47 protein-coding genes and 1 pseudogene (2 of these 48 running past the window's edge) are annotated in these 57,671 nt (G+C 67.9%); 26 read left to right on the top strand and 22 right to left on the bottom strand.

Going from position 1 to position 57,671, the window contains the following annotated elements; genetic code table 11:
- The 3 genes and pseudogenes from NM961_RS16185 to NM961_RS16175 form a co-directional block, all read left to right on the top strand.
- Positions 1-771, top strand: the 3' portion of a protein-coding gene (locus tag NM961_RS16185; RefSeq protein ID WP_255915452.1) for a GIY-YIG nuclease family protein. 414 nt of this gene lie to the left of the window's left edge; only the last 771 of its 1,185 coding nucleotides appear in the window; its start codon lies beyond the left edge, outside the window; it ends in the stop codon at positions 769-771.
- Positions 772-877: 106 nt separating this feature from the next.
- Positions 878-2,009 (top strand): annotated as a pseudogene (locus NM961_RS16180) (IS3 family transposase).
- A 29-nt stretch (positions 2,010-2,038) separates the two neighbouring features.
- Entirely contained in the window at positions 2,039-2,698 is a 660-nt protein-coding gene (locus NM961_RS16175; protein WP_255915451.1) for a hypothetical protein, read from the top strand.
- Positions 2,699-2,987: 289 nt separating this feature from the next.
- Here the strand turns inward: NM961_RS16175 and NM961_RS16170 are convergent, their stop codons facing one another.
- Positions 2,988-3,485: a DUF4274 domain-containing protein gene (locus tag NM961_RS16170; protein ID WP_255915450.1), complete on the bottom strand. Its 498-nt coding sequence runs from the start codon at positions 3,483-3,485 to the stop codon at positions 2,988-2,990.
- 175 nt (positions 3,486-3,660) lie between these two features.
- On the opposite strand from NM961_RS16170, the gene NM961_RS16165 reads away from it, so the two are divergent.
- Positions 3,661-4,407, top strand: a complete 747-nt coding sequence (locus NM961_RS16165; protein ID WP_255915449.1) for a fused MFS/spermidine synthase — start codon at positions 3,661-3,663, stop codon at positions 4,405-4,407.
- 15 nt (positions 4,408-4,422) lie between these two features.
- On the opposite strand, the gene NM961_RS16160 is transcribed toward NM961_RS16165, so the two are convergent.
- Genes NM961_RS16160 through NM961_RS16145 form a run of 4 tightly spaced genes read right to left on the bottom strand, consistent with a single transcriptional unit; the run spans position 4,423 to position 13,758 of the window.
- On the bottom strand, positions 4,423-6,201 hold the full coding sequence (locus NM961_RS16160; protein ID WP_255915448.1) for a gluzincin family metallopeptidase: 1,779 nt from the start codon (positions 6,199-6,201) through the stop codon (positions 4,423-4,425).
- A 4-nt stretch (positions 6,202-6,205) separates the two neighbouring features.
- Positions 6,206-9,109, bottom strand: coding sequence for a caspase family protein (locus NM961_RS16155; protein ID WP_255915447.1), 2,904 nt, complete (start codon positions 9,107-9,109; stop codon positions 6,206-6,208).
- 18 nt (positions 9,110-9,127) lie between these two features.
- Positions 9,128-9,763 carry a hypothetical protein gene (locus NM961_RS16150; RefSeq protein WP_255915446.1) on the bottom strand — a complete coding sequence of 212 codons (636 nt, stop codon included), beginning with the start codon at positions 9,761-9,763 and terminating at the stop codon, positions 9,128-9,130.
- Positions 9,760-13,758: a hypothetical protein gene (locus NM961_RS16145; protein WP_255915445.1), complete on the bottom strand. Its 3,999-nt coding sequence runs from the start codon at positions 13,756-13,758 to the stop codon at positions 9,760-9,762. Before NM961_RS16145 ends, NM961_RS16150 begins: the two co-directional genes overlap by 4 nt.
- Positions 13,759-14,337: 579 nt before the next feature.
- Between NM961_RS16145 and lpxO the strand changes: the two genes are divergently transcribed.
- Entirely contained in the window at positions 14,338-15,240 is a 903-nt protein-coding gene (gene lpxO / locus NM961_RS16140) for a lipid A hydroxylase LpxO (RefSeq protein ID WP_255915444.1), read from the top strand.
- Positions 15,241-15,250: 10 nt separating this feature from the next.
- Here lpxO and tadA read toward each other — a convergent pair whose 3' ends face one another.
- Complete coding sequence (tadA, locus tag NM961_RS16135) at positions 15,251-15,718, bottom strand: tRNA adenosine(34) deaminase TadA (protein WP_255915443.1); 468 nt, start codon at positions 15,716-15,718, stop codon at positions 15,251-15,253.
- A gap of 475 nt (positions 15,719-16,193) precedes the next feature.
- Here tadA and NM961_RS16130 point away from each other — a divergent pair, with 475 nt between their 5' ends.
- Together NM961_RS16130 and NM961_RS16125 are read left to right on the top strand one after the other, a co-directional pair.
- Complete coding sequence (locus NM961_RS16130; RefSeq protein WP_255915442.1) at positions 16,194-17,939, top strand: glycosyl hydrolase family 18 protein; 1,746 nt, start codon at positions 16,194-16,196, stop codon at positions 17,937-17,939.
- Between the two features lie 107 nt (positions 17,940-18,046).
- A complete protein-coding gene (locus NM961_RS16125; RefSeq protein ID WP_255915441.1) occupies positions 18,047-20,173 on the top strand; it encodes a glycosyl hydrolase family 18 protein in 2,127 nt (708 codons plus the stop codon).
- A gap of 164 nt (positions 20,174-20,337) precedes the next feature.
- On the opposite strand, the gene NM961_RS16120 is transcribed toward NM961_RS16125, so the two are convergent.
- On the bottom strand, positions 20,338-22,920 hold the full coding sequence (locus tag NM961_RS16120) for a GGDEF/EAL domain-containing response regulator (protein WP_255915440.1): 2,583 nt from the start codon (positions 22,918-22,920) through the stop codon (positions 20,338-20,340).
- Positions 22,921-23,058: 138 nt separating this feature from the next.
- Between NM961_RS16120 and orn the strand changes: the two genes are divergently transcribed.
- Positions 23,059-23,622: an oligoribonuclease gene (orn, locus tag NM961_RS16115; protein ID WP_255915439.1), complete on the top strand. Its 564-nt coding sequence runs from the start codon at positions 23,059-23,061 to the stop codon at positions 23,620-23,622.
- A gap of 354 nt (positions 23,623-23,976) precedes the next feature.
- On the opposite strand, the gene NM961_RS16110 is transcribed toward orn, so the two are convergent.
- Positions 23,977-24,441 (bottom strand): TerB family tellurite resistance protein, encoded by a 465-nt coding sequence (locus NM961_RS16110; protein ID WP_255915438.1) that lies wholly within the window; start codon positions 24,439-24,441, stop codon positions 23,977-23,979.
- A 637-nt stretch (positions 24,442-25,078) separates the two neighbouring features.
- On the opposite strand from NM961_RS16110, the gene NM961_RS16105 reads away from it, so the two are divergent.
- The gene (locus tag NM961_RS16105; RefSeq protein ID WP_255915437.1) at positions 25,079-30,076 is read left to right on the top strand and encodes a beta strand repeat-containing protein; all 4,998 of its coding nucleotides are present in this window, start codon (positions 25,079-25,081) and stop codon (positions 30,074-30,076) included.
- Positions 30,077-30,177: 101 nt separating this feature from the next.
- Here NM961_RS16105 and NM961_RS16100 read toward each other — a convergent pair whose 3' ends face one another.
- Both NM961_RS16100 and NM961_RS16095 read right to left on the bottom strand, forming a co-directional pair.
- Positions 30,178-31,434 carry an FG-GAP repeat domain-containing protein gene (locus NM961_RS16100; protein WP_255915436.1) on the bottom strand — a complete coding sequence of 419 codons (1,257 nt, stop codon included), beginning with the start codon at positions 31,432-31,434 and terminating at the stop codon, positions 30,178-30,180.
- Between the two features lie 5 nt (positions 31,435-31,439).
- Complete coding sequence (locus NM961_RS16095; protein ID WP_255915435.1) at positions 31,440-32,747, bottom strand: FG-GAP repeat domain-containing protein; 1,308 nt, start codon at positions 32,745-32,747, stop codon at positions 31,440-31,442.
- Positions 32,748-33,005: 258 nt separating this feature from the next.
- Between NM961_RS16095 and NM961_RS16090 the strand changes: the two genes are divergently transcribed.
- A complete protein-coding gene (locus NM961_RS16090) occupies positions 33,006-34,520 on the top strand; it encodes a fumarate hydratase (RefSeq protein WP_255915434.1) in 1,515 nt (504 codons plus the stop codon).
- Positions 34,521-34,678: 158 nt separating this feature from the next.
- Here NM961_RS16090 and NM961_RS16085 read toward each other — a convergent pair whose 3' ends face one another.
- Positions 34,679-35,554: an alpha/beta hydrolase family protein gene (locus NM961_RS16085; protein WP_255915433.1), complete on the bottom strand. Its 876-nt coding sequence runs from the start codon at positions 35,552-35,554 to the stop codon at positions 34,679-34,681.
- Between the two features lie 283 nt (positions 35,555-35,837).
- On the opposite strand from NM961_RS16085, the gene NM961_RS16080 reads away from it, so the two are divergent.
- Positions 35,838-36,047, top strand: a complete 210-nt coding sequence (locus NM961_RS16080) for a cold-shock protein (RefSeq protein ID WP_255915432.1) — start codon at positions 35,838-35,840, stop codon at positions 36,045-36,047.
- Between the two features lie 112 nt (positions 36,048-36,159).
- Complete coding sequence (locus NM961_RS16075) at positions 36,160-37,026, top strand: pirin family protein (protein ID WP_255915431.1); 867 nt, start codon at positions 36,160-36,162, stop codon at positions 37,024-37,026.
- Positions 37,027-37,155: 129 nt separating this feature from the next.
- On the opposite strand, the gene NM961_RS16070 is transcribed toward NM961_RS16075, so the two are convergent.
- The 5 genes from NM961_RS16070 to NM961_RS16050 form a co-directional block, all read right to left on the bottom strand.
- Positions 37,156-38,025 (bottom strand): hypothetical protein, encoded by an 870-nt coding sequence (locus NM961_RS16070; RefSeq protein ID WP_255915430.1) that lies wholly within the window; start codon positions 38,023-38,025, stop codon positions 37,156-37,158.
- 359 nt (positions 38,026-38,384) lie between these two features.
- Positions 38,385-39,674, bottom strand: a complete 1,290-nt coding sequence (gene cqsA, locus NM961_RS16065) for an alpha-hydroxyketone-type quorum-sensing autoinducer synthase (protein ID WP_255915429.1) — start codon at positions 39,672-39,674, stop codon at positions 38,385-38,387.
- 131 nt (positions 39,675-39,805) lie between these two features.
- Positions 39,806-40,831 (bottom strand): hypothetical protein, encoded by a 1,026-nt coding sequence (locus NM961_RS16060; protein WP_255915428.1) that lies wholly within the window; start codon positions 40,829-40,831, stop codon positions 39,806-39,808.
- Positions 40,831-42,153, bottom strand: coding sequence for a sensor histidine kinase (locus NM961_RS16055; RefSeq protein ID WP_255915427.1), 1,323 nt, complete (start codon positions 42,151-42,153; stop codon positions 40,831-40,833). Before NM961_RS16055 ends, NM961_RS16060 begins: the two co-directional genes overlap by 1 nt.
- A 420-nt stretch (positions 42,154-42,573) precedes the next feature.
- Positions 42,574-42,963, bottom strand: a complete 390-nt coding sequence (locus NM961_RS16050; protein ID WP_255915426.1) for a hypothetical protein — start codon at positions 42,961-42,963, stop codon at positions 42,574-42,576.
- Positions 42,964-43,265: 302 nt separating this feature from the next.
- Here NM961_RS16050 and tcdA point away from each other — a divergent pair, with 302 nt between their 5' ends.
- Positions 43,266-44,057, top strand: coding sequence for a tRNA cyclic N6-threonylcarbamoyladenosine(37) synthase TcdA (gene tcdA, locus NM961_RS16045; protein ID WP_255915425.1), 792 nt, complete (start codon positions 43,266-43,268; stop codon positions 44,055-44,057).
- An 80-nt stretch (positions 44,058-44,137) separates the two neighbouring features.
- Positions 44,138-44,377 (top strand): DUF6116 family protein, encoded by a 240-nt coding sequence (locus NM961_RS16040; RefSeq protein ID WP_255915424.1) that lies wholly within the window; start codon positions 44,138-44,140, stop codon positions 44,375-44,377.
- Here the strand turns inward: NM961_RS16040 and NM961_RS16035 are convergent.
- Positions 44,358-45,137, bottom strand: a complete 780-nt coding sequence (locus tag NM961_RS16035) for a TatD family hydrolase (protein ID WP_255915423.1) — start codon at positions 45,135-45,137, stop codon at positions 44,358-44,360. The genes NM961_RS16040 and NM961_RS16035 overlap by 20 nt on opposite strands.
- A 106-nt stretch (positions 45,138-45,243) precedes the next feature.
- Here NM961_RS16035 and NM961_RS16030 point away from each other — a divergent pair, with 106 nt between their 5' ends.
- Positions 45,244-46,224: a glycosyltransferase family 2 protein gene (locus NM961_RS16030; protein WP_255915422.1), complete on the top strand. Its 981-nt coding sequence runs from the start codon at positions 45,244-45,246 to the stop codon at positions 46,222-46,224.
- 105 nt (positions 46,225-46,329) lie between these two features.
- On the opposite strand, the gene NM961_RS16025 is transcribed toward NM961_RS16030, so the two are convergent.
- The 4 genes from NM961_RS16025 to ygfZ all read right to left on the bottom strand — a co-directional run bounded on the left by NM961_RS16025 (position 46,330) and on the right by ygfZ (position 50,326).
- Positions 46,330-47,514, bottom strand: coding sequence for a magnesium transporter (locus NM961_RS16025; protein ID WP_255915421.1), 1,185 nt, complete (start codon positions 47,512-47,514; stop codon positions 46,330-46,332).
- Positions 47,515-47,669: 155 nt separating this feature from the next.
- Positions 47,670-48,107: a cell wall hydrolase gene (locus NM961_RS16020; protein ID WP_255915420.1), complete on the bottom strand. Its 438-nt coding sequence runs from the start codon at positions 48,105-48,107 to the stop codon at positions 47,670-47,672.
- 491 nt (positions 48,108-48,598) lie between these two features.
- Positions 48,599-49,420, bottom strand: coding sequence for a phosphate/phosphite/phosphonate ABC transporter substrate-binding protein (locus tag NM961_RS16015; RefSeq protein ID WP_255915419.1), 822 nt, complete (start codon positions 49,418-49,420; stop codon positions 48,599-48,601).
- A gap of 78 nt (positions 49,421-49,498) precedes the next feature.
- Positions 49,499-50,326, bottom strand: a complete 828-nt coding sequence (ygfZ, locus tag NM961_RS16010) for a CAF17-like 4Fe-4S cluster assembly/insertion protein YgfZ (protein WP_255915418.1) — start codon at positions 50,324-50,326, stop codon at positions 49,499-49,501.
- Positions 50,327-50,364: 38 nt separating this feature from the next.
- Between ygfZ and NM961_RS24200 the strand changes: the two genes are divergently transcribed.
- From NM961_RS24200 to lolD, 11 genes are all read left to right on the top strand, one after another.
- On the top strand, positions 50,365-50,664 hold the full coding sequence (locus tag NM961_RS24200; protein ID WP_343231924.1) for a DUF1674 domain-containing protein: 300 nt from the start codon (positions 50,365-50,367) through the stop codon (positions 50,662-50,664).
- A 92-nt stretch (positions 50,665-50,756) separates the two neighbouring features.
- Positions 50,757-51,149, top strand: a complete 393-nt coding sequence (gene sdhC, locus NM961_RS16000; RefSeq protein WP_439334222.1) for a succinate dehydrogenase, cytochrome b556 subunit — start codon at positions 50,757-50,759, stop codon at positions 51,147-51,149.
- Positions 51,146-51,529, top strand: coding sequence for a succinate dehydrogenase, hydrophobic membrane anchor protein (gene sdhD / locus NM961_RS15995; protein WP_255915415.1), 384 nt, complete (start codon positions 51,146-51,148; stop codon positions 51,527-51,529). The genes sdhC and sdhD overlap by 4 nt, the downstream gene beginning before the upstream one ends.
- Positions 51,530-51,533: 4 nt before the next feature.
- Positions 51,534-53,321: a succinate dehydrogenase flavoprotein subunit gene (sdhA, locus tag NM961_RS15990; RefSeq protein ID WP_255915414.1), complete on the top strand. Its 1,788-nt coding sequence runs from the start codon at positions 51,534-51,536 to the stop codon at positions 53,319-53,321.
- A gap of 9 nt (positions 53,322-53,330) precedes the next feature.
- Positions 53,331-53,681, top strand: a complete 351-nt coding sequence (locus tag NM961_RS15985) for an Mpo1-like protein (protein WP_255915413.1) — start codon at positions 53,331-53,333, stop codon at positions 53,679-53,681.
- The gene (locus NM961_RS15980; protein ID WP_255915412.1) at positions 53,674-54,069 is read left to right on the top strand and encodes a RidA family protein; all 396 of its coding nucleotides are present in this window, start codon (positions 53,674-53,676) and stop codon (positions 54,067-54,069) included. The genes NM961_RS15985 and NM961_RS15980 overlap by 8 nt, the downstream gene beginning before the upstream one ends.
- Before the next feature lies 1 nt (position 54,070).
- Positions 54,071-54,859: a succinate dehydrogenase iron-sulfur subunit gene (locus NM961_RS15975; RefSeq protein WP_255915411.1), complete on the top strand. Its 789-nt coding sequence runs from the start codon at positions 54,071-54,073 to the stop codon at positions 54,857-54,859.
- Positions 54,860-54,863: 4 nt separating this feature from the next.
- Positions 54,864-55,115, top strand: a complete 252-nt coding sequence (locus tag NM961_RS15970; RefSeq protein WP_255915410.1) for an FAD assembly factor SdhE — start codon at positions 54,864-54,866, stop codon at positions 55,113-55,115.
- Positions 55,087-55,533: a protein YgfX gene (locus NM961_RS15965; RefSeq protein ID WP_255915409.1), complete on the top strand. Its 447-nt coding sequence runs from the start codon at positions 55,087-55,089 to the stop codon at positions 55,531-55,533. Before NM961_RS15970 ends, NM961_RS15965 begins: the two co-directional genes overlap by 29 nt.
- Before the next feature lie 93 nt (positions 55,534-55,626).
- A complete protein-coding gene (locus NM961_RS15960) occupies positions 55,627-56,868 on the top strand; it encodes a lipoprotein-releasing ABC transporter permease subunit (protein WP_255915408.1) in 1,242 nt (413 codons plus the stop codon).
- Positions 56,861-57,574, top strand: a complete 714-nt coding sequence (gene lolD, locus NM961_RS15955; protein ID WP_255915407.1) for a lipoprotein-releasing ABC transporter ATP-binding protein LolD — start codon at positions 56,861-56,863, stop codon at positions 57,572-57,574. The genes NM961_RS15960 and lolD overlap by 8 nt, the downstream gene beginning before the upstream one ends.
- 84 nt (positions 57,575-57,658) lie before the next feature.
- On the opposite strand, the gene NM961_RS15950 is transcribed toward lolD, so the two are convergent.
- Positions 57,659-57,671: the 3' portion of a DUF6923 family protein gene (locus NM961_RS15950; protein ID WP_255915406.1), read on the bottom strand. It continues 905 nt past the right edge of the window; the window shows 13 of its 918 coding nt (coding positions 906-918); its start codon lies off the right edge, out of view; it ends in the stop codon at positions 57,659-57,661.

Genomic DNA, 57,671 nt, shown 5'->3' with positions numbered 1-57,671 from the left:
ATCGCGGATCGCAAGCCCTGCGAGGACTTCGAGACCTTTCGACCCTTGTTCGAGCGCGTGCAAGCGGAGGTCAAAACCGGTATGCGCCAGTCGCAGCCCATCGAAGCGGGCCGCCGCGCGATTGAGGCCGGGGACTTTTTCGTTCTCGATGGCATTACGCTCTACGTTGCCGAGGTCGGCGAGCCATTGAAGACCACCGCCGGGGAAGTGGACCGCCGCCTGCGCCTCATCTTCTCCAACGGCACCGAGAGCAATCTGCTGCTGCGCTCGCTCCAGCGAGCGTTCTACAACGACCCTGCCGCGCGGCGGCTGGCCTCGCCCGAGAGCGGGCAACTCTCCTTCGGCGGGGAGCTTGAAGCCGATGATGTCGAAAGCGGCACGATCTACGTCCTGCGCTCCCTCTCCGATCATCCCTATGTCGCGCAGCACCGCGAGATCATCCACAAGGTCGGCGTGACCGGGGGCAGGGTGGAGACGCGCATCGCCAACGCCGAACACGACTCCACCTACCTGCTGGCGAAGGTCGAAGTGGTGGCAACCTACAAGCTCGCGGGCATCAACCGCACTCGGATGGAGAACCTGTTCCATAGGCTATTCGCGCCCGCGCGGTTAGACATCACCATCAACGACCGCTTCGGCCACCCCGTGCAGCCCGAGGAATGGTTTCTCGTTCCGCTGTTCGTGATCGACGAGGCCGTCGCGCGCATCAAGGATGGCAGCATCACCGACTACATCTACGATCCCAGCGCTGCGAAGTTGGTGAAGGCATAGGACAGCCCAAGTGCATGAATAGCCCTGGCCGCCTGCCAGGATGTGACCTGCCCCCGCTGAGCCGTACCAACTGAAGCTGTAAAGTCCGTCAATCACGAGGACGGACATGAAGAAGAGTCGCTTCACCACCGAGCAAATCATCGGGTTCATCAAGCAAGCAGAAGCTGGCATGGCTGTCGCGGAGCTCGCGCGCCAGCATGGCCTCAGTCCTGCCAGCTTCTACAGCTGGCGGGCGAAGTACGGCGGCATGGAAGGCGAAGACGCCAAGCGCCTGAAGGAATTGGAGGCCGAGAGCAATCGGCTGAAGCGCCTGTTGGCCGGAGCGCACCTGGACATCGAAGGGCTGAAGATCGGCTTTGGGGCAAAGCGCTAGCCCCGCAACGCAAGCGCGAGGCGGTTCGTCGCATGCTTGAACTCACGACGTTGAGCGAGCGACGAGCCTGCCGCCTTGCGGGGCTATCCCGCGATGCCTTCCGTCATCCGCCTCAGCCAACGGCCGCCACGCAAGGCTGTCGGCCCGGATCATCGAGCTGGCGCAAGTTCGCCGCAGATTTGGCTACCGCCGTCTGCACGACTTGCTGCGTCTGGAGTTTCCGAGCGTGAACCACAAGAAGATCTACCGCCTATACCAAGAGGCGAATTTGGCTGTGCGCCGCCGCAAGAAAGCCAAGCGCCCCACCAGCGAGCGCCAACCGCTCACGCCGGCCAATAGCCCGAACGCGGTATGGAGCATGGATTTTGTCAGCGACACCTTGGCTAGCAGTCGCCAGCTGAAGTGCCTGACGGTCGCTGATGACTTCAGCCACGAATGCGTCGACATTGCCGTCGATCACGGCATCAGCGGCGCCTACGTAGTGCATGTACTGGACCAGGCCGCCTGCTTTCGCGGTTACCCGCGTGCTGTGCGAACCGACGACGGCCCTGAGTTCACCAGTCGAGCTTTCATCGCCTGGACGCAACGACATGGCATCGAACATTTGCTGATTCAGCCGGGCCGTCCCATGCAGAACGGCTACGTCGAGAGCTTCAACGGAAAGTTCCGCGACGAATGCCTCAACGAACACGGGTTCACTTCGCTGGCTCAAGCTCGCGATGTCATCGCGACATAGCGGCGTGACTACAACGAAGTGCGGCCACACAGCAGTTGTAGACGCGTTCCACCGGCACAGTTCGCCGCCAATCACCGAGCACAGCAAGCTAGCAACGCAGTACCTTTCAACTCCGGGCTTTGTCAGTAATCATTGGTACGGCAGGTGGGGGCAGGTCAGTGGCTGAGGCCGCGCACCGCCAGGTCATCGTCTTCGCGCATGATCTTGCGTTCCTGTTCGAGCTGAATCGCGCAGCGGATGATGCTCAGCCCAAGCCGCCGGTGGCGATTAGCTCCATCGGCCGGGGCGCTGACAAGGCAGGCTTCTGCCGCAGCGAGCCGCCATTCAAAGCGCGTCGGGTCAGTGACATCACCACAAGTCTGAGCAATCAGCTTGCGGGTGAACGCTACCATTTCGAGCAGGGCAATCTCGACGAGTGGCGCAAGTCCGTTAAATCCATCGCCGCGACGTTGCGCGATACGTGGGAGATCGCGGTTGAAGAAGCTGTCGGGCACGTCATCCGGCGACTGTCCAACGAAGTGAAGACGCCTGGCTTGGTCAAGCTGACCGCGATCACGGTTCCCGACTGCGAGGCCATGCGGGACGGATTTGGTCGCTGTTCCGAGCTGCTGCACAGCGCCGCCGCTGCGTTGAGCCGTCCTCTGCCGAGGCCAGAGACACTGACTGCAGAGATTGATACCTTGGCGGCCTGGGCGGACAGCCTTCGGCAGCGTCAGGGCTGCGAAGTTGCCCTGAATCCTTGGCGTCATCCAAGTGCTGTGGAGTTGAGCGTGGTATTGTTCATGGTACTTACAGAGCGGCCATTAGTAAGGCATTGATATATATGGTTGTTTTTCGGCTATTTATGATCAAGTGGGAGTGAAGACCGTCCTGCGGGCCGCCACGCGCTGTTGAAAAACACCGTAATGTTTCAGCGCCTGCGTCCGGCGGCCTGGTCGGAACGCAGACTTCGGTATCGCCGGGCCGCGCGCCGGTTGCTTCGCGGAAAGCAACGCCACGGCGCTCAGGAAGTCCGCGGATCGCCCGGGCGATGCTTTCCTGTCGCCAGCGGTTCGCGGGGCGACGGCAATCGATGAGGCGGCAGACGCAGGGGGCAAGGGCGCTGCATCAGTGCGGCGTGTCTGCCGCGATGCCGGTGCGCAACGGGTGCAGCAGCGGCAAGCCGGGATGGGGGGCGCGGATCTGCGCCAGCCCTGTTGCGTCCAGCGCTAGGGCAGCCGGGTCGTAGGCAACGGCGTGGTGGCGAAAACCGTGCGGATAGCGCTGTTCTATCGCCGTCAGCACGGCATCGGCATTCCAGCGCGGTGGTTCCAGCGCCGTATCGGCGCGGGCCTGGGCATCGGCCAGCAGTTCGTGGAATTGCCAGTAGAGATACAGCGCCGTGCCGGCATCGCAATGCGGATGCGCGACCACGGCGTGCAGCGGCTCGAAGCCGTCGTTGACGTTGTAGCGGAGGCTGAAGCGGTGTAGTTGCTCCGCGCAGTACAGTGCGGCGACAGCACCGGCCTGGGCGTCGTAGTCCAGGTTCAGCGCGGCTCCACGGGGCAGGGCGGCATAGCGGGCGGCATGCGGCCAGTGTAGAGCAGGTGCGCCGATCAAGCGCACCGGCGCGGTGGCTTCGCCGCGGCAGGTGTTCCGCCAGGGCGGACGCCGCGGCGGCTTCGCCGCAGCAAGTGCGCCGGCCGGGCGGCGCGCCGCGCGCCGCCGGTGCGGGGAAGCCGCTGTCCATCCGTTATGCTGCCCGCCGCCCTCCGCCGCCGCCCTCCGCCGCCGCTTCGCCATGCCGCCCAAGCCGTACATCGTCGACACCGAAACCACCCGTTCGCTGCATTTCGGCCCGGAGCTGATCCAGAGCCGCATGCTCAAGCGCGAGCCGGATACGCTGGTGTTCGACTACACCCGCACCATGATGGGCTTCCTGCTGTTCCTGCCGCAGCCGCGGCAGGTGGCGATGATCGGATTGGGCGGAGGCTCGCTGGCCAAGTTCTGTCACCGCTTCCTGCCGCAGGCGCGCATCGAGGTCGTGGAGATAGACGCGGACGTGATCGCCTTGCGCGATGAATTCCACGTGCCGCGCAACGACCGCCGTTTCAGCGTGCGCATGGACGACGGCGCGCGCTTCGTGGCGGCGGTGCGGCGGCGCTTCGATGTGATCCTGCTCGACGGCTACGACGCGGCCGGCATGCCGGCGCGGCTGGCGGCGGCAAGCTTCGTCGAGGACTGCCGCGGCGCGCTCAGGCGCGGTGGTCTGCTGGTGGTGAATCTGGCGCGCGACGATCCCAACCTGGAGCGTTTCCGCCAGCGCCTGCGCCGCCATTTCGACGGCGCCGTGCTGGGCGTGGACGATGCCGAACAGGGCAATCACATCCTGTTCGCCGGCACGCCGCTGCGCCGGCGCGTGGGCGAGATCAGCCGGCCGGCGGCGCTGCCGGCCGCGGCCTGGGCGCAGCTGGTATTGCCCTGCGCGCGCCTGCGCCGGGCGCAGCATGCGGCGCTGGAGGCCGGTGCGTTGCAGCCCGGCGGCTAGCAAGGCCGCCACGCCTCAGCAGCAGGGCAGATGCAGTGCATGCAGCGCCCGGCTCGCCGCGCGGTTCACATCTGCCGGCTCATCCGCCTGGAACAGCCCCGCATGGCGCAGGCCGGCGCCATCGAGATAGCGGCGCGTCGCGGCGATGCGGCTGGCGCTGCGTGGATCCTTCCAGATCACATAGCGCAGCTTTCCTTCGCCGCTCACGATCAGGGTGCAGCCGCCGGGAAACCAGCCAATGTCCGGATCGCGCCGCCATTGCAGCAGTTCTATGCCGAATTCGGCAGTCAGTTCGCCGGCTGGGCTGATGCGGTTGATCGCGCGTATGCTCTCGATCCGCAACTGTTCGCCGCGCACGTCCGGCTGCGTCAGGCTCAAGGCCGCCAGGGACTCGCCGTTGTCGCGCAGGAAATCGCGCACGCATTCGGCGCGGCGCCAGGAAAGCGGCGGCTCGTCCGGGCCCGGGCGGCGCGGCAGCGCCGCCAGGCGCTCCAGGGCGCCGGCCTTGAGATCGCGCGCCAGCGGCAGTTCCTCGGCATCGCGCCAGAGCAGCTCCTTCTCGTCCAGCGCCTGCACGTTGGAGACCGGAATGCCATAGCGGCGGAAGGCGTAGACCAGGGCTTCGCGGTAATGCCACGGATCGTCGGGCACCAGTTCGTAGTCGGCCGTGATCATGGCGCGCAGGAACTCGCCGAAATCCACGTCCACCGGCGGCAGGTAGTCCAGCGCGCGGATGACGATGTTGAGGAACTGGCCGGCGAGTTCGCAGGCGGTCTTGCTGAGCTGGTCGAACAGCAGCGGATGCGATGAAAGTGTGGAAAAACCCGCTGCCACCCGGCGCCATTTTTCGGTCTTGCGCAGGTATACGTTGCGGAAGGCCTCGAACACGGCCGACAGCAGCAGCGAGCCGCGCGCATGCGGCAGCAGCGCGTTGGCGTAGTTGACCGGCGAGGGTGCGTCGCTGTCCTCGGCCACGGGATCGAGAATGGAGGTGCGCAGCGGGCCGCCCAGCCCGCTGCCCTGGCCGAACTGGCGGCCTATCTGGATCAGGCGCGGATCGTCCAGGTTGCCGTCGTAGCGGGCGATGGCATCGCGCACGAGATCGTAATGGGTGAAATGGGCGAACAGCGCGATCAGGTCGGCGAAACCTTCGTGCAGCGCCAGTACGTCGGGATTGGTCGGCAGCAGCAAGTGGCTGCGCTGGCCGTCGAGCAGGGCATGCGCCATCTCGTGCACGACGATGTCGTGGGACAGCGCGGTGCAGACCAGGGCGCCGCGCTGGTTGGCGCCGGGCGCATCCACGTTCTGGCGGAACCAGCCGAAGCGCAGCGCCTGCTTTTCGCGGTCGTAATAGGCGTTGGCTTCTTCCATCGCGTTGGGTTGCAGCTGCAGCCTGCCGGCAAAGGCGAACTCGGGCTCGCGCCCGAGGGCGCGGCGGAAGCGCTCCAGCGTCCAGCTGCACACCGCGTAGGTCATCTGCTGGGCGAAGCAGGGATCCGTCATCGACGGGCTGAGGCCGGCGCGGGCGGCGACCTGCACGCTGTCCAGGTCGGCCGCGCGCAGCCGGGTCGCATCGAAGGGGCCGGGCAGCAGATCCACGCTCAGGCGCCGGCCGCGCATCTGCGGCAGCGGCTCGAACGGCAGATCGATCTGGGTGATCTGGCCGTCGCGCTGGCGCAGCGCCGGATCTACGGCGTAGATCTGCAGGCGGCGGCGCTCGCGCACGTTGGACGTCGCCACGGGCGCATCGGCCAGGCGCGCGGCGATGAGGATGTCGTCGTCGGCCAGTTGCATGAGGTCAGCCCTGCAAGGCCCGCAGGCCGCTGGCGGCCTGCTCCAGCAGCTGGGCGATGCGCGCCAGTTCGCCGCCGCGGTCCTGCGCCGCGGCGGTGCCGGCCGGAGCGGGCAGCAGGCGCTGGTGCGGATTGCAGCCCGGCATCAGGCCGGGGTTCTGGCGCGAGCCCGGCGGGAAGGTGCGCTGCACCGCGGCGACGAAGGCGGCCGCGCTCCAGCCTTCGGCGGCGGCGCGTGCCAGCAGCGGCACGGCGCAGCGGGTGAAATCGCCGGAGGCATTGGTTTCGTAGGCGTATTCGCTGTCCTGGCAGGCAGCCAGATGCAGCCAGCCCACCGGCGTGTTAACGCGGCTGCGCGGCGGCAGCGCGGCGCGCTGGCGCGCGCGGGCCGCGTACATCTGCGCGTCCGCCGGCAGCAGGCGCACGCGCTCGTCCGCGCCCGCGGCGCGGCCCAGGGCCGGAGCGAAGCGGCTGGCCGACAGCGAGTGGCACAGGTCGAAGAACAGGGTCAGCCGCGCATCCGCCGGCAGCGGCCGCAGCAGCTGCTGCAGTTCATCATCCAGCAGGCAGCCGTTGTCGCGGAAATCCACCGGCACCACGGCCTGGTCTGAGCCGGAGGCTTCATCGCCGGAGACATCGTCGAACACGGTGCCGTGGCTGGCGATCTGCAGCACCAGCCAGTCGCCGCTGCGCGCCTCGCGCACCAGTTCGGCGATGCGCGCGGCGAGGTTGGCGCGGGTGGCCTCGGCATCGTGCAGATAGCGCACAGCGAAGCCCAGCGCCTGCAGCGCCTGGCCCCAGCTGCGGCTGTCGCCGACGCAGCCGCTGAGCGGCGCGGTGGGATAGGCGTCTATGCCTACGCACAGGGCGATGCGCCGGCCGCCGGCGGCTGCGGCGCGCGCCGGCGGAGCAGCGTCGGAAAGCTCCTGTGCGGCGCGCTTTTTATCGTCGGCCGGGATCCAGCGCCGGTACTCGCTTTGTCCGGGAAGCGCCTGGCCAAGGATGCGTGCGGCGACGGAGTTCATCGTCGCCGGATCGTTGTCGAAGCCGCCGTGGGTGCGCGATTCAGTCACGTGCAGACGGCGGCCGCCGTCGCTGAAGTCGACCTGGCCTGGCGCGGCGGCGCCGGGCGGGAAGGCGCGCGCGATCGGGCTGCCGGCCTGGGCGCGTTCTTTCTCCAGATAGCTGGCCATGCCGAGGATACCGGGGTTGTTGCGCTCGCAGGCTTCGTCGACGAAATACAGCAGGGATTTGCGATAGATCCCGGCCACGCTGTCGTCGCGCTCGCGCCGGTCGTCCATGGTGTAGAGCCAGGTCTGGCGGATTTCGCGTTTGGCGATGGGGCCGGCCAGATGATCCTCGAAGGTGTCCAGGCGCACGGCGGGTGCGAGCAGATGCAGCGATTCGATGCTGACCTCGTCCTTGAGGTTGCGCTGTCGGATCAGATCCAGCAGCAGCGGCAGGAAATGGCAGTGATAGATCGATCCGGCGCTGTGGCCCAGCGCGTGCAACTGCACCTTGCGCCGCTGCGCGTATTCGCCCAGGCGCTCAAACAAGGCCAGGGCGAACAGGCGCGCGCCGCCGGCAACGCCGCGCGGCACCCGGGCCGGCGGTGCGGCATCTTCCAGTTGGCGGAAGCGGGCATGCCAGTCGGCGGCGCTGCACAGCTCCGCATTGATCTTCATGCGGTCCCACAGCAGGCGCGCCAGCGGCCCCGCGGTTTTCTCGATCAGCCAGTCGCCCAGGCCGCGGCCGGTTTCCAGTTCGCGCTTGTTGCGCAGCAGGCTTTCAAGGAAGCCGGATTCCCAGGTCATGAAGAATGGAAAGACGCCCAGCGCCTGCTGCCACCAGGGCTGGTGCGCCAGTGCATAGTCGAGCGAGTCGCGTTCCGCCACAAGGCCTCCGTGCAGATGGATCAGGATGCGCAGCGGCGCCTCCGGCGCAAGCCGGCGTTCGAATTGGTCGAGCTTGTTGAAAAAACCATGCTCCAGTTCATCCTGGCTGGTGAAGAAGCTGCCGGCTTTACCGTCCTGCACCGGCGATTCCAGCAGCAGGCCGCGCGCGGTATTGACCACGTGGCCGAACAGCGGCGCGTAGCGCGGATCGATCGCGCCGCGGCCGCCGGAAGCCAGTCCGGCGAGGTTGCGCGCCAGTTCGGCCGTGGTCACGCGGGCGGCATGGTCCTCGGGAATTTCCAGCGCCGGCGCCGGTGTGCGCGGCACGCCATGCGCGGCGCGCTCGCGCCCGGCCGCAACGGCGGCACGCAGCGATGGCGGCAGCTGGTGCAGCGGCAGCGGCAGCGCCGGGGATGCGGTTGCAGCAAGTTTCTCCGCCCGCCTGGTGAATTTCTGCAGCAGTTCTTGTTCCAGCCGGTTGCTCTTGTCATTCTGCACGGTCAGGCTGGTGCCCGGGCAGTACGTGCCGCTGCCGTGCATCTGCGCGTGGGACAGCACCGGGATCCACGCGCCGCTGGTCCGGCCGGCCTGGTGCAGCAGCAGCGCGACCACGTCGATCAGGGCCTGTTCCTGGGCGCCGACCAGCTTGTCCTTGCGGTCGTCGAAGTTGCCGACCAGCACGATCATGAACGGGCCTTCGTGCGTGTCGCCATTCCACGACGGCGCGCCTTCGGCGGCCGGCGCGGCGCAACTGGCTGGCGGCAGTTCCCAGTCGCGTCCCGGCCAGATGCCGCCGGCGGGATCGATGGTCAGGTGTTGGGCCATATCGCCCTGGCCGCGCTCCACGCCGTGCAGCTGGCGCAGGGCGAGCAGACTTGCTTCGCCGCGCCATTGCGCCTGGGACAGCATGCCGGTGTGGTGCAGATGCACGCTGCTGATGCGCCGCCGCGGCGGCGCCTGGTGCAGCAGCAGCGCGAAATCGGTGATGTCCAGGCAGTGCAGGGTGGTGGCCATGATGAGGTTTCCTCGCAATCAGGCAGTGGCCGGGCGCGTGCGTGCAGGCAGCGCCGCCGGCAGCGGCGCGCCCTGCAGCAGGCGCAGGATCAGGGACAGGGATTCGCAGGAGCACAATGCGCCGTAGGCGCTGTCATGGCGGCATTCCACCAGGGGCGAGAGATCGGCCGCGCCGACGCGGCCGTCGCTGCCCGCGGCCGGCCCGCTGCGGCCCAGGCCGCCGGCGATGATGCGATCTTGTGGACAATGCAGCACGATGATGCGTTCGAAGCAGCGCAGCGCGATGGCGGCTTCGCTGAACGGGTCGGCGTTGCCGGCGAAGACATCCGCCGGCAAATCCGGCGCGAGCAGGACCAGCGAGTTCCAGTGCGGCCAGTGCGGTGCCTGGCCGCAAGCCAGTCCCGCCAGCATCCGGCCGGCGTGCCGGCGCACCGATTGCAGCAGCTTTGCTGCCGCATCGCCTACGCACAGGACACTGCCGCCTGCTTCGTTCCAGGGCAGTACGAACAGGCCGTCGCGCTGTTCCAGCACAGCGGGGCCGGGCAGCGGCGCGGCGGCGTAGGCGAGCAGGCGCCGCTGGCGTTCGCCGTCGAAGTCCTGGCCATACAGCTGCGCCGGCAGGGTGCGTGGACCGAGGTAGGCGGGCGTGGTCATCGCTTGAATACTCCAAGCAGCACTTCAAGCATCCCGCCGCTCCAGTCCAGCACGCCGGGCATCTTGACCACGGCCCAGCCGAACAGCGCCATCAGCAGCGGCGAGAACAGCGCGGTGAGGGTCTGGTACTCGAACTTGGTCTTGCCTTCGCCGTCGCAGAGCAGGCGATCCAGCGCCGGCGCGTGCTGCATACGGTGCAAAAGAAAGGCGGAAAGAAAAGCGCCGGCCAGCAGCAGGACCAGCCCGAACAGGGCGTAGCGTTCGCCGCCGGCGAGCGGATAGCTGTACGCCAGCAGCGGCAGCGCCAGCGCCATGAGCAGGCCGAAATACAGGCTGTAGCGCGCGGCTTCGGCCTGGTACGCGAAGATCAGCGCGAGCAGCGCGCGTTCGCGCAGGTTGTCGCTGAAATCGTTCTGCAGCTGGCACAGACGTTCCAGCCGGGACCGGTGCGCGGCGTCGGTCGCGCCGCCGGCGCCGGACAGCGCCTGGTCCAGCCAGTCGAAATAGCGGCTGCGCGCCAGCAACGGCGTGGCGGCGAAGCGCGGCCGCGCACGCACGCGGGTCAGCGGTGCGTCTGCCTGGAGCGGCGGCACTACGCGCAGTTCGGCTTCGCCACCGGTGATGGTCCGCAAGGTTTTTTCCAGCCAGTTCCGCGGGCCGGCGGCGATGCTGCCGACAACAAAACCCGGCAGGGCCGACCAGGACGGCAGGCCGTCGCCGTTGAAACGCTGCGCCATCGCCGCCACGCGGCGGGCGCTGATCAGGGCGCAATGCGTCCAGGCGGCGAACAGCACCAGGCCGGCCACGGCGGCCAGTGCTATGACGGGCTGGGCGAAGGTCAGCATCATTTCCGCCCAGCCCTGCAGCAGGCCGTGGCGCCAGCCGGGCTGAGTGATCAGTAGCCACAGCCAGAGCAGCATGGCGACAAAGGCTGGCAGGGCGATGCCGCCGTTGGTCAGGTCCAGCGGTGCGATGAGGTTCTGGCGCTGCGCCGCGCTGCCGGCGCCGCCCGGCAGGAGATGGCGGACCTCGCCGTCGGTCAACGCGACCGACAGGGCGTAGGCGGACCGTGTGCCCAGCACATACAGCACGGCGAAGCCCACCGCGCCGGCGACGATGGCGGCGGCCAGCCACGGATTGACGCCCGACAGTGCCAGCAGGGTCGAATTGCCTTGCAGCGGCGGAATCCTGCACAGCCCGTACAGGCAAAGGCCGAGCAAGGTGATCGTGCCGGCGATGGCGGCGCCACGGCGCCACCATTTCGCGCCGCGGCGCGGACGCAGCAACTGGTGCAGCAGGGCGAGTGCGGCAACGGCGAGCAGGGCCAGCAACGGACTCAGCCACTGCAGCACCGTGACAGGCCAGCGGCCTTCGCATGGCGGGTCCAGCGTGACCGGCATCAGTCCCTGCTGCGTGGGCATGTGCAGTACCGGTGCGGGCGCTGCCGCATCGCGGAACAGGCGCAGCCTGGCGCCGCCCTGCGCGGCCTGGCAGCTGAGCGGCAGCTGCGGATCGCACAGGCTGCGAATCGCTGCGTACAGCAGCGCCTGGTCGTCCGTGGCGAAGCTCACCAGCGCTTCCTGCGGTTGGTCCCGGCGGTTGCTGAGCCGGGCAGAGCCCAGCAGCAGGCTGCCGCGGCTGGCGTGGATGAAATTGGGATGGCTCATCAGCACGTCGGTTTCCAGATCGACCAGCAAGGCGCCGGGGATCTGCCGGCGCAGGCGGTCGAACAGGAATAGGCGGTCGCGCACATCGGTGGCGGCGACGATGATGAGCCGTGGTCGGTACGCGCGGGCCTGCTCGATCAACTGGTCCAGCACCGCCGACGCGCTGACCGTGGACAGCGGCGAACGCTGGCTTTCCGGAAATTCCGAACCGTTTTCGGCGCCGTCCTCCAGGGCCAGCGTGCTGCGCTCCTGGGACACCTTCAGACTGTCCTGCACCTGCTGCCGGTGCGCCCGGTCCTGCGCGTTCTGGCCGTAGCGGATGTCGGCAATATTGGCCGGGAAGTGGATCGTGACCGACCTTTTGCACACCTTCAGCGGCGAATCGCGCGGGCAGAGGCCGTTGCCGAAGATCGAGGCTTCGGCGAACAGCACGACCGACGGCGGTTCGGGCTGCGTATCCGCACCTTCCTGCGAATGCGGCCCTTCCGGCGGCAACAGTTTGCCCAGTTCCTCAAGCTTGCTTTTGTCGCTGACGGCCAGGCGCTGGTAGTGAATGCGGAAGCGTGTCGCCTGTGTCTCCGCGAGCAGTTTTTCCAGGTTGCCGTTGCTGGTGGCGGTAGTGGCCGGCGAGATCAGGTTCGCGTATACATTTCCGCAAGGTGGAAAATCCAGCGTGCAGCGTACCGCCTGCGCCGCGCGCTGCCGGGCGGCGCATTGCCGGGCATCATCCCGCCGCGCAGCCTCGTCCCGGGCCGCAGCCGGCGGATTGCGGGTGACGCCCGCAGCGGCGTTTTCCGTGTTTCCGCTGCCGAATTTTTCCGCGCACCTGGATTCGCGTTCGAGCACGGCCGCATCCACTTGATGCAGCGCCTCGACCAGCGAGGTGATGGAGCCGGAAAATGCCGGGCCGATGATGCTGAGGGGGCGATCCGTCGTGCACGCAGGCGTTGCCGCTCCGGCCACGCCTGGATAGACCAGCGCGAACTGGCGGGGCAGCCCGTCTGTGCAGGCGGTTTTCTCCAGCACGCGGGCGACGGCGCCGATGAAGGCCTGCTGCTGCACGCCGAAACTCGCCGTTTCCGCGACCACGAACAGCACGCGGATATCGTAGCCCGCCGAGCCGTTGCGCCAGCCGTCGTGGCGATACAGCAGCACGCCGAAGCGGCCGTCGTCGAGATAGCGCGCGGCCGCCGCCGCCGCTGCCGGCTTGCTCGCGGGATTGTCCAGATAGTCCTGCCACGGCATGGAATAGCGGTCGAGCACGTAGTCCTCGGCCAGCATGGCCTGGCTGGTCGAGGCGATGCTCATGTCGTAGCTGCGCCGGTGGCGCGGCACGCGCGGGTCCGGCACCAGCAGCAGGCCGTAGCCGATGCTGCGCGCCTGGGTGAAGATTCTTTCGTAATCGTCGTCGGGGCGGATCTGGCTCAGCGGTGCGGGCTGGGCGGGCTTTTCCGGTTTCAGCGCAGCCACGGCACTGGCGAGGCCGCTGATCGCCGCGGCGAGTGCTTCCTCTTTGTCCGGCGGGTCTTTTCCGGTTGCTGCATCCTCGCCCGCGGATGAGCCTGTGTCCGTGGACCGGCGGCGATCCGGCGCCCCGGGGCGAAGATGGTTCTCGACCGCGACGCGCGCCGCGTGCACATCCGCGGCCAGGGCCTGCAGTGATTGGCTGCCGCCATGGAGCAGTGTCTGCAGGCCGTCGCTGGCCGATGCGTCGGGCGCCGGGCCCTGCCAGATGGTCTTGAGCGTCTGGCTGAATTCGTTGCGCATGCCTTCCATGCGCCGGCTGGTCTGGTCTATGCGCGCGGCGAGTTCCTGGTCGCGGTAGTCGCGCGGATCGCTGCTCAGCGCGCGCGACTTGAGCCAGGCCCAGCAGCCGCTGAGGCTGCGGCAGCGTTCGCCGTAGAGGCGGAAAAGAAATCCGCTCCATTGCAGCCGCTGCGGCGCATCTGGAAGACGGGCTCCGGCCTCTGCCCCGGGCGCGGGCGACCACAACTTCGCGGCTTCCAGTGCCACGGCGGAAAGCCGCCGCGGCGAGGCGCCGCACTGGGGCAGGCCAGGCCCGGCGCCGCTGAACAGGCAGGCCTGGCCGCCCTTGCACAGGCCGAGCAGGCGCGCGGAACGGGCGCAGCGCTGCAAGGCATCCGCCGACTTGCCGGCGTCCTCCTCGTTGCCCGGCGCTTCGAGCGCGACCAGGGCGCCGGCGGCGCCGAGGCAGTCGGCGCGCACCTGTTCGATATTCGTGCGTATGGCCGGGTTGTCCGGACAGTCCTGCGCCGTCGCCGGCGCCGCCAGCAACGCCGCCAGCACCCAGATCAGCTGGCGCGCCATTCGTGCGGCAATGTCTGTGCCTGGCGTGTCCACTGCGGCTTCCCCGTGCGAGCTACCATGAAGCTAGTGCGCGCTGGGCTGCATTTCTCTCAGGCAAAGTGGAATTAATTTCCAATTTCCTTGTTGCACTGCTGATGCTGCGCCGCCGTGCGGGGGGATGTCGTGGTCCGCGGGTACGGATGGATGGTGCAGGTTTCTCGCGGGCGGCGGCTTGTCGTGAAGGGAGGACGAAGCACAAGGATGAGGTCGCCGGCGGCAGCGCGGCGGTGCGCGCTCGCGCCGGTGCGAGCCCGTCACCAGGCTTTGCGCGGCTATGGCCGGCATACCCGCCGCCAGACGGAGCCGCTGCCGGAAAAATCAGCAGCGGCTGTGCTTTCCACTGCCGCGGCCGCCGCAGCAGGACGAAGTTCGCAAGCCGGCCCGCGGCGGCCTGCTAGAATGCCCGCAGTTTGGCCACGGCACTGCCGCGCGTCCGTGATCGGGACCGGCGGCGCCACCTTCTGGCCGCAACGGCGTCACGCCCCGCCGGCTAGCTCCCCGCCAGTCCAGGGTGACCGATTCGATCTGGAAATTGCGACCGTGAAATGGGTCTTCGTTCTGCTGTTCCTTGCCTGCGCGGCTTACGTGCATTTCCGTGGCCGCGTGCGGCATCGGCTCGGTCGCCAGCTGCTGGACCATTCGACTTTCATGGCGCCGGTCAACGTGCTGATGTACCTGTGCTCGCGCGTGCCGACGCGCCCGTTCATCGTTCCCGAGCAGCATTTCCCCGAGCTGGAACCGCTGCGCGCGCATTGGCGCGAGATCCGCGACGAGGCCCTGCGCCTGCGCGAGCTGCAGCAGATCAAGGCGGCCGAAGGCTATAACGATGTCGGCTTCAATTCGTTCTTCCGCCGCGGCTGGAAGCGCTTCTACCTCAAGTGGTACGACGAAGCGCATCCCTCGGCGGCCGAACTGTGCCCGCTGACCACGCGCCTGCTGCGCGAGGTGCCCAGCGTCAAGGCGGCCATGTTCGCCGAACTGCCCCACGGCGGCGAGCTGCGGCCGCACCGCGATCCCTACGCCGGCTCGCTGCGCCTGCACCTGGGCCTGGCCACGCCCAACGACGACGCCTGCTTCATCGAGGTCGACGGTGGCCGCTACAGCTGGCGCGACGGCGAATGGACCATGTTCGACGAGACCTATATCCATGCCGCGCGCAATGATTCGGGCAGGAACCGCATCATCCTGTTCTGCGACGTGGAACGGCCGCTGCGCTGGGGCTGGGCGCGGGCCTTCAACCGCTTCGTCGCGCGCAACCTGATCGTCGCGGGCGCCTCGCCCAACCAGGAAGGCGACAGGACCGGCGCAATCAACCACCTGTTCAAGTATTTCTACGCGCTGCGCCTGAAATCCAAGGCGCTCAAGGAGCGCAGCGAAAGCGCCTACTACGCCATCAAGTACGGCGTGGTCGCCGGCGTCGTCGCCCTGATCGTGTGGTGGTGAGACGCGGCGCTCAGCGCCGCTTGCGGAAGAAAGCGCGCAGCAGGCCGGCCGCCTCCGCCGCAGCCACGCCGCCCTCTACCGCGATGCGGTGGTTATGGCGTTCGGAAATCAGCGTGTCGAACACGCTGCCGGCGGCGCCGGTCTTGGGATCGGTCGCGGCATAGACGACGCGCGCGACGCGCGCATGGATCAGTGCCATGGAACACATGGCGCAGGGCTCCAGCGTCACGTACAGGGTGGAACCCGGAAACCGGTAGTTGCCCAGGCGCTGGCCGGCCGCGCGCAGGGCAAGGATCTCGGCGTGGGCGCTGGGATCGTTCAGGCCGATATTGCGGTTGAAACCTTCCCCGACGATTTCACCGTCCAGCACCAGCACCGCGCCTACCGGCACCTCGCCATGCTGTTCCTCGGCCAGGCGCGCCAGCGCCAGGGCCTGGTGCATGAAATGCAGATCGGTTCCGGTCGGGCTTTCGCTCATGGCGGCAGGGCGGGGCGAGGGGGCGCAATAGTAGCTGGAGCGGGGACGCGGCGCAGTGTCTTGTCGTTGCGGACAGAGCGCCGGGCTGCCGGTGGCGGCTCTCGAATCGCCAATCTCGAATCGCGAACTCCGCGGGGTTGGCGCGATTTCGCGGGATCGGGGATTCGAGATTCGGGATACGTTCCTGAAAACGTTGTCATCTGCGAAGCGGCGGGTTCGCGTCCGGAGAGATTCCGGATGGTTCCGAGTATCAACTGATACGGTTCGCGGGTCTTCCAGCCGAGAGGCCGCCTGGCCGCACCGCCGCCCCGGCGGCCCGCCCATACGCCAGCGTCGCCGCGGCCCGTGACAGGCCGCACGGTTTTGTCCGCTCCGCGAAAGATAATTTGACAACGTTGTCATGTCCGTCCATGGTGCGCCCCGCGGCTTCGCCGCGTTCGCGCAAGATGTAATTTTTCCATTGGGGAGAAAGTCCATGTCTGTGCCGTCGCGCAGCGCCTTGCTGTTGTCTTTTTTCGCCTGCTGCGGCGCGTGGCAATGTGCCGCCGCCCAGGCGCCGGCCGCGCCGGTGATCGCCTGGACGCCGGAAAGCCTGCCGCTCAGCGGCGGCACGGCCGAACTGGATCTGAGCTGGGACCTGTGGTGGGGCACCAACGGCGACCACTGGAAACTGCGCCAGAACGGCGCTGTCGTGCACGAGGCCGCGCTGACGCCGAACGGCCAGAACGCCCAGCACGGTTCGCGCCGGCTGAGCTTCAGCCAGGCCGGCACGCAGACCTTCATCGTCGATCTTTGCCTGGGCAGCGGCGCGGCCGAGCAGTGCACGGCCAGTGCGCCGCGCACGCTGACCCTGGGCAGCGGCGGCGGCGGTGACGGCGGCAGCGACGGCCTGGCCTGGCCGGCGCCGTTGCTGGAGCACAACCGCCCCTACAGCAACAGCACGAATTCGGTAGTCGGCGCGTATTTCGTCGAATGGGGCGTGTACGGCCGCGCCTTCCCGGTGCGCAAGATGCCCACCGCCAACCTCAGCCACATCCTCTACGCCTTTATTGCGATCTGCGGGCCCAACGATACGCTGGCTGCGGAGAACCCGCAGGGTTACCAGGCGCTGCTGCGCGAATGTGCCGATCAGGCCGACTACACCGTCACCATCCACGACCGCAACGCCGCGCTGGACATGAACTATCCCGGCGACGCCTGGGACACGCCGGTGCGCGGCAATTTCGGCCAGCTCAAGCGCGCCAAGGCGGCCCAGCCCGGCCTGAAGATATTGCCCTCGATCGGCGGCTGGACCCTGTCAGACCCGTTCTATCATCTGGCCGCCGACCCGGCCCGGCGCGCGACGTTCATCGCTTCGGCCATCCAGTTCCTGCAAACGTATACCTTTTTCGACGGCCTGGACCTGGACTGGGAATATCCGGGCGGCGGCGGTGCCAATGCCGCCCTGGGCAGCGCCGCCGACCGCGCCAACTACAGCGCGCTGCTGACCGAGTTGCGCGCGGCGCTGGATATGCTGGGCCAACAGAACAACCGCCACTACCTGCTGACTGCCGCCGTGGGTGCGGCGCCGGAGAAGATCAACGCGGTCGACTACCGCGTCGCCGGGCAGAAGCTGGATCTGGTCTTCGCCATGAGCTACGACTACTACGGCGGCTTCAGCAGCACCCTGGGCCATCATGCCGGCCTGCACCAGGCGGCTTCCGGTGGCGCCGCCGGCTGGCATGCCTCGGCCACGACCAGCAATCTCATCAGCGCAGGCGTGCCCGCGTCCAAGGTCGTAATGGGCGTGGCCATGTACGGGCGCGGCTGGCAGGCCGTGAGCGGCGTGCAGGGCGGCAATCCGTTCAGCGGCAGCGGCGGCGGCCCGGCCAGCCCCGGCACCTGGGAAAACGGCGTGTTCGACTACCGCCATATCGAAAGCGCCTTCGTCGGCGGCGAGAACGGCAGCGGCGCCGGCGGCTACAGCGCCGGCTATGACGCTACGGCCGAGGCGGCCTGGGTATGGAATCCGTCCGCGGCCAAGCTGATCACCTTCGAGAATCCGCGCTCGGCCAGGGCCAAGGCGCAGTACGTGCGCGCCAACGGCCTGGGCGGCGTCTTCGGCTGGGAAATCGACGCCGACAACGGCCGCATCCTCAATGCGATGCATGAAGGCCTGGGCCACGGCTCGGGACCGCCGGCCGATGCGATCTTCGCCAATGGCTTCCAGACCATGCCTTGAGCGCGGGTCGGGTTCTTTCTGTGAACTGAACTGAATCTTTTCAACACAGGACCGCGGCGCTCCGGCGCCGCGCACTGCCACCACGCTTCACACCTGGGGAGGATGCTATGAAACGTGCGATCCGGTTCGGCCTGGCGGCGCTGCTCGCCGCCGTGCTGCCATGGGGCGCGGCGCAGGCGCAGGAGCGCTGCCGTCCCGACGGCATGCTCAAGAGCGCCGGCGCTTCCACGCCGTACTGCCTGGCCTACGACAACGACGGCCGCGAACTCATGGGCGGGCGCAAGCGCCGCGTCATCGGCTATTTCACCAGCTGGCGCACCGGTGCGAACGAGCAGCCGCGTTTCCTGGCCAGCGACATCCCCTGGGGCAAGATCACCCACATCAACTACGCCTTTGCCCATATCGACGCCAACAACCAGCTGTCCGTAGGCAACGAGAGCGATCCGCAGAACCCCGCCACCGGCCTGCAATGGCCCGGCGTGGCCGGCGCCGAGATGGATCCGGAGTTCAGCTACAAGGGGCATTTCAACCTGCTGAACAAGTTCAAGAAGCAGAATCCGCATGCCAAGACCCTGATCTCGGTCGGCGGCTGGGCCGAGACCGGCGGCTATTTCGACGCCACGGGCAACCGCGTGCCCAGCGGCGGCTTCTACACGCTGACGGTGACGGCGAACAACCAGGTCAACCAGGCCGCGATCGACACCTTCGCCGACTCCGCCGTGGCCTTTGTGCGCCGCTTCGGCTTCAACGGTGTGGATGTCGACTACGAATACGCCACCTCGATGAACGATGCCGGCCATCCGCTGGACTGGTCCGTGTCCAACCCGCGCCGGGCGGCACTGATGCGCGGCTATGTCGCGCTGATGAAGACCCTGCGCGAGAAACTGGATGCGGCTTCCGCCCAGGACAACAAGTACTACCTGCTCACCGTCGCGGCGCCGGCCTCGGGCTATCTGCTGCGCGGCATGGAGACGTATCAGGTCACCCAGTATCTGGATTACGTCAACATCATGTCCTACGACCTGCACGGTGCCTGGAACCAGTTCGTAGGCCCGAACGCCGCGCTGTACGACGACGGCCGCGACGCCGAGCTGGCCAGCTGGAATGTGTATACGACTTCGCAATACGCCAATATCGGCTATCTCAACACCGACTGGGCCTATCACTATTTCCGCGGCGCGCTGCCGGCCGGGCGCATCAACATCGGCGTGCCGTATTACACGCGCGGCTGGCGCAATGTGAACGGCGGCAGCAACGGCCTCTGGGGCACGGCGCCGCAGAGCGGCGGCTGTTCCATAGGCCTGACCAGCTGCGGCCAGGGCGCCCTGGGCATAGACAATATCTGGCACGACCTGGAACTGGACGCCGAAGTGCCGGCCGGCTCCAACCCCATGTGGCATGCCAAGAATCTGGAGAACGGCATATTGCCGACGTATCTCGCTGCCTACGGCCTGGATCCGGTCAACGATCCCGCCGACCAGCTCAGCGGCAGCTATGTGCGCCACTACGATGCGACCCTGGCCGCGCCCTGGCTGTGGAATGCGCAGAAGAAAGTCTTCATCTCCACCGAAGACGAAGTCTCCACCGCGGCCAAGGCCGACTACATCGCCGGCAAGGGCATAGGCGGCGTGATGATCTGGGAGCTGGCCGGCGACTACCGCTGGCATCCGGACCGCCGCGGCGGGCAGGGCGAATGGTATATCGGCACCACGCTGACGGATATTTACCACCAGCGTTTCCAGAGCGCCGCGCCCTACGGCAACCGCCGCTACAGCAGCGCCGCGGTCGCCGGCACGCTGGATGTCAGCGTCAGCATCGGCGAGTTCTACCTGGGCGACAACAACTATCCGATTACGCCCAAGCTCAAGCTGACTAACAATTCCACCACGACGATTCCGGCCGGTGCGCTGTTTGAATTCGATCTCGCCACCTCGGCGCCGGCGAACTGGACCAACTGGTCCGGTGCGACGCTCAGCGTGGTTTCCAGCGGCCACAGCGGCAACAACATCGGCGGCCTGGACGGCGATTTCCACCGTGCGCGGCTGTCGTCGAGCTGGAATGCGCTGCCGCCGGGCGGAAGCCTGGAAGTGGAATTCGTCTATTACCTGCCGATGGTGGCGCCGGGGAATTTCACGGTGAGTTTCGGCGGCAGCACGTATGCGCTGCGCGATTCGACGCTGGCTGCGCCGGAACCGGCGGCGGATTCGATCTTTGTGAACGGTTTCCAGCCCTGAGCCGGGCCTGCGCAGGCGGCCGGCGCGCGACCATGCGCCGGGCCGCCTGCGCCGCACCGCGGTATCGCGAGCCGCTGTCGCGGCGCTCGTATCGGCCGGTGCGCCGGTCAAGAGACGGCGGCTGAATTCCTGCGCGATTTTTCTACGTCGTCCGGCGCTGCGTCTCAACCCGCCGCTGCCGCATCGCTGCCGCCGACGATCTCCAGCTGCCCGCCGGCCGCGCGCAGTCCGGCCTTGGGCCGTCCCACGTAGAAGCCCTGGGCGTAGTCCACGCCGCAGTTGCGCAGGGCGCGCAGGATCTCGGGGCGGTCCACGTATTCGGCCACGGTGATCTTGCCGATGGAGTGGGCGATGCTGGTGATCGCGGTGATGACAGCCAGGTCGACCGGATCGGTGAGCAGGCCCTGGGTGAACGAGCCGTCGATCTTGAGCATGTCCACATCCAGGTGTTTCAGGTGGGTGAATGAGGAGAAGCCCACGCCGAAATCGTCCAGCGCGAAGCGGCAGCCGAAGCTGCGCAGCTCGGTGATCAGGTTGCGTGCGGCGTCGAGATTGTTCAGCGCGCCGGTCTCGGTGATCTCGAAGGCGACCGCGCGCGGATCGACGTTGTATTCGACCAGGCGGTCGGTGATGAAGCGGGCCAGGTCGGGCTGGCCTATGGACTGGGCGGAAAGATTGATGGAGATACCGACCGGCGGATCCTGCAGCGCGCTTTCGCGCAGAGCCTTGAGCGCGTTGCGGATCACCCAGCGGTCGATCTCGCCGACCAGGCTGAAGCGCTCGGCCGCGGGCAGGAAGGCCGAGGGCGCGACAAGGCTGCCGTCCGGATTGCGCAGGCGGATCAGCGCCTCGTAGAAGGCGCGCTGCTGCAGGTTGCGGCGCAGGTGGCGCGTCCACAGCGCGCCGTGCTGATCGGGCAGGGTTTCAAAATCGATCTGGCGCAGCGGCAGTATGGGCTGGAAGCACAGCACGAACTGGTCCAGCTGCAAAGCTTCCTCCAGCCGCGCGCTCCAGCCCAGTTCCAGGTCCATCAGGGCGCGCTGGTCGGTGTCCTCGGCGAAGACATGGACCTGGTTGCGGCCGTGGCCCTTGGCCAGGTGCAGGGCGATGTCGGCATTGCCCATGGCCTCGGTGCGCGAGGGCGTGTACTGGTCCAGTACGGCCACGCCTATGCTGACGCCGACGCGATAGCTCTTGCCGCCGTAGACGAAGGGCGAGCCGACGATGGCGCGGCGGAAATCGTCGGCGATGGCGTTGACCCGTTCCGGGCTGATGTTGCGCAAAATCACCGCGTATTCGTCGCCGCCCATGCGCGCCAGGTGATCCGAGCCGCGCAGGCGCGAGGACAGGCGCCGGCTCATGTCCACCAGCAGCTGGTCGCCGGCAGTGTGGCCGGCGGTGTCGTTGATGTATTTGAAGCGGTCCAGGTCCAGGAACAGCAGCATGGAGACCTGGTCGGTACGCTTGAGGCGCACGATTTCCTGTTCCAATTGGGTCTCGAACCAGGCGCGGTTCTTCAGCTTGGTCAGCGCGTCGTGGCTGGCCTGCCAGCGCAGTTCCTCTTCCAGCATGCGGCGCGAGGAAATATCGCGGAAGGCGACCACCGAGCCTTCGCGGCGGCCGTCGAGATTCAGCGGATAGACCGTGCATTCCACCGGCATGGGCCGGTTGCCGCGGGTCCAGAACACCGATTGCCAGCCCGGTACCTGGCTGCCCTGGGCGTAGGCCTGGGACAGAAAGCAACTGGCCGGCGTGGTCGGTGTGCCGTCCTCGAAGGCATAGTGGAAAAGTTCATGCGCACCGCGGCCGATCAGTTCCTCGGTGTGGTCGTAGCCGAGCATGTCCAGCGCCGCCGGGTTGACGAACTGCACCACGCCGCGCGCATCGACGCCGTAGACGCCGTCGCCGACCGAGGACAGGATGCTCTGCAGCCGCCGCCGTTCCGCATCGACCGACTGGCGATCCTGTACCGCGCGGGCGAGCGAGCCCAGACGCGCGAGGAACAGTTCGCGCGCCTCGCTCTTGAACAGGCATTCCAGCGCGCCGGCGGCGAGGGATTCATTGATGACGCGGTCGGAATAGGTGCCGGTGATGACAGCGGTGAGCACGCCGGCAGTGCGCGGATCGTCCTTGAGACGGCGCACCAGCACCGGGCCGGGATCGCCGGGCATGAAGTAGTCGATGATGGCGATGTCGAAATTGCCGGCCTGGGCCTTGGCCCAGCCGTCCTCGACATCGTTGGCGGTCTCCACCACATAGCCCTGCTTCATCAGCAGGCGGCGGAAGGCCATGCGCACTGTGGCCGAATCGTCGACGAACAGCACGCGCAGATGGGACTGGCCGCCGACATCCAGATCCTGCAGCTGCGTCGCCGGCGCGAGCAGCTTGCCCAGGGCGTCGGCGCATTCGCTGTAGTCGGTCCACAGCAGCAGGGCGGAGCTGGGCCGTTTCATCATCCAGTTGACCGCGCCGCTGTCGTTGCTGTCGGCCAGCAGCAGCACGGCCAGGTGCTCGAATTCCTCGTGCCGCAGCAGGGCGAACAACTGGTCGGCAAGACCGTCGGCCAGTTCCGGCCAGCCCAGCACGATGGCACGCAGGGCGCTGACGGTCTCGCCCTGGCGGCGCAGCACTTCCAGCGCCTGGGCGTAGTCGCTGGCCTCGGTGAGGTCATAGCCCCGCGGCGCCAGCAGCGAGCGCACCGCCCGCCGGCGCGTCGCCGAGGCCTCAAGCAGCAGTACCCGATCCATCCCCCGTTCCCCCAGCCCCATACCCGTACCCCCCGGGTTTGTCCAGGGTAGACCGTCCCCGGCATGCCTGCAAATTGGCCGGCCCGGCCGCTGCGGCTATGATCGGCGGTTTCCACGCAAGACCCGGGAGCCCGCCACATGGCCCAGCAGCACGAGGACAACCTGATCTGGATTGATCTGGAGATGACCGGGCTGGACCCGGACAGCGATTCCATCCTCGAAATCGCCACCCTGGTCACCGACAAGGAACTCAATGTGCTGGCCGAAGGCCCCGAGTTCGCCATCCGCCACCCGGTCGAGCGCCTGGAAGCCATGGACGACTGGAACCGCAACCAGCACCGCAAATCCGGACTGTGGCAGCGCGTGGTCGAGTCCGGCACCGAACTCGCCGCCGCCGAAGCCCTGACGGTTGAGTTCCTGCACCAGTGGGTGCCTGCCGGCAAATCCCCCATGTGCGGCAACTCCATCTGCCAGGACCGCCGCTTCCTGCACCGCCTGGCGCCGCGTCTGGAGCGCTTTTTCCATTATCGCAATCTGGATGTTTCCACACTCAAGGAACTGGCCCGGCGCTGGGCGCCGGACATCGCCAAGGGACACGTGAAGGAATCCGCGCACACCGCGTTGTCGGATGCGCGCGATTCGGTGGCGGAGTTGAGGTATTACCGGCAGTTCATGGGGAAGCTGGCCGGCGCCGGGGCGTAGCTGCCGTCCAGGCCGCCCGGCTGCTGCGGGCGGGCCAGGGGTAGCCGATAGGCCTCAGGCAGCGAACAGCACGACCTTGGGAGCTTCCTTGTGCCTGGCGACGACCACGCCCCAGGCCTCATGGCTGAAACAGGCGAAAATGGGGTTTCCCACCCGGAAAATCCGCAGCAGGTCGCCCGTGGTTACATCCCATAGCCGTATATCGCCGTCTTTGCATACGGTCGCGACGGTGGCGCTGTCCTGCGCCAATTCGGCGGCGATGACCGAATCGTTGTGGACAAACTCATGGAGGGGTGCCGGAGTCCTGTAGCGGAGCCGGCGCCGTCAACCACGGTATGGAGTTGCTCGTGGTTTTCAGTTCTGCCCGAGCGCAAACCCCAGCTTGCCCGTAACCCCATCCAGAAACGCCTTCTCCCGCGGCTGCAGCCGGCCGTCCGCGGCGGCGAGGCGGTACAGGGCGTCGTGCAGCTTGCGTGCTTCGCTGCCGCCGGGGGCGTAGAGCTGAAGGAAGCGGGCGAGTTCGCTGTCGACGCTGATCTCGCGCTTGCGTCCGGCGGTGAAAGCCTGCTGGGCCAGGTCGCGGGCGCGGTTGGACAGTTGCAGGTCGTCCATCAGCTGGTTGACGAATTCGGCTTCGTGCGAGGTGACGATGCTGTCGACGCCGGCGAGGTAGCCGAGCAGGCCGAAGGCGACTTCGACGGCGACCGCCTGTTCGGGTTCGAGCTTGCCGCCGCCAAGCAGCTCGCCTATCGAGGCGCCGAGGTCGCGCAGCATGCTGCCGAACCGACTGCCCTGTACCGGGTTTTCGCCGTGCGCCATGAACGTTCTCCGTCAGTTATAGGCTGCGCGCCGCCGTTCGGCATGGCCGTCGCGTGCGCCAGCGCGCATGCTGCGCCGAATGCCCGGCGCTGAAAAGAGGTCCGCCGGCCGACAGCGCGGGGGACCCTGTGCTGATGAGCTTGCTCGTCGCCGCGGCGCCGGTGCATCGGCCGATCCGCAACAGCGTTTTCCTGTATGGCATGGCTTATGCCGATGTGTTACGAATGAGCCGCCGCCCGAGTTGTGCGGCACAGGGGGGGCATCGACAGCGGCAGCGGGTTTTCCGCCGGGCGATGCCTGCGATCAGCGTTCGGGTAGCGGCTTCCGGGGGAGAATTCGCATCGTGAATGTGGCACACACCGTCTTTTCCATGCGGTGACGGCGGCGGCTTGCCGGCCGTCCGGCCGCGCCACCTGCGCCGCCGGGTGGCATGGCGTTGCCCGGCGGCCTGGGGACTTGGTTTCCAGTTCCCGTGAACAGCGCGGCCGGATGCCGCCACCGCTGCCGGCCGGGGCCGGCGCGTAACTGCAGAACTTCTTGACTCACCGTTGCGTTGGGGCTGTGGCTCCGTCCGCAGGCTGCGTGCCGCGCGGGCGGCACGGCGTGTTTCGATCTACATGAAATGTGGGGATTTCGAATGATCAACAGGCTTTCATGGCTGGCCGGGCTTGCGCTCGTGCTTCCTGCGCTGGCGTCCGCCGGCGCCACCGATGTCGAGGCGCTGGGCAAGGAGGCTCTTGCGCCGCTGCCCGTGCGTGCGGAAACGCCGCCGCAGGATGCGGACAGTTCCGGCGGCGTAGTGCCCAATCTGGCGAGCAACTATGTCTTCGCCACCACGACCACCGGCTCGCTCGCCAACATGAGCAGCGGCACCACCACGCTGCTGGTCGCCAACGTGGACGACACGGCTTCGCCGCTGACCAACATCGGTTTTGATTTCTGGTTCCAGGGCACGCGCTACACCCAGTTCTCGGTCAACGATAACGGCACTCTGCGCCTGGGGGCGGCCGCCCAGACCGGCGCGCCCTACCAATCCCTGGCCCAGGCCAACCTGCCCATCATCAGCGCGTATGCCGCCGATCAGCGCACGCATACCGGCGATGGCAAGGTGCATTTCCGCGTCGACGGCACGGCGCCCTCGCGCAAGTTGATCGTGGAATGGCTCAACAACCAGTCCAACTTCAACTCGGGCGGCACGGCCGACCTGACCTATCAGGTGCAGCTGTCGGAAACCACCGGCGCGATCGAGTTCGTCTACGGCAGCATGACCATGAGTTCCAGCGGCGCCAGCGCCGGCGACTCCAACGATCCGCAGATCGGTTTTTCCTCCAGCAGCGGCGCGGGCAATGTCGGCTCGGTCGCCGCGCCGCGCAGCGGCACGCCGGCTCCGACCTTCAACGGTGCCAGCGCCACGCCGACCAACAATCTGTACAACGCCGCCGGCGCGATTGCGGTGCTGACTTCCGCCGCGGACGGTGCGCGCCGCACCTTCAGTTTCACCCCGCCGCCGGTCGCGGCGCCGACCGCGCTGAATTTCACCGCGGTCACGCCGCTGGGCATGGACCTGAACTGGGCCGACGCGCCGAATGAATCCAGCTACGTGATCCTGCGTTCCACCGACGGTACCAACTTCACCCAGGTGGGTACGGCACCGGCGAATGCGACCAGCTTCAGCGCCGGTTCGCTGGTGCCGAACACCACATATTTCTGGCAGGTGGTGGCGCTGTTCGAGATCGGCGCCAGCGCGCCGCTGAGCGGCAGCCAGGCCACCACGGCCGGCGGCTCGGTCGCCTCGACCAGCACGGGCGGCAACTGGAGCGATCCCGCTACCTGGGTGGGCAATGCCGTGCCCGGCCAGTTCGACAATGTCACCATCGCCTCGGGCGCCATCGTCACCATCGATACCGCGGCCGTGGGCCTGAGCCTGGCCATCAACGCCAATGCCATCCTGCGCTGGGATGCGGCCACGGCGCGCACGCTGACCCTTGGCGGATCGCTCAGCAACGACGGCATCTTCGAGACCGCGGCCAGCGGCAGCACGGTGCGCACCCACGTGCTCAGCGTCGGCGGCAACCTGAGCAACAACAACGCACTGGATTTCAGCACCAACGGCGGGAGCGCCGGCGCGCAGATCACCTTCACCGGCGCCAGCAACAACACCTTCGGCGGCACCGGCGCGCTCACCGACGTGCAGGACATCGTGCTCAACAAGGGCACGTCCAGCGCCAACACGCTGGAGCTGAATCCGGCCAACTTCACCGTACAGGGCACGAACACCGACCTGAGCGGCTTCCTTGCCATCAGCAACGGCACGCTCAAGATTTCCGGCATCTTCCCGCTGACCAACCGCGTGTTCGCGGCAGCGGCATATACGATTCCCGCCACCGGCGGCATCTGGCTGAACAACCCGAATGTCACGGTGGTCGGGCAGGATGCCCAGGCGACCTGCAACGGCCGCTTCAACCTCAGCCAGGGCGTGTATAACGTCGGTGCCGCCGCCAGCGCCTCGCTGGTACTCGGTGCCGGCAGCCAGGTCGCCATCGACGGCGGCACGCTCAATGTGACCGGCCGTTTCGGCGTGGGCGCCGCGGCGTCCGCGATCAGCTACACCCAGAGCGGCGGCAGCCTCACCGTCGCCACGACAGGCAACACCTCGACCACGCTTGCCTCGTTCGATCTGGGCACCACCACGGCGTCCACCGTGAACATCAGCGGCGGCAGCATTACCGTGCAGCTGGCCGGTACCGGCGGCAGCGGACCGCGCGATTACCGCAACCAGGCCGGTACCGGTGTCGCCGGGATCACCGGCGGCACCCTGCGGCTGGGCAATGCGAACACCGCCGCGGCGCAGACGTTCACCGTCAACGGCGTGACGCCCGATCTGGTCATCGACGGCACGGGCGGCGGGCACACCGCCAACTTCGGCGCGCCGGTGACCTACAACAATCTCACCCGCAACATCACCCTGGGCAGCGGCACCACGCTGAACGTCGGCAACAACCCGTTCCTGTTCTACGGCAGCACCCTTACCAACAACGGTACGCTGGTCGCTACCGGCGCCAGCACACGCTTCATCGTGTTCCGCCCGGCGACGAACGTGGTCTATCAGGGCAGCGGCACCTCGGTTGCGCCCATGACCAGCCTGGAACTGCAGAACGATCTGAACTTCACCTTCGATCCGGCGGTGAACAATGTCGTGGCCAACCGCGTGATCATCTTCAACGGCAATTTCGTCAATGCCGGCAAGATCACCCTGGGCAACGGCGGCACCACGACCGGCATCGTGCAGATCGGCAATACCACGACGCCCAGCGCCGGCGGCAGCTTCGACGTGGCGCCGGGTTTCAACCTCGGCAGCGGCGGCCAGACCGTTTCCTATCTGCGCACCAGCAGCAGCAAGACCACGGGCGTGGAGATCAATCCGACCCGGGTGCTGGGTTCGCTCACCCACGATGACAACGATCCCACCCACACGCTGACGCTCGGCGGCGGCGACCTGACCGTCAACACCACACTGAACCTGACCAATGGCCGCGTGGTCACCGGCAGCGCCAGCCTGATCACGGGGCCTGGCGTGTCGGTCACGCGGACCACGGGATACGTCGACGGCACCCTGGTGAAAACCTTGAATGCCGCGGCTTCTCGCACGTATGAAGTTGGTTCGGCCAACGGCTACTCGCCGGCGGTCATCAATGTCACCGCGGGCACCTTCCCGGGTACCGTCAAGGTGCGCGCCGTGGGCAGCCGTGCGCCGCTGATCCTGCCGGCGGACAAGGCGATCAACCGTCACTGGCTGGTCGACGCGCCGGGCATGACCGCGAACCTCACCTTCACCTATCTGGATCCGGCGGATATCCCCGGCACACTGACCGAGGCCAGCCTGCGCGTCTACAACGGCGCGCCGTACGTCGACCTCGGCGGCACGCTCAATACCACGGCCAATACCGGCGCGGTGACGGCGCAGACCCAGTTCGGCATCTTCACCCTGGCCGAGGCGGGTGCCACCACCGCCGTGGCGGATCTGCAGATCAGCAAGAGCGATGGCCTCAGCGTCATCGACACCGGCCAGGGCACCAACTACACCATCGTCGTCACCAATGCGGGCACGGCCGATGTCAGCGGCGCCACGGTCAGCGACACGCCGGGCGTCGACCTGAGCTGCGGCAGCTGGACCTGCACGGCCGGTTCGGGCGCAAGCTGCGGCGCCAACGCCGGCGCGGGTGCGCTGAACGACCAGCCCAGCCTGCCGGCCGGAACCGCGGTCACCTATACGCAGAGCTGCGCGGTGGCTTCAGTCAGCACGCAGACCACCATCACCAACACGGCCAGCGTCGCGCTGCCGGCCGGACTCACCGATGCCAATCCGGCCGACAATTCGGTTACCGACACCAATACGCTGATGCGTCTGGCCGATGTTTCCATCAGCAAGACCGACGGTGTTTCCAGCGTACTGCCCGGCGGCAGCGTCACCTACACGCTGGTAGTGGGCAATGCCGGACCGAACGCGGCACTGCCTGCGGTGTCCGACACCTTCCCGGCCGCGCTGCAGAACTGCAGCTGGATCTGTGCCGCCGTCAACGGCAGCTGCAGCGCCAGCGGCAGCGGCAACATCGCCGAAACGGGTGCCCTGGCGGCGGGCGGCACGCTGACGTTCACCGCGGTCTGCACCGTTGCGGCCAATGCCAGCGGCAGCATCACCAACCAGGCCTCGGTGCAGCTGTCCGATCCGGAGCGCGATCCCAACGCCGCCAACAACAGCGCATCGGACACCGACACCGTGCTGCAGCCGGCCGATGTCGCCGTCAGCATCAGCGACAACCGCGAGTTCGTGCAGGTGGGCGAATCGCTCAACTACACCATCGTGGTCTCCAACCCGGGCGGCGCGCAGACGGCGACGGCGAGTGCGGCAGTCAGCGACGTGCTGCCCGGCGAGCTGTCCGGCGGTTCCTGGACCTGTACCCCGGCCGGCGGCGCCAGCTGCGCCGGCGGCAGCGGCAATACGCTGAGCGATACCGCGACCCTGCCGGCCGGCAGCCAGGCCACCTATGTGTATTCGGCCACGGTGCAGCCGGGCAGCCTGGACGAAGTCATCACCAACACCGTGACAGTGACCTCGGCGAACGACCCCAACCTGGCCAACAACAGCGCCACCGATACGCCGCAGGACCGTATCGTCCTGTTCAAGAACGGCTTCGAAGGCACGCCGGTAACGATAGTGCCGCAGGGCGCCGGCCATGCCGACGGCTTCGCCTCCGGCAAGCTGCGTCTGGAGCCGGCGCTACTGGCCGGACTCGATGCCACGCCGGTCACCATCGCCACCGGCTACATTGATCGTGGCGTGCAACTGTTCGCGCTGGAGCTGGCGCGTCTGCACGGCCAGGTGATGCTGCGCAGCGTGCTGCGCGATGGCGACGGCCTGGCCGAGCGCGGCGCCTGGTTCGCGGTTGATCCGCAGCGCCAGCCGATCGCCTTCGCCTGGCAGGCCGCCAGCGCCGACGCGGCCGACGGCTATCTGCATCTGGCCGGCGGTGCGGCGCCGCAGATCACTGCGGCGCGCGCCGAGCGGGCAGGTCTGGCGACGGTGCAGATCGCCACGCGGCAGAACCTGCCGTGGGCCAGTCTGATCGGCGACTGAGCGCCGCGGTGCGTTGAAAACCTGGAGCCCGGGCTGGTCCCGGGCTCTTTTTTTGTAGATCGCGGCCGTGCGGAAGCCGGTGCGGCGGCGCCGTGCCGTACTCAGTCGTGGCGCAATATCACGAACGCGCCGCCGGAGCAGTCCATCACCGCGATATCGGGCTTGCCGTCGTTGTTGAAATCGGCCACCGCCATTGCGCCGGCATCGAAGCCGCCGTCGAAATAGCGTGGCGGATCGAAGGTGAAGTTGTTGCGCCCGGCGTAGAAGGCGAGGGTGTGTGCGCCGGCGGATTCAAAGCCGACGACGACATCGGCGTAGGTGTCGCCGTTGAAATCAGTGACGACCAGCGCGCCCGCCGGATGCGGCAGCGCGATCTCGTTGATTTCCGGCGTCAGCGTATAGGGCAGGCTGGGGTGGGGCGCATTGCGGTACAGATGCACGCGGTAGTAGCCGCCCACGGCATTGGCGGTGGGAAAGGTGCTGATCGCGGCGAGGTCGCGCCTGCCGTCGCCGTTGAAATCGCCGCCGGCGCTGGCGATGACGTCGACCTGCGCATGCAGTCCGCCCGGATACAGCGGCAGGCTGGCGGCGGCAAAACCGCTGCTGCTCTCGTTGAACAGCAGGCTGATGGTGTCGTTGCTGCCGACCAGCAGTTCCGGACGGCCGTCGCCGTTGAAATCCTCGCGCCGGGCGCGCAGCGGGAACTGCGGCGCCGGCAGCCGCGGCCGCACCGGGTCGGCGGCGACGCTGCCGTCGCTGGTGCCGCGCAGCAGGGCAATCGACTCGCGATGCCGGATGATGTTGCCGCCGGAGCCGTGCGTGCGTGCGTCGTTGAGCGGGTCGGCGTCGACGACGGCCAGATCGACGTAGCCGTCGCGGTTGAAATCCGCTGCGGCGATATCGGTGATCAGCGCATTCGGTCCCACCGAACCCACGGCCACCTGCGGACCGCCGGTGAAGCCGCCGCTGCCGTTGCCATAGTTGATGAGCACCCTGTCGGCGAGGCCGATGGCGAGATCGCCCTTGCTGTCGTTGTTGAAGTCGGCCGCGGCGATGCCGCTGGAGGAGGAATCTTCCTGACGGTATACGGCCAGCGGAAACGAGCCGTCCGGGGCGACGATCAGGGTGAACCAGACGCCGGGCGTGGCCGCGGCGAGATCCGCGACGCCGTCGGCGTTGAGGTCGCCGGCGACCAGCAAATGCGTATCGGCCGCGGCCCAGGGAAAGTTGCGCGTGTAGCCGGTCAGCTCAATGCGCGCGGCCACGCTGTAGGGCGCGGCGGTCTGGGCCCAGGCCGGGGTTGCGGCGGCCAGCGCCAGCAGGGCTGCGCCGGTGCCCGGGATTCGGTGCGATTTCATGCGAATTACTCCACAAAGGTATTCTGCGCGGCGGCGGCAGCGCCAGCGGCGGACTGGAAGCCATCGGCAAACAGGCGGTCGGCGGCGGGGTCATAGCGCAGCACGCGCAGGCCGCGCTGGGTGACCACCGCAATATCGAGTCTGCCGTCGCCGTCGTAGTCGCCGCGGGCCAGGCCTCGGCTGGTCACGCCCTGGGCGGATTCTTCCGGCAGGGACAGATAGACGGGCGCGTCAAAGGTGAAATCGCCGCGGCCGTAGAGCAGGCCGCCGATGCCGTTGATACAGCTGACCAGCACGTCCGTTTTGGTATCGCCGTTGTAGTCGCCCAGGCGCACCGAGGTGTTGCTGGCGAAGCAACCTTCGATCATCTGTGCCTCGCCGCTCCATTGCAGCGCCGTGGCGGTGCCGTTGTTGCGCAGGGTGCGCAGCAGGTACAGGCGCGTATTCGGCGCGTTCGCCGGGGTATACGAAAACACGGCGGCGGCGTCGAGCCTGTTGTCATCGTTGATGTGGCCACTGCCCAGGCCTTCGACACGGGCTTCTTCCACGCCGGTATACGTGCGCAGGCTGGCGAGCAGGCGCGGCGTCGCGGTCGAGCTGTCGTAATGGCTGAGACTCACATCGCCGGTGCGGTTGCCGGTGAGCAGGTCGGCGCGGCCGTCGCCGGTGAAATCGCCGGCCGCGGCCCAGATCGCGCCGCCGGCCGTGGGCAGGCGGCTGGCCGCCGCGGCGAACTGGCCGCCGGCCTGGCCCCAGACCAGCAGCGCGCTGGTGCCGGCGGGCGTGGTGTCGCGGCCGCGGTCCAGTGCCACCAGATCGACCTTTCCGTCGCCGTTGAAATCGCCGCTGACCAGCGCGGACAGGCGCGCGCTCTCTCCGCTGGACTGGGTAGGAATGGCCTGCACATGGCGGAAGTTCGCCCCGCCGAGATTGCGCAGCACGCGCACCTGCCGGCTGTCGCCGGTATAGGCCAGATCGACCCGGCCGTCGCCGTCGAAATCGCCGCCGGCGAAAGCCAGCGCCTCGATTTCCTGCGGCGCCCAGAACGGCAGTGTCTTGCGCACGAAACGGCCGTTGCCCTGCGACAGGTAGAGCCGCGCCGGCCCGCTGGCCAGCGGCACGATCAGATCGCTGCGTCCGTCGCCGTTGAGATCCAGTCCGCCGGCGATGGGCGCGGAGAAGTTGTAGGGGAACAAGCTCCAGCGGTCGCCGTAGCTCACGCTGTAAGGTTGGGCGGCCGCGCCGGCGGCCACCGCCAGCAGGGCGGCAAGCGCGGCGAGGCGCACGGGGAGGGAACCCGCGTTAATGATCATCGTTTCACGGAAGCGGCGCTGACAGGCTGCAGCGCGGCGCACTGTGGCCGCTGCCGGCGGCAAAATCCTGAGCGAATCCGTACGGAAAAATCCGCTTTTGAATTCAACGGGCTAGCCCGGAGCCGCAGACCGGCCGCGGCGGCAGGCGGCGCTGCGGCCGGTGTGCCGCGGCCTGCTCCACCAAGGTCTTATTACTCTGGAACCGTGCCGGGGCTGGCTTACAATGCGCGCCTTCTCGTCAGCAGACCGCCAGCGACCGTGAGCACGATCCAGCAGGAAGATTTCATCCAGAGCATTGCAGACGCCCTGCAGTACATCTCCTACTACCACCCGGTGGACTACATCAGGAACCTGGCCGCGGCCTACGAGCGCGAGGAATCGCCGGCGGCGCGCGATGCGATGGCGCAGATCCTGATTAATTCGCGCCTCTGCGCCGAGGGCCATCGGCCGATCTGCCAGGACACGGGCATAGTCACGGTCTTCCTCAACATCGGCATGAGCGTGCGCTGGGACGCCACGCTCGGCGTCGAGGACATGGTCAACGAAGGCGTGCGCCGCGCCTACAACCATCCGGACAACAAGCTGCGCGCCTCGGTGCTGGCCGATCCGGCGGGCAGGCGCACCAATACCCGCGACAACACGCCGGCCGTGGTCAATATGCGCGTGGTGCCGGGTGACGAGGTGGAAGTCATCGTCGCGGCCAAGGGCGGCGGCTCGGAGGCCAAGTCCAAGTTCGCCATGCTCAATCCGTCGGATTCCATCGTCGACTGGGTGCTCAAGACCGTGCCGACCATGGGCGCGGGCTGGTGTCCGCCGGGCATGCTGGGCATAGGCATAGGCGGCACGGCGGAAAAGGCCATGCTGCTGGCCAAGGAAGCGCTGATGCAGCCCATCGACATCCAGGAACTGATCGCGCGCGGCGCGTCCAACCGCGCCGAGGAATTGCGCCTGGAGCTGTACGAGAAGGTCAACGCGCTGGGCATAGGCGCCCAGGGCCTGGGCGGCCTGACCACGGTGCTGGACGTGAAGGTGCTGGACTATCCCACCCACGCGGCGAACCTGCCTGTCGCCATGATTCCCAACTGCGCGGCGACGCGGCATGCGCATTTCGTGCTGGACGGTTCCGGCCCGGTCGCGCTGGATCCGCCGTCGCTGGAGGACTGGCCCAAGCTCACCTATGACGCCTCCAAGGGCCGCCGCGTGAATCTGGACACGATCACGCGCGAGGAAGTGGCCGGCTGGAAGCCCGGCGAGACCATCCTGCTCAACGGCAAGCTGCTGACCGGCCGCGACGCCGCGCACAAGCGCATGGTCGACATGCTCAACAAGGGCGAGAAGCTGCCGGTGGATTTCGCCAACCGCTTCATCTACTACGTCGGCCCGGTCGATCCGGTGCGCGACGAAGTGGTCGGCCCGGCCGGCCCGACCACGGCCACGCGCATGGACAAGTTCACTCGCCAGATGCTGGAACAGACCGGCCTGCTCGGCATGGTCGGCAAGTCCGAGCGCGGTCCCGCCGCGATCAGCGCGATCCGCGACAACAAGGCGGTGTATCTGATGGCGGTCGGCGGTGCGGCCTATCTCGTCTCCAAGGCGATCAAGGCTGCGCGCGTGCTCGCGTTCGAGGACCTGGGCATGGAGGCGATCTACGAATTCGAGGTCAAGGACATGCCGGTGACGGTGGCGGTGGATTCTGCCGGCAGCTCGGTGCACGAGACCGGACCGCGGGAATGGCAGACGCGCATCGGCAAGATCCCGGTCGTGGTTGCCTGATTTTCTGTACCTGCGGCAATGGCGCCGCGGCAGCTGCCGCGGCGTCGTGTGATTTTCCCGTACGGGCTTGCCGGTGAAACGCTGTGTTTGCGGCGCGGGATGCGGTAGCGCTGCGGGTTTTCCGGGCAGGAAGCCGTGCGGCGGGTCTGCTCCCGCCGCTAGCCCTCCAGTCTGTCGATCCAGTCCATCAGCGGACGCACCACCGGCAGCGGATCGCGCATCCAGTCGAAATGCCCGGCCTTGCCGCCGGCGAACGCGGCATCGCCGAGTTCGATCTGGCTCAGGCGCAGCTGCGGCAGCTTGGCCAGCAGGTGTTGCAGCGAGCCGCGCGGCGCGTAGCTGTCGCTGGCCAGGCTCAGGGCAAGGGCCGGCTGGGTGAGCTGGCGCAGGGCGTGTTCCAGATCGGCGGTCACGCGCTGCGGGCGGTAGTCGCCGCTCCAGGCGCTGCGCGCCCAGTCACGCATCACGCCGCGGGCTTCGCGGCCGCCGAAGCCGATGCGGTCGCCCGGGAAATGGCCGCACAGCGCGCCAAGGCTGCGGAAGCCGGCAATCGCCGCGAGCAGGCCGAGCTTGTGCACACCGGGAAAACCGCGCCACCACGGCTGGCCGCTGCCGACGATGATGTAGCCGGCATAGTCCTGCGGTGCCTGCGTCAGGGCCAGCGCGGCGAGCTGGGCGCCCAGGCTGTGGCCGCCGATCAGCCAGCGCGTAGCGTGTCCGGCCTGGGCCAGCGCGGTGCGGCTGGCGGCGATGTCGCCAAGAAGTTCAGCATAGCCCCAGTCGCTGCGGCGGCCGGCGCGACGGTTGCTGGATTCATGTCCGCGCCATTCGTGCAGCGCCACAGCACAGCCGCGTTCGGCCAGGGCCGTGGCGAAATGGCGGTATTTGCGGGCAGGCACGCCCAGGGCGGGCAGCCAGAGCAGGCCCGGGCGGGCGCTGCTGCCGCGCCACAGGGACAGCTCGGCCTGGTGGCCGTCGGCGCTGGCGACGGACAGGGTCAGCGGCGCCGGCGGCGCGGTCGGGGTATCGGGCATTGGCCGATGGTAGCCGGCCGCGGCCGCCACGGGCAGGGCGAGAATGGCCAGCCCGGCGGCGGGGCGCCGGGCCGCCGCGGTCGAGTCCGGTCGGTCGCGGTTCAGACACTGTCGATTTTGTTAAAAAGCTTAAGTAGACTGGTCGCGCTGTGTTTGCACGGTCTGAATGTCTGACCCGATGCCAGCCTATCGGTTGATTCGCGTCATCGCTTTGTCTTGAGCCCTGCAACCAGTAAGCCGACGGCCCCGCGCCGTCTATGTTTCAAGCTTGGGAGAGCGTTTCATGTCGGATCGTGAGGTTGGTACCGTCAAGTGGTTCAACGATGCCAAGGGGTTTGGCTTCATTGCCCGTGAGAACGGCCAGGATGTCTTCGTGCATTTCCGCGCCATCCAGGGCAATGGATTCAAGAGTCTGCAGGAAGGCCAGAAGGTGAGCTTCAAGGTGGTGCAGGGCCAGAAGGGCCTGCAGGCCGACGAAGTCAGCCCGCTCTGATCAAGCGACGGCCGTTGCAAGTGGGGAGTCCGGACGCCACGAAGCAATTCGTGGCGTTTTTCATTTCCGCGCCGCGCCATTCCGGCCGCGGCGCCTGCCCGGGGCCGCAGGCATGAACGACAGCGTCATCCGCATAACGCCGCGCATCCATGACATAGGCGGCGGCCTGATCGTGCGCCGCGCCCTGCCGCATCAGCTGGCGCGCTCGGTCGGTCCCTTCGTCTTCGTCGACGAATTCGGCCCGCTGCAGGTGGCGCCGGGCCGCGGCACCGACGTGCGGCCGCATCCGCATATCGGCCTGGCCACGGTGACGTATCTGCTGGCCGGCCGCATGGTGCATCGCGACAGCCTGGGCACGGTGCAGGAGATCCGCCCGGGCGACATCAACCTGATGAGCGCCGGCCGCGGCATCGTCCATTCCGAGCGCGGCACCGACGAGGCCCACGCCCAGGGCCAATACCTGCATGGTCTGCAGACCTGGCTCGCGCTGCCGCAGGAGCAGCAGGAAAGCGCACCCTGGTTCCGCCATTACCCCGGCGCCGGCCTGCCGCGTTCGCAACTGCCCGGCGCCCGGCTGCAGGTGCTGATCGGCACGGCCTTCGGCCTGGAATCGCCGGTGGCCGCGCCGGCGCCGACGCTTTACGTGCTGATCGAACTCGACGCCGGCGCCAGCCTGGTGCTGGATGCGGACTACGCCGAGCGCGCGCTGTATGTGATCGAAGGCGAGATCGACGTCGACGACAGCGTGCTCGCGCGCAACGAGCTGGGCGTGCTGACGCCCGCCAGCGACCGCTTCACCGCGCGCAGCGACAGCCGCGTCGTACTGCTCGGCGGCGCGCCGCTGGATGGCCCGCGCCTGCTGTGGTGGAACTTCGTCGCCTCCAGCCGCGAGCGCATAGAACAGGCCAAGGAGGACTGGGCGCAGCAGCGCTTCCCGTCCGTGCCGGGCGAGACGGAGTTCATTCCGCTGCCAGGGTAATGGGAGCCGGGATTGGTTATTCGGATTCGGGATTTGCCGGAGCCGCCCAGCTGCGTTGCCGGGACCGCACGAAAACACGAACGATCGCGAAACCGCGCTTCCGCAAATCCCGAATAGCCAATCCCCGCCCTAATACGGCGGCTGCGCCAAGTTGCCCGGCAGCGTGGTGAAAATTCCGTCCAGATTGATGCCGCCCTGCACCGCGCCGGCGCCTATCCACACCGTCTCCAGCACGCCGCTGGCGCAGCCGGGACTGGCCGGCGGGCAGTCCTGCAAGCTGCGCGCGTGGGCGGCGACGAAGTGATTGGGATTGCCGCCGCGCGGCCAGGCCAGCAGGTAGTACTCGCCGGCCGGAATATTGCCGATGTGGTAACTGGGATTGTTTTCCGCGCTGATCACGCACCAGTTGCCGGAACTGCGGGGCCGCACAGGTACGGCGCAGACCAGCATGGCCGGCAGGGTCTTGCCGGGAAAGCTCACCTTGCCGCCGACCGCGCCGTGGGCGGCGTCGACGCCGTCGCGGCGGCGCCGTTGCAGATCCGCCGGCGCGGCTTCGCAGGCCAGTTCCGCCGCGCCGTCCTCGCGTTCGCCCAGGCGCAGGCTGAGGCCGTCGCCCAGGTTCAGGCGGTAGTACTCGGCGCCTTCGGGTTCAAATACGCCGCGCAGGCTTTTCTGCGCGGCGTCGCGCGCGTTGTTCAGGCTGGCGCGCAGTACGCTGGTCGCGACATGGCCGCGGGCTGCCGATTCGTGCAGCGAGAATTCCCGCAGCGGCAGGCCGAACAGCTTGAGCGGCACGCGCGGTTCGCATTGCAGGTCGACGGCGGCGCCGCGGCGATGGCTGCGGCACTGCGCCTGACTGGTGTACCGCGCTTCCTGCACTGCGACGGCTTCGTTCAGGGCCAGCGCATCGCGGCAGGCGAGCAAAGCTTCCAGTGCGGCCGGCTGCGCCAGCAGCGGCGGTGCGAACAGGATGGATACGGCGAACAGCAGGCGACGCATGGCAGGGCTCCGCGCAAATCAGGATCGCAATATACGCGGCGCGGGCCGCGGTGCGCGATTGCTGCGTGGGCGGCGGTGTGGGCGGATTTTCGCCAGCGATGCGCAGCGCAGCTTTTGTACCGTGCGCGCATCGGCGGCGTGGACAGGATTGTGGTCTGCAGCGGGCGCGCAGCCTGTGCGATGGCGAAGCAGTTTCGGCATCCGGCGCGCGCCGGGAGATCGGCGCGAAGCGTGGCGGGCGATCCGCGGCAGCGAATCTCGGGCGTGCTCCGCACCGCGCGGGACCGCCGGCAGCGCAGGCATCGCCGCAGGAACAAGGCGGCCTTGCGGCCGCCTTGGTTCGTATTGCAGGACTGCGGTCAGGCCACTTCGCCCAGTGCCGGCGGCTTGGCCACATTGCGGCGTTCGCGCCGGCTCGCGCTCCATTCGGCCAGATCGACCTTGTCGCGCAGGCGGGTGCAGGCGGCGATAAGGCGGTTCACCGCATCGTCGTCCAGGCCGGCGTGCAAGGTCAGGCGCAGCAGGGCGCGGTTCTTGGCCGTGGCCGGCGCGCAGAAGATCGCGCCGAATACGTTCTCCGCCTCGAACGCATCGCGCACGCGCATGACCGCGGCTTCGCTGCCTACTTCCAGTGCGATGATCTGCTCCGTGCCCGAACCGATCGGATAACCCAGTTCGGTCAGCGCCTCGCGTACGCGCCGCGTCACGTGCTGCAGGCGTGCGCGGCGCCAGCCTTCGCGCTGGATCACGCGGTGCGAGGCCTCGATGCCGGCCAGCTCCGGCGGCAGCAGGGTGGAGGAGAAGATCGCCGGCATGGATTCAAACGCGAAATACGGCTTGAAACGCCGGCTGCAACTGATCAGCCCCGCGCGCGCGCAGTAGGCCTTGGCCAGGCTGGCGGTGACGAAATGCACCTTGTCGTTGAGGCCGAGGTTGGCCACCAGGCCTTCGCCGTGTACGCCGTGCGTGCCCAGCGAATGCGATTCGTCGACGATGAACACGCCGCCGCGGCGCTGCACCACGTCGGCGAAATCCGCCAGCGGGCATACGCTGCCGTTGGTGCTGTAGATCGAGTCCACCAGCACCACGCCGGGGCCGTGGCGCAGCATCTGCCGTTCCAGGTACTCCGGATCGTTGTGGTAGATGGGCACCGCCTGCGCGCCGGCGGCCTTGACGCCTTCCCACAGCGAGGCATGCGCGAGCATGTCGACGTAGACCGGCGTGCGTTCGCCGGCCAGCGTCTGAACCAGGCCGACATTGGCCACATAGCCCGACTGGCACAGGATGGTTTCCTCGCTGCCCAGGGCCAGGGCCAGCTCGCGTTCGATCACGTGCAGCGGATCGTCGTCCTGCTGCAGGAACAGGCCGGACATCATCGCGCCGTTGCCGGCATTGAGCAGGGCCTCGCGCTGCGCCGCGACGATGTCGGCATGGCGCGTGATGGCGAGGTAGTCGTTGCTTTGCAGCATCAGCGCCGAGGGACCGGGCTTGAGGCCGCGCAGGATGTGGCGTCCTTCCCAGCAGGCGGCGACGCGCTCGTTGTGGAAGCGTTCGACGCGCTGGCGGGCGAACTCGGGCAGTTCCGGGGAACGCGCCGGCAGCAGCTTGGTGAAGGACGGGGTAACGACGGACGGGAAGGAAATACTCATGATTGCAAACCTCTCACGGGAGTTATGGACCAAGCCATCCCTGGCTGGCTGCGGTTTCTGTGCCGCAGCGGGACGACCGGTCCGGCCGTGGGCCGGTCGGAATCGAGAGGTTTGCGGTACTGCTTCGTGGCCTAGCCCGCGCGTGGCGGAACGTCCAGACTGTCCTGTTCGCGCAGCCAGCTTCGGTAGGATTTCACGTGAGCCAGCTGCAGCGGTTCGAGATGATCGATGAGGCTGAAGTAGTAGCAGGTTTCGCCCTGTACCGGTGTGGCCGGAAACAGGTTGGCGGCAGGGTCGGCGATCTGCGGGCTGTAGTAGCCGCCGCTGGACCAGAACCAGGGCAGGGCGCTGCCCGAACGCAGTGCGCGCAGCAGGGTGTCGGGCGCGCCGCGGTCCTCGGCGATATCGTGCTGTTCGCGCAGGTCGTCGTCGGTCTGCACCAGCAGGAAGCGGCCCACGCCCCAGGCGTCGAGCATCAGCACGCCGGTGGGATTGCAGACCACGTACGACTCGATCGGCTGGAACGTGGCGACCACGGAATCGAATACCGCGCGGAAGGCCGGATCGCGCAGGAAAGCGAAGCGGCCCATGGCCAGGGCCTCGGCGACGAAGGCGCCGGCGCGCTCGAAATAGCGCTGCTGCAGTTCGCGTATGGCGATCTGCAGCTTGGCCATGGCCTGCGGATCGCTCTTGCGGATGAAGCGGTCGATGACGCCGGAATTGAAGGCTTCGATCGCCACCGAATCCTCCGCCCGGCCGGTCAGCAGGATTTTTCCGATCAGTGGATTGTTCAGCCGCTTGCAGAATGTGACACCGTCCATTTCCGGCATGAAGTAGTCGACCACCAGCACCGAAACCTCGGAAAAGCGCTCCGGGTCATAGACAATGCGGTGGATGGAGTCCACATCAAGGGCGACCAGTTCCTGGGTCTGCGAAGGGCGGTCCTTCCAGCGGTAGAGCCAGCCTCCGCCGGGCACCGGCCGGCTGCCGGCGCTGCCGAGCGCGGCCAGGGCCATGCGCGGCGAGCTGAACGGCCGCAGGTGCAGCATGGGATCGAGCATCAGCGGCACTACGTCGAGGTATTCCTCGTGGTCGTCGACCAGCACCGTCGTGGTCGGGAAGTAGAACGGCGGGATCGCGGCGGAACCGGCTAGCATCAGGATTCCCTCGGCGTCAGGTCCGGAAAGACGATCGTGAACTCGGTGAATTCGCCGAACGTGGATCGGCAGATGATCGACGCGCCCATGCGCTCCAGCGCCATGCGCACGAACGACAGGCCGACGCCCAGGCCGGTGCTGTAGTCGGTGGCGCTGGAATAGAAACGTTCAAAGATATGCGGCAGTACGTCCGGTGGAATGCCCGGACCGGTATCGTGGCAGACCACGCGCTGTCCTCCCTCGTCGGCGTGTACGCTCAGTACGATACTACCTTTGCCCGCGCGTCCGGTGTGGAATAAGGAATTTTTTATCAGGTTGAACAGCACGTGGACCAGCAGCAGGCGCGAGCCGTTGAACTGGAAATCGTCGCCGACGCCCAGGCTCACGCGGCTGCGTTCGTGCTGCGAGCCGAACGGATAGCGTTCCAGCGCCTCCTGCACGCAGTCGCGCGCGGAAACCGGCTCCAGCTGCAGCGCGCCTATGGGCCGCGCCGCGACCAGCAGCATGTCGATCACGGTGTTGGCGTGCTCGACTTCGCGGCCTATGGTGTCCATCGCCTTGCCCAGGCGGCCCAGCTGCGATTCGCGCAGCTCAGGCACATCCAGCCGGGCCTGTACCGCCTTGCGGTGAGACTCGGCCAGCAGCGGCAGGAAGCGGTCCACCGCCTGGGTGGCGATACGCACCGAGGCCAGCGGCGTGCGCAGTTCGTGCGCGATGTTGTTGGTCGCGGCGATGATGGCGTCGATGCGCGCCTGGTTGCTCATGCTGTGGGAAATACTGAACACCGAGCCCGAGATCAGCGCGAAGGCCCACACCGGCGAATAGGCCAGCAGCGCCTGGGTGGCCAGCGGCTGCGCCGGCGCCAGTGCATAGGCGATCACCGCCAGCAGCGTGCCGACGATGCCGGTGACGATGAAGCTGCCCATGTCGAACAGCATCACCATCAGGAACACCGAGATCAGGTGCGACAGCAGCCAGGCCACGGTCGCGCCGTTCTGCAGCAGCATGTAGGAAAAGAAGAACGGCAGGGCGAAGGTCATCGCCAGGTACCAGTACAGCGGCAGCCAGGCGCGCAGCCGGCTCGGCCATTGGCTGACCAGCATCAGCGGCAGGAACAGCAGCGAGCCGAACAGGCGCAGGCCCAGGCTTTCGTAGGGCTGGGGCAGCAGCTTGGCCCAGACGAGGTAATAGGTCGGGAAGCCGAATACGCCCAGGGCGCCCATCCAGCGCATCTTGGGCTCGGAATAGCGCGCACGGGTGAAGATGGCTGTCTGCAAGCGGCGCCAGGCGCGCTTGAGATGCCACCAGGCCAGTCGCGACATTCCGTTGACGCGGCGGCTCACAGTCTGAAAGGCGTCGCTGGTGTTCATCTGCGCCGGGCTGTTCGTCGTGGGCCGATCGTACCTGCATACGATGGGGTAGCGGCTTCGATACTAGTGGAATTGCGCAGCCGTGGGCGAGTGTGCCGCGACGGCGCAAACGTTGCGTATTGCAAGAATCGCGGCAGGGCGCCGCCGGCCGCGGCGACGGCGGCGCGGCAAGCCCGCGGGAACGCTGCGGTAGCCGGTGCGCCTGGCGCCGGGCGTTGTGAGATCGGGCGATGACGCCGCAGGAGGCCGGTACGATGGCACCGCGGCGGGCGACGCCTGGACGGCGGTGAGCTGTTCCCCGGCGGCACGTCGCGCGCTGCCGGCGCGGCCTCTGCCGGCAGGTACGGACGGCAGAGGCCGCCGGCAGCGCACTCAGCGGTAGTCGCGGTGGCAGTTCTGGCAGGCCTCGGCTACCTGCTGCAGCGGCGCGTCCAGCGCCTTGCAGTCGGCTGGCGGCGCGGCGGCGTAGCCGCCGGCGAGCGCGACGAAGCGGCGGGCCTGGTCGTGGTAGTCCGGTGCGAAGCCGGGCTGCGAAGGGCCGATGTCTGCGCCGATCTGGGCCAGGCGCTGCCAGTGCGGCGCCGTGGCCGCGGCCTGGCAATTGCCGGCGCGCTGCAGCCGGCGCAGTTCGCCCAGGTGATGCTGCATCACCGCCATCACCCCGCGCGGCCAGGCATTGCGCTGGCGCAGGGCATTGGCGGCGCTGAAGGCGGCAAGGGCGCCGACAAGCAGGCCGGCCAAGAGGATCAGGACAGAGCGCATGGGGGTGAGGTGGGGATTCGAGATTCGGGACTGAGGGCGGTGCAGTTGCGTGAGCCGGAGCCGCTGCCGGCCTGCGGCCGCTGGCTCCCCCGGCTCCCTGAGAGTGGTTCGTTCCTGCGAGAGTCGGCGATTCTACGGATGGGCGGCTGGAACCGGAACCGAAGGTTGGGATCTGTGCCGCTCCGGATCTTGACCCGGCCCCATGATCCGGGCGCGGATCGCCAGTCCTGATCGGCTCCCGGGAGGGCTGACTTTCGATCCCGCCTTTCGAATCCCGAATCCCGACCCGCTACAATTCCCCCATGTCCGATGAAATTTACTCGGCCCGCTTCGGCGGCGTCGATCGTCTGTATGGGCGCGGCACGGCGCAGCGGCTGGCCCAGGCCCACGTCGCCGTGGTCGGGGTGGGCGGAGTGGGTTCCTGGAGCGTCGAGGCGCTGGCGCGCAGCGGCGTGGGGCGGCTGACCCTGATCGACGCCGACGATGTCTGCGTATCCAACACCAATCGTCAATTGCATGCGCTGGAGGGCAATTTCGGCCGCGCCAAGGTCGAGGTGCTGGCCGAGCGCGCGCGGGCGATCAATCCCGCCATCCAGGTTGCCGCGGTGCCCAGCTTCGTCACGCCGTCCAACCTGGAGGAACTGCTGGGGGGCGGCTTCGACGCGGTGCTGGACGCCTGCGACAGCTTCCGCGTCAAGGTTGAGCTGATCGCCTGGTGCCGGCGGCGCAAGCAGCCGCTGGTCGTGGTCGGCTCCGCCGGCGGCCGCGTGGATGCCACGCGCATCCAGGTGCGCGACCTGTCGCGTACCGAGCACGATGCGCTGCTGTCGCTGATCCGCAAGAAACTGCGCCAGGATTTCGGCTTCCCGCGCAACCGCGACCGCTATTTCAGCGTGCCGGCGGTCTTTTCGCTGGAGAACGTGCGCTATCCCCAGGCCGACGGCACGGTCTGCGGCACGCGCCCGGCCGGCGCGGCCGAGGGCTTCCGCCTGGATTGCGGCGCCGGCCTGGGCGCGGCCATGCACGTCACGGCGGCCTTCGGCATGGTTGCCGCCGGCAAGGTGATCGAACGGCTGCTCGCCCGCGAACAATGATTTACGATTGCGGCCGCTTGTGCCGGCCATCGCCGTACCCATCTTGGGCGGTGTCGTCTTCTGCGGGGGAGCCGCTGACCATGTCCGCTTCGGTGCGTTCGTTCCTGTTCGGTCCGCTGCTGGCCTACGCGGGCAAGTTGCGCTTTCCGCGCCTGCTCGCGCTGACCGCCGGCCTGTTCCTGGTGGACCTGGTCGTGCCGGATTTCATCCCCTTCGCCGACGAGATCCTGCTCGCCCTGGCCACGCTGGCGCTGGCGCGCTGGAAGAAGCGGCGCGAGCCGCAGCCGCTGGACGGCGAGTTCAAGCCGGCGCGAGATTGAACAGCCGCCGCGCGTTGTCGCGCGTGGCCGCGGCGATCTCCTCGCGCGGCTCCGGGCGCAGTTCGGCGACCAGATCCAGCACCGCGGCCACGCTGGCCGGTTCGTTGCGCTGGCCGCGTTCTGCGGCCAGCGGCTGGTCCGGCGCATCGCTTTCCAGCAGCAGTTGCTGCAGCGGCATCTGCGCCACCACCCGGCGCAGGCGCAGCGCCCGCGCATAGCTCAGCGGGCCGCCTATGCCCAGGCAGAATCCCAGTTTCCACAATTGCGCAGCCTGTTCCTCGCTGCCGCCGTAGCTGTGCACCACGCCGCGCAGACCGCCGATCTCGCGCACCGTGTGTATCACTTCCTCCACCGCGCGGCGTGCATGCACGATCAGCGGCAGGGAGAATTCCCGCGCCAGTTCCAGCTGGGCGCGGAAATGCCGGCGCTGGGTTCCCACGTCCAGGCTCTCGATGAAATAGTCCAGGCCGCATTCGCCGACCGCGACCGCATCGCCGGCGGCGAGGAAATCGCGCAGCCGGGCATGGTCCTCGTCGCGATGATCGGCCAGGTAGACCGGATGCAGGCCATAGGCCGGGTAGAGCCCCGGCGTGTCCGCGCAGAGCCGGCGCAGCGCCGGCCAGTCCGCCGCGCGTATGGCCGGGATCACCTGCGCGTGGACGCCGGCGGCGCGGGCGCGGGCGACGACATCGGCGCGGTCGGCGTCGAATTCCGGCGCGTCCAGGTGGCAGTGGCTGTCGATCAGTTCGAGGACGCTCATGGCCCAAGTCTGGCCGCGCGCCGCGGCGCCAGGCAAGCCCGGGCGTGGCTCGGGCCGGCGGCGCGACCTGCTAGACTCGCGCGTCTTTCCTGTTCCGCGCGCCGGCATGACCCCGCCACCGTTTTCCGCAAGCATTCTGCTGCTGGCCTGGCGTTCGGCCGAGACCATCGCCGCCGCGATCGACGGCGCACTGGCGCAGACCGTGCCCTGCGAGATCATCATTTCCGACGATTCCTCGCCGGACGACACTTTCGCCATCGCCCAGCGCCATGTGGCCGGCTACAGCGGCCCGCACCGGGTCACGGTGCGGCGCACCGAGCGCAATCTCGGCCTGGGCGGGCATCTGAGCGAACTGCTGGCCATCGCCGGCGGCGAGATCATCGTCTACATGGCCGGCGACGACATCTCGCGGCCGCAGCGCGTGGCGCGCTGTCTTGCGGCGTTTTCTGAAAATCCCGATGTGTACATAGTCGGTTCCTGCGTGGACGAGATCGACGCCCAGGGCCGGCCGCTGCGCGCCGGCGTGCGGCATATGCCGGCGCAGTTCGACCTGGCCTATTTCGCCCGCGCCGGCAAGCTGGTCACCTTGCTCGGCGCCTCGGTCGCCTACCGGCGCGAGCTGTACACGCGCTTCGGGCCCATCGATGCCATGGTCGAGGACAACATCCTCAGCCTGCGCGCGGCCCTGCTGGGCCGCGGCCTGTGCCTGGACGAGGTGCTGATCGACTACCGCGTCCACGCCGACAGCCTGGGCGCCTGGGTGTTCGCCCGCGGCGACGATTCGCCGCAGCGTTTCCGCCGCCGCTACGAACGTACGGTGCGCATGTACCGGGAGATCGCGGCGGACCTGCAGCGCGCGCTGGAAGGTCCGCTGCAACTGGACCCCGCGCGCCGCCGCCTGGCGCTGCAGCTGGTGCAGATGTATCGCATAGAAGCCGATGCGCGCGCGGCGATCCTGGACCGGCCGCGGCGCGAATGGCTGGGCCCGATCTGGCGCGGTCTGCGTCAGCCTGGCCTGCGCCGCAAAAGCGCCGAGCGCGCGCTCAAGCTGCTGCTGCCGCGGCGCTGGTTCGGCCTGCGCAGCTGAAGTAGCGGCCGCCGCCGCGCTGAAATCCAGCGCGGAAATTCACCGGCGAGGCAAGGCGCGCGAGACCGCCGCACGCTGCCTTTGCGAATCCCCAATCCCGGGTCCTCACGCCACCAGCCAGGCCGCCATCCCCAGAAACATGCCCATGCTGACGACATCCGTCGCCGTGGTCAGGAAGATGCTGGAGGCAGTGGCCGGATCCGCGCCCAGGCGCTTGAGTACCAGCGGCACAGCCGCGCCGGCCATGCCGGAGACCGCGCAGCTCGCGGCCATGGCGGCCAGCGTGATCAGGCCCAGGGTCAGCGGTTGGGGATGGTTCTGCATATGCGCCATCACTACCATGGCGATGCCGGCGACCAGGCCGGTCAGGGTGCCGTTGATCAGGCCCAGCCAGGCCTCCTTGGCCATCAGCGCGCCGGCCTGGGAGGCGCGCACTTCGCCCAGGGTCATGCCGCGCAGGGTCACCGCCAGCGACTGGCAGCCGGTATTGCTGCACTGGCCCGACAGCACGGGTATGAAGATGGCCAGCAGCACGATGCGGTTGACCGTGTCCTGGAACAGGCCGACCGTGGCCGCGGCGATGAAGGCGGTGAACAGGTTGAGCTGCAGCCAGGGATGGCGGAACTTGAGCGAGCGCAGCCACGGTGTCGCGGCGCGTTCCTCTTTCTCCACACCGACCATGGCGCCGGCCTGGGCGCTTATCTCGAAGGCCTGCTGCTCGAACAGCACCGAGCCGCGCACCACGCCGATCAGGCGGCCTTCGCTGTCGCAGACCGGATAGACCGGATAGTGCCGCGTAACCACGGCATGCATGGCGTCGATCAGGTCCATGTCGCCGCGCAGCGAGAACGGCTCGCGCAGCATGACTTCGGCCAGGGTGTCGTCGGGATTGGCGAACAGCAGCTCGCGGAAGGCGACCACGCCGATCAGGCGGTCCTGCTTGTCCAGCACATAGAGGTAGGTGATCAGGCTTTGCTTGACCGCCTCGCGCAGCGTTTCCACGGCTTCGTGTATGCGCGTGCCCGGCGCGAACACGGCGTTGGGCGCTTCCATCAGCCGGCCCACGCTCGACTCGGGCCAGGCTACGTCTTCCAGCCACTGCTCGCCGGCCTGGTCGGCGGCGGCGATGCGTTCGCGCCGGGTCGGCGGGAATTCCTCAAGTATCTCCACTGCCTGGCCCGGATTGAGGCGCGCCAGCACGGCGGCTATCTGGGCGTCGTCGCAGTCGTGCAGGGCGTCGGCGGCGCCCCGCGGATCCAGCTCGCGCACACGTTGGTACAGCGCTTCCATCGGCCCGGTCTGCCCGCGTCTAAAGCTGCGATGCTAGCGGACGGGGCGGCAAACCGGGAGAGGGGATCGGGCGGGGATTCGGGATTGGTCAGAGCGGGGCGGTGCTTTTCGCGACTCCCGAATCACCAATCCCTGCGCAGCGCATCGCGCTGCGCTCAGTTCAGGGCGTAGAAGCGGTGAGGTCCGATCACCGCGACCGGGCGGCCCAGCGCCCAGCTCTGCTGCTCGGCGTAGTTGGCGACGAAATGGCTCGCGCCGGGAGCAACGCGGATGCGCAGGTTTTCCGGCAGCAGCCAGATGCTGCGCGCGCTGCTCGCGATGGCCCAGGACTTTGTCCACGCTTCCAGATTGTCCATTTCGTAATTTTTGCTGGTAATGGACAAGGCAAATTGGCGCTTGGCCTTGAGCACCTCGCACAGGCTGTCGCCCCAGCGTCCCTGGTCGAGGCGGTGCAGGCCGACCTCGGCCACCGCCATCTGGCCGCGGGTGGATTCGCTGCGGGCTTCCAGATAGATGGTGGCTGCCAGACAGGTCTGGTCGGCGATAGGCTGTGGCATGACCGTAGTCATCCAGAGCAACAGGCCCAGCTTCATGCTCATACCTCCGTGCACACGTGCCGGCGCGCAGCGGATCGGATGACCATGGCTGAGCGGGGATCGCGATGTCGGTTGCGCCGCGCGTTCGTGTCCTGGCGGCGTGGCCGTGCCGGTGCGCATTCCTGGGCAGTGGACGCCCGCGCTGGCTTACGGCCGGTTGATCAAGCCGCCGCCCACCGGGCTGCGGCGCTTTACCAGGACGGCCAGCCGAGCAGGGCTCCGGCCGTCAAAAACCGCGCGATCCGAATGACTTCCGGTTCGCGTGATCTGGTCTTCGGGCCTCCAGGCCCGATTCTGGGGTGCGGGAATGGCGACCCGCCGGGATTCGTGGAGCGCACCCTAGCCGGCAAACGCGGTGCTGTCAAACCCGCGGGGCGGGCGTTAACACGGAGCTAACATCCTGGTTCAGCGGTCGTTTTGCCGCCGTTACCGTGTACTTTTTCCAGTTTTTCCGCTTGTGCAGAATGTATGCCGTGGCGCGATGCTGCTCACTGGTAGCCGTAGAAGTCCTTGAGCATGACTTCCGCGCCCTTGTAGTCGGCCGCGCTGGCACCGACGAACTTGGAGATGCCCAGCTCCAGCAGCAGATTGGACATGGCCGGATCCTGGTCCAGCTTGAGCAGGGCTTCGGCGACCTTGTTGCGCACCGCCTCGGGCACGGTCGGGGCGGCCAGGATGGCAGCGCCGGCGAATTCCACCGAGGTCTTGACCGGGGTGAGGTTGGGGTACTGGTCCTTGAGCCACGTCGGCACCATGGCTGCCTCGGCTTCGCCGGCGAACACGGCTTCGACCGCGTCGCGCCAGGAAGCGGCGGAGGATTCGATGTCCGGCTGCTGGATGGGGTTGGGGTAGAAGCCCAGCAGCAGGGCGTAGCCCAGGCTGGGCGCGCCCATGCAGACGATCTTGCGCCCGACCAGGGCCTCTATGCCCTTGTCCTGCAGATCGACATTGGTGACCAGGGTATAGCTCTGCCGCTCGGCCGTGCGCACCAGCGGCACGAACTGGAAGCGGGCGATGCGGTAGTCGGCGAGGTGGGCCTCGTCCAGCGAGAAATCGAATTTCTCGTTGGCGCGCAGGTCACGCCAGTAGAAGTGATAGTTCTTCGGGGTTACCAGGGTGATCTTTTCGCCGCTGGCCTTGGCGATGTAGTCGACCAGAGGCTTGTAGACCTCGGCCGCCTTCTGCGGCCCGTAGACGGGCTCGACCACGAAGGTGTAGTCGGCCCGGGCGGGCAGACAGCCCAGTGCGGACAGGGACAGGACGCAGGCCAGCAGACGCTGCCGCCACGTGGTCAGCCGAGCTTGGGACATGCCGCATCTCCCCTGTGAAGCCCTGATAGCGGAATAGTCTTGAGTATATGCGATCTTCTGGCGTTATTTTGACGTGATTTATTGCTCTGCGGCGCGCTGCCAGGGCGCTGCGGCGACCTGGCAGGCCTGGCCGTTCTCCGTGGACAGGGTGCTGCCTGGCGCTGCGTGCTCGCGCTTGACCACGGCCAGGGCGCGCCAGCCGCCGTCGCTGCGTGAAACACGCTGCAGCAGCAGCCCGGCCTCGGCCCCGGCGGGGTCGCGCAGCAGGCCGTCCGGCCCTGGCTCGACCGTGCCTTCCACCACGGCCAGCACGCGCTTGTCGCCGCCGCCGCGGAAATGCAGGCGGGCGACGATCTCCTGGCCGGGATAGCAGCCCTTGGCATGGCTGATGGCGCCCAGTCGGGCGAATTCCAGCCACGAGGGCAGGGCCTGTTCCAGCGCGGCTTCGGGTAGCCAGGGCAGGCCGGCATCGATGTCGCGCGCGGCGGTTTCCTGCGCGCCGATGCGGCCTGGCGCCGCCGCCTGCGGCGATTGCAGCAGCAGGCGGCGCGTGCCGCCGGGCAGGGGCAGGGCCCAGGACTCGCCGGCGTCCTCGTCCGGCGCCAGCTCGTGCCAGCGCCAGCCGTCAAGCGCGGCCACCTGCACCTTCAGGCGCAGCACGAACATGCGCAGCGGCGCGATGACGGGGGCCGCGGTGCCGCCGCGCAGCAGCAGCAGGTAGCGTTCCTCGCCGGCGCGCAGCAGGTGGAACATGCGGCGCACGCGGCCTTGCGGATTGAGCCAGGCGCTGAGCTGGCTGGCGCCGGGAGCGAGGCCGCTCACGTCGTTGCAGAACTGGGCCTGGGCGAATTTCTCCGCATCGGCGCCGTTGAGTTCGATCAGCTCGGCAGGGCTGGATAGGGTCACGCGGCAGGTCCTCGAAGCGTAGTCGCCGAGTATCGCAAATGGCGGCGGCCGGCGGCCGCCGCGAGGCGACTTTGGTCGCAGCGCGGGCCTGCCGCGGCCTCTTGTGCGCCGCGCAAGGGTTGTCAGTTCTACCTGCCGGCGCTAACCTTCGCGCCGCTTCAAGACCTATGCCCGAATCCACTTCCCAGCCAGTTCCGCCCGATCGCGCCGTGCCCGAGCCCAGTGCTCCCGCACCGGCGGACGCCCAGTCGCGTCCGCGCGAAATAGGCGGCCGCCAGGGGCCGGAGCCGACCCGCTACGGCGACTGGGAGAAGAATGGGCGTTGCATCGATTTCTGACGACGCGGTCGCGGCTCCGGGCCGCGCACTGTCCGCCTGAGGTTGCTGTGGCGCCGGATCCGGAATCCCGGTTGGCGTAAAGGATGGCGACCATGCCCCAGGCGAGACCTCTTTCACCCCATCTGCAGATCTACCGTTGGCAGATCCAGATGGTGACCTCCATCGTTCACCGCGCCACGGGCATCGCGCTCGCCGCCGGCACCGTTCTGCTGGTCTGCCTGCTGGCCGGCCTGGCCGCCGGCCCCGAGGCCTACGCCAAGGTGCAGGCCTGTGCCGCTTCGCTGCTTGGCCAGATCCTGCTGTTCGGCTGGACCTGGTCGCTGGCCTTCCATCTGTTGAACGGCCTGCGCCACCTGCTCGAAGACACCGGCCGCGGCTACGCGATCAAGTCCTTCGTCATGACCGGCTGGATCGTGGTGATCGGCTCGCTGGTGCTGACCGCCCTGGTCTGGGCCTGCGTGCTGCTGCAGCGGGGTGGCGCATGAGCCAGCTGCGCACACCGCTCAAGACCGTCCGCGGCCTCGGTTCCGCCCGCGGCGGCACCCATCATTTCGTCGTCCAGCGCATCACCGCCGTGGCCCTGGTGCCGCTGTCGCTGTGGTTCGTCTGGATCGCGCTGAGCCTGATCCATCTCGACTACGCCGGCGCGCGCGCGCTGATCGCGCAGCCCTGCAACGCGGTGCTGCTGGCGGCCTTCGTGCTCGCCGTGTTCTGGCATGCCCAGCTCGGCCTGCAGGTGGTGATCGAGGATTACGTGCACACGCCGGGCCTGGAGATCGCCTCCCAGCTCGCGGTGAAATTCCTCGCCGTGCTCGGCGCCCTGGCCAGCCTGCTGGCGATCGGCCGCATCGCCTTCGGAAGCTGACCTCATGCAAAGCTACAAGATCCAGCAGCACAAGTATGACGTGGTCGTGGTCGGCGCCGGCGGCGCGGGCCTGCGCGCCACCTTCGGCATGGCCGCCAAGGGCCTCAACACCGCCTGCATCACCAAGGTATTCCCGACCCGCTCGCACACGGTCGCGGCGCAGGGCGGCATGTCGGCCGCGCTGGCCAACATGGGCGAGGACGACTGGCGCTTCCACTTCTACGACACCATCAAGGGGTCGGACTGGCTGGGCGACCAGGACGCCATCGAATACATGTGCCGCGAGGCGATTCCGGCCGTGATCGAGCTGGAACACTACGGTGTGCCGTTCTCGCGCACCGAGGAAGGCAAGATCTACCAGCGCCCGTTCGGCGGCATGACCACGCACTACGGCAAGGGCACCGCCCAGCGCACCTGCGCCGCGGCCGACCGTACCGGCCACGCCATCCTGCATACGCTCTACCAGCAGTCGCTCAAGCACGATGCGCGTTTCTACATCGAGTATTTCGCGCTGGACCTGATCATGGATGCCGACGGCGTCTGCCGCGGCGTGATCGCGCTGGACATGGCCGAGGGCACGCTGCACCTGTTCCGCGCCCATGCCGTGGTGCTGGCCACCGGCGGCTACGGCCGCGCCTATTTCTCGGCCACCTCGGCGCATACCTGCACCGGCGACGGCGGCGGCATGGTGCTGCGTGCCGGCCTGCCGCTGCAGGACATGGAATTCGTGCAGTTTCATCCCACCGGCATCTACGGCGCCGGCTGCCTGATTACCGAGGGCGTGCGCGGCGAAGGCGGCTATCTGACCAATTCCAAGGGCGAGCGCTTCATGGAGCGCTACGCGCCCAACGCCAAGGACCTGGCTTCGCGCGACGTGGTCTCGCGCGCGATGACCATTGAGATCCGCGAAGGCCGCGGCGTCGGCCCGAATGCGGACCATATCCACCTCAACCTGATGCACCTGGGCCCCGGCGTCATCAACGAGAAGCTGCCGGGCATCGCCGAGAGCGCGCACATCTTCGCCGGCGTGGACGTGGCCAAGCAGCCCATCCCGGTGATCCCGACCGTGCACTACAACATGGGCGGCATCCCGACCAACTACCACGGCGAAGTCGTGCGCAAGCTCGGCGACGATCCGGATGCGGTCGTGCCCGGGCTGTTCGCCATCGGCGAGGCGGCCTGCGTATCGGTGCACGGCGCCAACCGCCTGGGCTCCAATTCGCTGCTGGATCTGGTCGTGTTCGGCCGCGCCGCCGCCAACCGCGCGGCGGAGATCATCAAGCCGGGCGCGCCGCACAAGGACATGCCGGCCTCGGCCTGCGATGCCGCCCTGGCGAATTTCGACAAGCTGCGCCATGCCAACGGCAGCCAGTCCACCGCGCAGATCCGCGCCAACATGCAGGCGGTGATGCAGAAAGATGCCGCGGTGTTCCGCACCGGCAGCACGCTGAAGGAAGGCTGCGTCAACATCAGCAAGACCTTCGACTCCTTCGCCGACGTGAAGGTCACCGACCGCTCGCTGGTATGGAACTCGGACCTGATCGAGACGCTGGAGCTGCAGAACCTGCTCGGCCAGGCCGTCGCCACCATGTATTCGGCGGAAAACCGCCCGGAAAGCCGCGGCGCGCACGCGCGCGAGGATTTCCCGGACCGCGACGACACGAACTGGCAGAAGCACACCCTGGTCAATGTCGACGACAAGGGCAAGGTCGCGTTCGACTACCGCCCGGTGCATATGTACACAATGACCGGCGATGTCGACGTGGTTCCGCCCAAGCCGCGTGTGTACTGAGGCACGACGATGGCGCGCGAAGGCGGCCTGATTGCCTGGCAATGGCGCGGCTACGCGGACAACCACCGCGACCGGGTCAACCTGCTGCTGCATTTCGTGGCGGTACCGGCCTTCATCGCCGGTGCGCTGGCCGGTCTGCGCCTGCTGTTCCTGGGCCAGTGGCTGGCGGCCGGTCTCGCGCTGCTGCTGGCTGTAGTCGCATTCGGCGTGCAGGGCATAGGCCACAAGCGCGAAGCCGTCGCGCCGGTGCCGTTCGACGGTCCGGCGGATTTCATCGGCCGCGTGCTGGTGGAACAGTTCATCACCTTCCCGCGCTTCGTGCTGAGCGGGCAGTGGGCGAGGAACTTCGCCCGTGGCTGAATTGCGCCCCATCCGCCCCGCCGACGTCGCCGCGCCCGTGGGCAACTACGTGCATGGCCTGGGCGTGCCGCCCGGTCGCGAGCTGGTCTTCGTCAGCGGGCAGATTCCCACGCTCGCCGACGGCAGCGTGCCGGCCGACTTCGACGCCCAGTGCCGCGCGGTATGGCGCAACATCATCGCGACGCTGCAGGCCGCCGGCCTGGACGCGAGCGACCTGGTCAAAGTGACGACCTTCCTTACCTCGCGCGATCACGCCGCCCGCAACAGCGTGATCCGGCGCGAAGTGCTTGGTTCCCACCAGCCCGCCCTGACGGTGATCGTGGCGCAGACGCTGGATCCTGCCTGGCTGCTAGAAATCGAGGCGATCGCCGCCTCCCGGAGTCCGTAACATGGCTGAGTTCACACTGCCCAAGAATTCCGTGGTCAAGAAGGGCAAGCACTTCCCCGCGCCGGCCGGCGCGAGCAAGGTGCGCACCTTCAAGGTCTACCGCTGGAATCCGGACGACGGCCAGAACCCGCGCGTGGATACTTACGACGTCGACATGGCCAGCTGCGGCCCCATGGTTCTGGACGCGCTGATCAAGATCAAGAACGAGATCGACCCGACGCTGACTTTCCGCCGCTCCTGCCGCGAAGGCATCTGCGGCTCCTGCGCCATGAACATCGACGGCACGAACACGCTGGCCTGCACCAAGGCGGTCAGCGACTGCTCGGCCAAGGATGTGCCGATCTATCCGCTGCCGCACATGAACGTGGTCAAGGACCTGGTGCCGGACCTGACCCACTTCTACGCCCAGTACGCCTCGATCAAGCCCTGGATCCGCACCCAGAGCGCGCCGCCGCCGGATGCCGAGCGCCTCCAGTCCAAGGAAGACCGCGCCAAGCTGGATGGCCTGTACGAGTGCATCCTGTGCGCCTGCTGCTCGACCTCGTGCCCCAGCTACTGGTGGAACGGCGACCGCTACCTCGGCCCGGCCATCCTGCTGCAGGCCTATCGCTGGATCATCGACAGCCGCGACGAGGACACCGGCGCGCGCCTGGACGACCTGGAAGATCCGTTCCGCCTGTACCGCTGCCACACCATCATGAACTGCGCGCGCACCTGTCCCAAGGGCCTGAACCCGGCCAAGGCCATCGCCGAGATCAAGAAACTGATGGTGCTGCGCCAGGGCGCCTGAGGCGGTGTCCGACGAACGCCTGATCGCGCGGCTGCGCTGGCGCTGCCGCCGCGGCACGCGCGAGCTGGACGCGCTGGTCGGCTGGTGGCTGGATACGCGCTATGCCGCGGCCGGCGCCGCGCAGCAGGCCGCCTTCGCCGACCTGCTGGAAGTGCAGGACCCTGACCTGTGGAACTGGCTGGTCGGGCGCGGGACGGCACCGCGCGCGGACTGGCAGGCCATCGTTGATGAAATCCGCGGCCGCGATCACGTTTGAACGGCGGCCGTCCTGGCTGCTGGCGCTGAGCCTGGCGCTGCTGACCGGGCTGGCGCTGAGCGCGGTCTGGTCCAGCGGCCTGCGCGAGCACCCCGAAGCCGCGGGCCTGGTGTCGCTGCTCTGCCTGATCCTGCTGCTGCGCCAGTTGCGCGGCCAGTTCGTCTCGCGCTGGCGCCGCGCCGCCTGGGACAGCGCCGGCAATTGGCAGCTGCTGGATACGCATTCCACGGTGCTGCCGGTGCAGCTGACGGCCTGGCACGCGCTGGGCCTGTGCCTGCTGTTGCGCCTGCGCAGCGCTGCCGGCGAGCGGGCGAACCTGGTGCTGCTGCCGGACAATCTGGATGCCGACACCCGCCGCCGCCTGCGCGTACGCCTGCAACAGACCTCGGCCGCCGCGGCCGTCCCGCCGCTGAACTGATTTGCCGCGCGCCTTGCGCCGCTGCCGCGCGTATTGCACTCTCGCGCGGATTTCCGGTCTGAACCCCGCTCCCAAGGATTGCATACCCCGGCCATGTTCCGACCGCTAGAACTGTTCATCGGCCTGCGCTACACCCGGGCCAAGCGCCGCAATCATTTCATCTCCTTCATCTCGCTGGTCTCCATGGCCGGCATCGCCCTGGGCGTGACCGCGCTGATCGTGGTGATCTCGGTCATGAACGGCTTCGACAACGAACTGCGCACGCGCATCCTGGGCATGGTTTCCCACGCGACCATCAGCAGCGTCGACGGCAGCATGAGCGACTGGAGCGGGGCGCAGAAGAAGGCCGAAGCCAATCCGCACGTGCTCGGCGCCGCGCCCTTCATCGAGCGCGAGGGCATGCTGCAGGCCGAGCGCGTGAGCGGCGCCATCGTGCGCGGCGTGCTGCCGGACCAGGAGCCCAAGGTTTCCGAAGTCCATCACAAGATGAAGGCCGGCAAGCTGGAAGACCTGGTCGCCGGCGGCTACGGCATCGTGCTGGGGCGCGAGCTGTCCTACAAGCTGGGCGTGGACGTGGGCGACCAGGTGGTGGTCTACGCGCCGGAGATACGCGCCACGCCGGTGGGCGCAGTGCCGCGGCTCAAGCGCTTCACCGTGGTCGGTATCTTCGAGATCGGCATGGAGGAATACGACGCGGGCCTGGCCATCGTGCACCTGGCCGACGCCCAGCGCCTGTACCAGACCGACGGCCCCGACGGCCTGCGCCTGAAACTGGACGACCTGTTCAAGGCCTTCAGCGTCGCGCGCAGCCTGTCGCAGGAACTGGGCAATTTCTACCGCGTGCGCGACTGGATGCAGGGCCATGCCAACTTCTTCAAGGCCATCGCCATGGAGAAGCGGGTGATGTTCATGATCCTCTCGCTGATCGTCGCCGTGGCCGCGTTCAATCTGGTCTCCACCCTGGTCATGCTGGTGCAGGACAAGCAGGCCGACATCGCCATCCTGCGCACCCTGGGCGCCAGTCCGCGCAGCATCATGGGCGTGTTCATGGTGCAGGGCGTGGTGGTCGGCGTCATCGGCATCGCCCTGGGCACGTTCTTCGGCGTACTGCTGGCGACCAATCTCGAAGCCATCGTCAAGTACATTGAAAAAACGTTCGAGATTTCAGTGCTTCCCTCGGACGTGTACTACATCAGCGACCTGCCTTCGGACATGCACTGGGACGATGTGGGCCTGATCGCGCTGCTGGGCTTCGTATTCTCCCTGCTGGCCACGCTCTATCCGGCCTGGCGCGCGGCGCGCACCCAGCCGGCGGCGGCGCTGCGCTATGAATAAGGCTGCCCCGACCATGTCCGACAGCACCGTGCTGCGTGCCAGCAATCTCGCCAAGACCTACCAGGAAGGCGCGCTGCGCACCGAGGTGCTGGCCAACCTGAGCTTCTCGCTGCAGCGCGGCGAGACGCTGGCGATCGTCGGCGCCTCCGGCTCCGGCAAGAGCACCCTGCTGCATATCCTGGGCGGGCTGGACACGCCCAGCAGCGGCGAGGTCGAGGTCGCCGGCCAGCGCATGTCGGCCCTGTCCGACCGCGCCCGCGGCGAACTGCGCAACCGCGCGCTCGGCTTCATCTACCAGTTCCACCACCTGCTGCCGGAATTCACCGCGCTGGAAAACGTCTGCATGCCGCTGCTGATCCGCGGCACGCCTATCCCGCGGGCGCGCGAGCAGGCGGCAGCGCTGTTGCAGCGCGTAGGCCTGGGCCAGCGCCTGGAGCACAAGCCCGGCGAGATGTCCGGCGGCGAACGCCAGCGCTGCGCCGTCGCCCGCGCCCTGGTCACGCGGCCGGCCTGCGTGCTCGGCGACGAACCCACCGGCAATCTGGACGAGAAGAACGCAGCCCAGGTCTATGCGCTGATGCTGGAACTCAATCGCGAGGTCGGCACCAGCTTCGTGCTGGTCACGCACGATCGCGGACTGGCGCGGCGCATGGATCGCGTGCTGGAGCTGCACGGCGGCAGGCTCGTCGCGCCGGAGCAGGGCTGAAGCGCGGCGCCGCAGCCGGCGCCGGGATGGTGGGCGGGCGAGAAGCGGCCGGCCGAAGGCGATCCCTCGCCTTGACCGGTCCGTTCAGTCCACCGAG

Origin of the sequence: Tahibacter harae, from assembly GCF_024437735.1 — a bacterium.
GTDB lineage: Bacteria > Pseudomonadota > Gammaproteobacteria > Xanthomonadales > Rhodanobacteraceae > Tahibacter > Tahibacter harae.
The sequence above is the reverse complement of the archived record's forward strand: the minus strand, read 5'-3'. Positions and strand labels throughout refer to the sequence as shown.

Excerpts from the sequence above, each read along its gene's own strand:
- NM961_RS16040 (WP_255915424.1), top strand. The coding sequence starts at position 44,138 with ATGTCCGCTTCGGTGCGTTCGTTCCTGTTCGGTCCGCTGCTGGCCTAC.
- NM961_RS16100 (WP_255915436.1), bottom strand. The coding sequence starts at position 31,434 with ATGAAATCGCACCGAATCCCGGGCACCGGCGCAGCCCTGCTGGCGCTG.
- NM961_RS15960 (WP_255915408.1), top strand. The coding sequence starts at position 55,627 with ATGTTCCGACCGCTAGAACTGTTCATCGGCCTGCGCTACACCCGGGCC.
- sdhC (WP_439334222.1), top strand. The coding sequence starts at position 50,757 with ATGCCCCAGGCGAGACCTCTTTCACCCCATCTGCAGATCTACCGTTGG.
- NM961_RS16145 (WP_255915445.1), bottom strand. The coding sequence starts at position 13,758 with ATGGCGCGCCAGCTGATCTGGGTGCTGGCGGCGTTGCTGGCGGCGCCG.
- NM961_RS16165 (WP_255915449.1), top strand. The coding sequence starts at position 3,661 with ATGCCGCCCAAGCCGTACATCGTCGACACCGAAACCACCCGTTCGCTG.
- NM961_RS15975 (WP_255915411.1), top strand. The coding sequence starts at position 54,071 with ATGGCTGAGTTCACACTGCCCAAGAATTCCGTGGTCAAGAAGGGCAAG.
- tadA (WP_255915443.1), bottom strand. The coding sequence starts at position 15,718 with ATGAGCGAAAGCCCGACCGGAACCGATCTGCATTTCATGCACCAGGCC.
- tcdA (WP_255915425.1), top strand. The coding sequence starts at position 43,266 with ATGTCCGATGAAATTTACTCGGCCCGCTTCGGCGGCGTCGATCGTCTG.
- sdhD (WP_255915415.1), top strand. The coding sequence starts at position 51,146 with ATGAGCCAGCTGCGCACACCGCTCAAGACCGTCCGCGGCCTCGGTTCC.
- NM961_RS16160 (WP_255915448.1), bottom strand. The coding sequence starts at position 6,201 with ATGCAACTGGCCGACGACGACATCCTCATCGCCGCGCGCCTGGCCGAT.
- NM961_RS16085 (WP_255915433.1), bottom strand. The coding sequence starts at position 35,554 with ATGCCCGATACCCCGACCGCGCCGCCGGCGCCGCTGACCCTGTCCGTC.
- NM961_RS16060 (WP_255915428.1), bottom strand. The coding sequence starts at position 40,831 with ATGCTAGCCGGTTCCGCCGCGATCCCGCCGTTCTACTTCCCGACCACG.
- cqsA (WP_255915429.1), bottom strand. The coding sequence starts at position 39,674 with ATGAGTATTTCCTTCCCGTCCGTCGTTACCCCGTCCTTCACCAAGCTG.
- NM961_RS16020 (WP_255915420.1), bottom strand. The coding sequence starts at position 48,107 with ATGAAGCTGGGCCTGTTGCTCTGGATGACTACGGTCATGCCACAGCCT.
- NM961_RS16110 (WP_255915438.1), bottom strand. The coding sequence starts at position 24,441 with ATGGCGCACGGCGAAAACCCGGTACAGGGCAGTCGGTTCGGCAGCATG.
- NM961_RS16125 (WP_255915441.1), top strand. The coding sequence starts at position 18,047 with ATGAAACGTGCGATCCGGTTCGGCCTGGCGGCGCTGCTCGCCGCCGTG.
- NM961_RS16150 (WP_255915446.1), bottom strand. The coding sequence starts at position 9,763 with ATGACCACGCCCGCCTACCTCGGTCCACGCACCCTGCCGGCGCAGCTG.
- NM961_RS16130 (WP_255915442.1), top strand. The coding sequence starts at position 16,194 with ATGTCTGTGCCGTCGCGCAGCGCCTTGCTGTTGTCTTTTTTCGCCTGC.
- NM961_RS16095 (WP_255915435.1), bottom strand. The coding sequence starts at position 32,747 with ATGATCATTAACGCGGGTTCCCTCCCCGTGCGCCTCGCCGCGCTTGCC.
- NM961_RS16070 (WP_255915430.1), bottom strand. The coding sequence starts at position 38,025 with ATGCGTCGCCTGCTGTTCGCCGTATCCATCCTGTTCGCACCGCCGCTG.
- sdhA (WP_255915414.1), top strand. The coding sequence starts at position 51,534 with ATGCAAAGCTACAAGATCCAGCAGCACAAGTATGACGTGGTCGTGGTC.
- NM961_RS24200 (WP_343231924.1), top strand. The coding sequence starts at position 50,365 with ATGGCGGCGGCCGGCGGCCGCCGCGAGGCGACTTTGGTCGCAGCGCGG.
- NM961_RS16080 (WP_255915432.1), top strand. The coding sequence starts at position 35,838 with ATGTCGGATCGTGAGGTTGGTACCGTCAAGTGGTTCAACGATGCCAAG.
- NM961_RS16105 (WP_255915437.1), top strand. The coding sequence starts at position 25,079 with ATGATCAACAGGCTTTCATGGCTGGCCGGGCTTGCGCTCGTGCTTCCT.
- NM961_RS16075 (WP_255915431.1), top strand. The coding sequence starts at position 36,160 with ATGAACGACAGCGTCATCCGCATAACGCCGCGCATCCATGACATAGGC.
- NM961_RS16050 (WP_255915426.1), bottom strand. The coding sequence starts at position 42,963 with ATGCGCTCTGTCCTGATCCTCTTGGCCGGCCTGCTTGTCGGCGCCCTT.
- NM961_RS15985 (WP_255915413.1), top strand. The coding sequence starts at position 53,331 with ATGGCGCGCGAAGGCGGCCTGATTGCCTGGCAATGGCGCGGCTACGCG.
- NM961_RS16120 (WP_255915440.1), bottom strand. The coding sequence starts at position 22,920 with ATGGATCGGGTACTGCTGCTTGAGGCCTCGGCGACGCGCCGGCGGGCG.
- NM961_RS16035 (WP_255915423.1), bottom strand. The coding sequence starts at position 45,137 with ATGAGCGTCCTCGAACTGATCGACAGCCACTGCCACCTGGACGCGCCG.
- NM961_RS16055 (WP_255915427.1), bottom strand. The coding sequence starts at position 42,153 with ATGTCGCGACTGGCCTGGTGGCATCTCAAGCGCGCCTGGCGCCGCTTG.
- NM961_RS15965 (WP_255915409.1), top strand. The coding sequence starts at position 55,087 with ATGAAATCCGCGGCCGCGATCACGTTTGAACGGCGGCCGTCCTGGCTG.
- NM961_RS16025 (WP_255915421.1), bottom strand. The coding sequence starts at position 47,514 with ATGGAAGCGCTGTACCAACGTGTGCGCGAGCTGGATCCGCGGGGCGCC.
- lolD (WP_255915407.1), top strand. The coding sequence starts at position 56,861 with ATGAATAAGGCTGCCCCGACCATGTCCGACAGCACCGTGCTGCGTGCC.
- NM961_RS16155 (WP_255915447.1), bottom strand. The coding sequence starts at position 9,109 with ATGGCCACCACCCTGCACTGCCTGGACATCACCGATTTCGCGCTGCTG.
- orn (WP_255915439.1), top strand. The coding sequence starts at position 23,059 with ATGGCCCAGCAGCACGAGGACAACCTGATCTGGATTGATCTGGAGATG.
- NM961_RS16015 (WP_255915419.1), bottom strand. The coding sequence starts at position 49,420 with ATGTCCCAAGCTCGGCTGACCACGTGGCGGCAGCGTCTGCTGGCCTGC.
- NM961_RS16030 (WP_255915422.1), top strand. The coding sequence starts at position 45,244 with ATGACCCCGCCACCGTTTTCCGCAAGCATTCTGCTGCTGGCCTGGCGT.